This window comes from Sarcina sp. DSM 11001, assembly GCF_900101015.1.
Lineage (GTDB): Bacteria > Bacillota > Clostridia > Lachnospirales > Lachnospiraceae > CAG-791.
Window position 1 is genome coordinate 25197 of the sequence record NZ_FNFZ01000018.1, and the last position, 57671, is coordinate 82867.

The following is a 57671-nucleotide window of genomic DNA, read 5'->3' on the forward strand; positions in this document are numbered from 1 at the left end:
TGCGGCAGTGGAAGATCCGATCGCGGACGAAACTGCGGCAGTGGAAGATCCGATTGCGGACGAAATTGCGGCAGTGGAAGAAACAGTCGGGGAAGAACCGGCAGCTTCGGAAGCTAATTTATTTGAAGAGGAAGAACCTGCGGAGCCGACAGTGGACGAAATTGCGCAAATAGAAACAGTTGACCTTTTCCTGACGGATAAGATCGGCCTGTGCGTTCATGTAGCCCTGAACGACCAATATATCTCCGGGGACAATGATTTCCTGGCCTTTACCTGCGCGGGCAGGAGAGTGGAACAGCTGGTGTCCGAGACCTGGAGCGATGATCAGGATAGGGCTGTGTTTACTTTAGACTTGGCTGCCAGACAGATGACTGATCAGGTGACTCTCCAGATGAATGTCGGCGGAACAGACGGCACCCCCGTGAACTGCTCCGTACGAACCTATGCCGACGCGATTCTTGCCGGGACGGAATACACAGAACAGGAAAAGGAAATGGTCCGCGCTATGCTCAACTATGGCAGCTACACGCAGCTGTACGCCGGCTACAACACGGACAGCCTTGCTGCTGCCGGGCTTTACGAAGAGGGTCAGGATCCTGTTCTGAACGGAGAAGGCCCGGATCTGACGGAATATGCCTACAGGTACGAGCTCAAGGATCAGGAAGACGGACTTCAGGTCGGAAAAGCTTCCCTGCTCCTGGGAACCGACGTTTCCATCAGGTTCTACTACCAGCCCGGGGCAGGAAAGACTGCGGAGGACTACTCGCTCTTCCTGGAAGGATATCTCGAAAATGAGCTGACTCTGGGATATGACCAGTATAAAGACATGTACTATGCCGAGATCGAACACATCTCACCGATGGATCTGGGCAGGATGTACACGCTCGTCATCTGTGAGGCATCCGCACCCGACACAGACAGCCCTGTTGCCACCGTCGATTTCGGAGCCCTGAGCTACTGCTGCAGTATGATCCAAAACAAAGAAGCCGCTGATGCGTCCAGAAACCTCAGCAGAGCGATCTATAACTACTACGAGGCGGCAAATGCCTTTTGACTGAAAATGAGCCAGGGATACCAAACTACAATAATCCGAAGCAAGAGTGCATTTTCATCTAGCTGCAGAAGGTGCCGGATTTGAAGCTTCGTCGGAAAAGGAGTATCTTGTGATTGATGGACAGAGATCAAAACACGAGACATATTATGAGGAGAAGATGAAGAAGTGAGGAAACCATTTGTTGTATCAGGACGGTCAACTGGTCTATGAACTGTTCGGCGTCTACATCTATCTTGTTAAGCAGTGATTAAGTGACCATAAAATCGATCCATAAAGAAATTACTCGAAAAAGGCGCGGTGAGAGATCACCGCGCCTTTGTTTCGCGCAATTTGCGGCCATGTTCCGAACACTATAGTTATACCAGCCAGGCAGCGCCATGGACAATTTACCTTAACATGCAAACGGCTCGATCATAAGGCAATTCGCCCCGAAAAGCCGGGCAGCGCCATGGACAATTTACCTTTCCAAAACTAATTTGCCATGAGGAAAAACATCATTTCCCTGCCCTGACATGCCTGACATACTTAATATACTTGCAGATCCCTGACTCTGAAAGATTGAAACGTAAGGGTTTTGTTACGTTTCGCTCTTTTCAAAGACAATATAGAGAGGATATACTTATTTTATCTGTAAGAAGCAGTACCTGCCCTTTTTTACATGTGATTATCAAAAATAGACCTCATCTGTTAAGCTCATACATGAGTGTCAATGAGAGAGGATACTACTGTAGGATTAACGTAGATAACAGGAACCTGATTGCTATGAAAACAACAGAAAACAATTATCAGAAGATAAAGCTGTTGAAGATCATGGAGATCCTGGCAGAGACTGATAAAGACCATGCGTTCTTACTGAAAGTTCTTACTGAAAGTTCTTACTGACGTTCTTACTGAAAGTTCTTACTGATCTCAACAAACTGCTACGAGATAGCAGGTGTTTTTGTGATTTTCAACGCAAAACCCGAATAGAACGGCGCACGGCAGCGCAAATGCGTATTGGAATCGCCGTGCGAAACGTTTCATAGTACAAGCCATCCTTATCTTCTAAACATTTTCACGGGAGTTGTTTATGGACAGGAGGACCACGCTGAATAAAAATGACCGTCTGGCTTTTCCCGGCCTGGAGTGTGTCATCGATGCTCCCGCAGGACGTGGTTCCAGCGTGCTTGCTTATACAGGTTACTATCCTGACCAGGAGGATCCCCGTATCCGCCATCGGGTACTGATCCGGGAACTTTTCCCTTATGACCCGTCGGGAGGGATCCACAGGTCAAAAGAAAACGCCCTGGAAATAGAGAAGCAGTCCGAAGTCCTGTTTGCCCATTATCGTGAGAGTTTCCTCCGCGCCAATGAAGTCCACAGCCGGATGGCTGAGGAGATTCCGGGTGAGCTGGACCTGCATATCAATACCTTCACCTGCAATAATACACTTTACAGTGTCATGGGATATACCGGCGGCCGAAGTCTGGAGGAAGAAATCAGGCGACTGCATGACAAATTGAAACTTCTCAGGAGTTTGAAAATCATCCGCGGTGCCCTGCAGGTCCTGCGTGCCTTTCACGAAACGGGGTATCTGCATCTGGATGTGAGTCCTGACAATATCCTGTTGATCGGAAGCGGGGACCGGGAACGTGTGACGCTGATCGATTACAACAGTGTCCATACCTTTAGCGAGATCCGGAGCGACTCCTCTGCTTTTCTGAGTATGAAGGACGGCTACACGGCTCCGGAGGTCAGGATGGGCCAGCGGTCTTATATCGGCCCGCAGTCCGATCTTTTTTCCATGACAGCCGTATTCTGGCACTGCATATCCGGAAGGAAGCTGTCTGATCTGGAACAGATCGGTTCTGTCTTTCCTGACCCTTCCGGGCTGCCCGGCTGGGAGAATCTCCCCGCCTCTGCCCGCTCCATGCTGCGTATAATTTTACGGAAAGGTCTTTCTCCTTCCCCCCGGAAACGATACGGGAGCGTTGCTGAAATACTCAAGGATCTGGGTGAACTGGAAGACCGCATAAATGGAAGAGGGATCACCCGCTGGGCACTCTGGGAAAACGGCCGGGCGCGGTGTCTTCGTCTTATGCAGGAAAATATTTCCCTTCAGTATATCCGTGATGAAAACAGGATCTACCCTCTTCATGTTGAAAAAGCGGATGGAGACAGAACAGAGTTCTTTGATCTTTTAGGCATTTCAGCTTCAGCCGACAGTTCCCGCGCCTTTTTTAATTCCCGCGCCTTAATTAATACGAACAGGCCGCTCCTGCTCCTCGGCGGAGGGGGAACAGGAAAAACGACTGCCCTGTTCCGGCTTTGCTATACAGCCTGCGGTCCGGATCCGCGGAAAGCGGAGTACAGGGAGAACGCGGCGGCAGTATTTTATATCTCTCTGTACGGATACAGGAACAGCAGCAGCCATTTTATCAGGGACACATTGCTTGAAGGACTGCAGTTCAAGCCGGAGACGGAAAGTATGGAAACTGCCAGAAGGGAGCTTTTACAGCTGCTTGATAACAGCGGCTCCTCAAAAGGCTCCTCAGAGCACTCCTCAAGAGTCTCCTCAAGGCCGGTTCTGCAACTGCTGCTCGACGGCTTCAACGAAGCTTCCGGAGATACCGGGCCTCTACTGGAAGAGATCCGTCTGCTCGCCTCCCTGTCCGGTGTACGGATCCTGATGACGAGCAGGAGCGATCCTGGAGAACCTCTGTTTGAAAAAATTACGCTCTGCCGGCTTGACCCCGTCGATATCCGCCGGATCCTGTCCGGGGAAGGGATCCTTCCCCCGGAAAATATGGAGATCTTTGACCTTCTGGGTTTTCCCATCCTGCTCTCGATCTATATCCAGGCAGTGAAGAGCCGGGAGACAAATCCCGGCAGTCTCCAGAGCCGGGAACAGCTGCTCAGAGAATATTTTGACGGGCTCCGGAATAAGGAGATTTCTGCTCTGCCGCAAAACAGCCCTGAAGCGGCAGGGATCGACGCTGTTTTTCAATATCTGTTACCTGAAGCCGCGGCACAGATCCACAGGGCCGGACATGCAGTGACAGATACGGAACTGATGAATACGGTTCAAAAGTGCTATCGGGAACTCTCCGGCAGAGCGCTCACTGCCATCTATCCCCGCTGGATCGGACATACAGGCGCACTCAGACTTGGAGCAGAAAACGCGGATGAGTGGTACGGCCGCTCTGTCCTGGATATTCTGCACAGGCGGGCGGGACTTCTGGTCCGCGACGAGCAGGGCCGTCTGCGTATTCTCCACCAGATCATGGAAGAGTATCTGGAAGAAAAAAGCAGACAGTTCCATCTGCAGTTCGACCGGGTGAAAAGGCGTCAGAAACTGACCCTGGGCTTTGCCGCAGCCGCAGCCGGCTTTTTTCTCGTCACCTTGTTCGGAATCTACAATTTCCGAATGCGCATACAAATTGAAGAGAAGCACAGGCAGATGCTGCTCTCGGAGACGGAAATGCTCATCGTCGAGTCGGTGCGCAATTCGGAGGAAGCCCTGGCCAATGAAGACAGAAGAGAAGCTGTGGATGAAGCTGTGGATGCGGTCCTTCTGTCGTATGCGGACCTTGAGCAGACGGAAAGGGTCGTCCTCGAAGAAGACGGCTTCGACCAGCTCAGAAATGACCTGCCCCTGATCAGGGAGCGCATCTTTCAGGAACAAAATGGACAGGGACAGGAGACTGTAGCTGCCAAGACCATCCAGTTTACTCGAAAGGCTGATGCAGCCCCGGCCATCGACGACAGCTATTACCCGGCACTGGCACAAAAGGCCCTGACAGACGCCCTCGGTATTTACGTTTTTTCTGATGAAAACTCTGATGATAACTCTGATGAAAACCGCCAGCCTGCTTCTGATAAAAATTTTGATGATAACCGTCCGCTTGCTTCTGATGAAAATTCTGATGATAACCGTCCGCTTGCCCTTTCCGGCATGGAAACAAAGTTTCTTTCCTATGACCCGGCCTATCACCATACGGAAACCAGGGTCAATCCTGATCAAAAAACCGTCCTTCTGTATTCTGCCGGAGGATTCCGGATCCTGTCTGTAAAAAATGGAGAGGTCCTGTGTGACCTGCAGCTGCCGGATCAAGATTCATTGCTCAGAACAGAATATCTCAGAAACGCCGGAGCCTCCTGCCTGAAAGCAGTCTGGTCTGACGGCACTGTGCGCTGTTATGACGCCTCGAATGGCCGGCTGATACCCCAATCTGAAGCAGAAGACCTGTATTTTACCGGGAACACGGATTCTGATGAAACCAAAGAGACAGGCTTTGACATTGACATGGTTATGGATATGGGCTTAGCCGCTGCAGAGGATACCCATTCCAACAAAGCAGATAATTCTGACAAGGCAGATTATTCCGACAAAGTAGATCATTCCGACAAGGCAGATTATTCCGACAAAGCAGATCATTCCGACAAGGCAGATAATACAGATACTGAAACTGCCTCCGCCAGGGATTCTCATAACAAGGAATATCTGACTGACAAATACAGGCTGCAGATAATACCCGGAGGAATCGTCATTTTTGACCGGACGACCGGGGACAACCTTGGGGAACTGGACGTGGATGCCGATGTGTCCTTTATCTCTCGAACAGGAGACAATCTACTGATTGGTTACCGCGGACTGGAAGATGGTTCCCGCTTTGCCCTCCTGCTCAACAAAAACTTTGAGACTCTGGCGGAACTGCCGGATCTTTGTGACTTGTTGGACGGTGCCCTGTTTTTCGACAATGGTAACGGAAGCATTCGGAAGACTCCTGTCTACACCCTGCCGGAACTATTGGATGCGGCATCCGGCCTTTAACGGTTTTAACGGCTTTAATAGTTTTATCGGCCCTTTCGCAACTTTTTTTCCGGGAACTTATTTCTGAAGAGTGGTAAAGTACAATTACCGAAAGGCAAAAAGCACATACAGCAATTATTCCTGTCACGGCGCAATCGCAGGTTCGAATCCTGCTGGTATCGAATGATGCTATAGTGAAGTTGGAGATCACGGCGTAAAAATGTGCTTTGTTTACGGCCCGGCAGCTCAATTCGGCCGAGCACCTGACTGTCTCTCAGCGGGTTGTGGGTTCGAACCCCATCCGGGTCGTTTCTGAATCTTATCGTTATTATTTTGGATCAATAACTATCCAGAGTTATATTTTTCAGATAGGGGGTGTTACACTATTGTGACATCCCCTTTTCTTGTAATTAGAGCCAGACTGCCAAGTGGGTGACCTTCGGCTTCCGGAGCCGGAATGTTGCTTTTCTTTTTTCCGCCATGGGTGACCTTGGGCTTTCGGAGCCGGAATGTCGCTTTAAAGCAAAAAAAGACCGCTGTTATCATTTTAATTATTATCCGGAAACTACTCCTGGAAGGTGCACACAGAACAGGTTTTCTGCTACAATGGAAAGGATGGAAAAATTTCACATGGGCACACGCTGACCAGCAGCAGACAGCCGGAGCTGTTTTTTAATGAAAATGTTTTCCAGGCAGTATCCTGTTGCTGCTGCATAAACAACGAAAGGGAAACAGCCCGGACCTGCAGCTAAGGTTTTACTGGCAGTATCCTGTTACTGCTGCATAAGAGGGCACTTCCGGGAGTGAGGAACGCTATGAAGATCTGTTACAACTGTTTTCATGAAATGGGCGATTCAATGCGTTTTTGTGAAAACTGCGGAAATAACCTGGGGAACCAGGACAATTCAGGTTTTCCCGGGGCTCTTTCCTGCGGTACGACCCTCTATGGCCGGTATCTGATCGGGCGGGTACTGGAAAAGGACAGGCTCCTGACCACTTACATCGCCCAGGATTCCCGGACAGGTGAGACGGTCGCTATAAGAGAATTTTTCCCGGAAGGGGTCTGTGAAAGGACTTCATCAACGACTGTCTCCGTACCGGATGAGCTGCGCAGTGTTTTTCTTGAAGGAAAAGATCTGTTCCTTCAGGAATCGGAGACGCTTTCAGACCTGAGAGAAGAAAGCGGTCAGGCAACCGGCATTCAGTCCTTTTTTAATCAGAACAATACAGCGTATCTGGTCATCGAGTATACAGATGCCGCCAGCCTGCAGGATTATCTTAACAAAACGGACATCAGGAATTTCCGTCGGGAGGCTTCCTGTCTGTTGTTCACCGGAACAGATCCGTCGGATGATCCCCGTGCCGGAATGAGTGACAGGGAAAATCTATCTTTCAGCCGAATTCCCGCCAATCCGGTCAGAGAGACTGTCCCGAAGGATCCGGAAGATGATCTGAAAGAAAGCTTGAGCTTTACCCCGAAAGGTGACCTGAAAGATATTCGAAAAGAAACCCCCCAAGATAATCCAAAAGATAACCTGAAATATTATCCGAATAATAATCTGATAGAGAATCCGAAAAATAATCCGATAGAGAATCTGCTCCCTTTTGCGGGAATCATTGCGGCCTTTTTTGTCTGTGTGGCACTGATCATACTGCTTGTGTTCCGGATTTCTTCCGGGCTCGGAGATACGCTCCACCGGGGACCTTTTGACAGATATTTTTTTCACCGGATATTCAGGGGAATTCCTCAGATTTACAAGAGGAAGGTGAACAACAAAGACAATAAAACTACAGATAATAAAACTACAGACAGTAAAAAAGACTGGTTTACACCCAGAACGGATATTTCAGCAGACGAGGAAGGAGAAGATGGGATCACTGCCGGTAATTTTTACAATTCCGGTACTTTTGCGCTCTATGACGGCGACTGCTTTTTTATTGATCCCCACGGGCTGAACCGATGGCCGGATTCTGATCCCGATGATTCAGAGCTGCTCACACACGGCGCGACTTCCTTTCTCAATGTATGGCAGGATCATCTATACTACATCAATGAATATGAAAATCAGGTCTTACGCTGTGACCCGGATGGAAGACATGAGACGATCGTCCTGGATCCCCCGGCCGATTCGCAGATCAAGATTTCTACCCTGTATATAAGGGGAAACTGGTGTTATTTTTCAAGCGGCCATAACCTGTATCGGATCCTTATGGAAGAACTGGAAGGCAAAGAGGCCGGAGATATCGGTAAGGCATCCCTGATTACCGATGATTATAATGCCCAGAACTACGTCTATCCCAGTCTGTGCTTCGTGGGGCAGAGGATTTTTTACAATGGTGCCGATGGACTCTGCGGTATCTATCCGGACGGTTTCGATAAAATAGTCATATCAGACCACACAGGCTATCTTTTCACGGATGGAACCTCTGTTTTCTGTGATTTCGGAGTAAGTCAGATCTACCGGATTGGAGAAGACGGCGTGGAGGAGGAGATTTTGGATTTTGATGATCTTGAAATAATAAGACAGACCAATTTCTGCGACGGACAGGTGTATTATATCCTTCGGGACGAAGAGGAGTATGAATTATGGAGAACAGCCCCGGACGGCTCTGATCAGGAATATGTGGAATCCTTTGGAAATGCGGAAGACAGTCTGATCAGCTTCTGTGTTTTTCCGGGAGATGAATACGCTTATATCTACTGGCTGAAAGACAGAGAAGACGGAGGACTGCTCCCTGTCGGGGCGAAATACCTCTTAAATCCCTAGTGTGAAATCCGATACAGTCTCACGAAAATATGTTATAATGAGACAGAATTTTTGACCACAGGTAACGAGAGCGGTTTTTTGGCAATCTACATCTGTGTTTGTATCTTTTTTATTATTTATTTGCTATTTGTCTGTTATCTGTACCTGCACTGGAGTCTGCAAAACCACGCCCGTCCATCGGAGCAGGAGGTAAAAAAGATGAATTCAAAAATAAGAAGGGAAAAGGATAATCTTCTGTACAGTGCACGGCTTCTGATCGGGGTGCTGCTTTTCAGCGCAGTGTTTGCCATCCTTCCCCCACAGACAGCACAGGCCGCCTCCACCTCTCTCTATGAGTATACAGTACGAGTAGAGACCGGCTATCTTGCCCTGCGCAATGGTCAGTCTTTCAACAAGAAAAATGAAATAGGAAAGCTCTACACAGGGCAGACTGTCATCGCCTGTCCGACTGCGTCAGAGAAGGACGGATATCGCTATGTCTATGCGCCGTCCCTCAATAAGCTGGGGTATGTGAACGGCGATTATCTGGAGAACAGGAGCCTCTATACCGGCGGAACCACCCTGTATGCAAAGGTAGAAACCGGCTATCTTGCCCTGCGTAATGCCAAATCCTTTGACAAATCCAACGAGATTGGAAAACTCAATACAGGTGATCCCGTCATTGTCCTCGATGACAGCGACCCGGTATACTGGATCGTGTATGCTCCGGAGATTTCCAAGGCTGGATTCGTCAACAGCTATTACCTCGTTAATTCTTCTTTTAATTCCGCCTATGTAGAGCCCGACGTTCCCCTCGCTGTCTCTCCCAGGGCAAACGCCGAGTGGAGATGGGAGAGTGACTCCTCCGATGTCCTGGACCTGCGCGTGCAGGTGTCCAATTACTCCAGGAAGAAAACCGTGACAGCCTATGAGCTCTACATTTTTGCGGAAGATCTGTGGGGAAACAAGGTCTTCGGCGATTCAGTCAAAATCAGGGCGACCTTTGAAAACACTATTAATCCCGGGGAAACGATCTATTCCGGCCACATGTATCTGCCGGAAAGAAAAAAGATCAGCAGGTTCTATGCAGCTGTAAAGAGAGTGAAGCTTTCCGACGGCACGATCTGTGAAAATTACATTCTGGATGAAAGTGATTATACTTACTGGGATATCAAACAATAAGTCTCATTTTTATTTATCGGATATGTTAACCTGTCCGGCATTGAATCCGTCAGTGTCATCAGGATAGAACAATCATTCCTGTGCATTTTCCGCATAATTACGTGAAAATAATTACGTAATTATAATTGCGTAAAAATAATTGCGTAAAAATAATTGCGTAAAAAGACAGCTTCCTGTCCTTTTTCACGCCTGCGGACAACACGTACGGGTATTTGGGTATTTCATCAGAAAATACGTTACTGCCCCCAGTCCGGCCGGAATGCGGACGGTAACGTAAAAGCTTTTAACGAATGAAACGGATGAACACGGAGGTCTCGAAAAAATGAACAGAAAACACACTGGTTCCCTGATCACACGCGTGATGCTGCTGGTCTGCATCATGGTTTTCGCCTGCACGGCGCTGCCTGTCTTCGCCGATGAAAAGGATGCCCCTCTCGCAACGGGAATCGATCACCCTTTCGGCAATGATAAGCATGACGAAAATGACGACCCGGCTTCAACAGGGTTCGACCTGGCCGGAAGCAGAGATGAATATGATGGTGTCATCGCCCTGGGGACAGAGGTTCCCTCCGAAATTCTAAAAGAAGGAGAGTTTCTCTCGGTCTACACAGTGAAAGTCAAGAAGGGATACCTGGCTCTGAGAAACGGGCGGGCATTCAAAAAGAGCAATGAGATCGGCAAACTCAACAATGGCGACACCGTCATTTACTGCCCGGTCGGAACCGACAAGAACGGATACTGGTATGTTTATTCTACCAGACTGAGAAAATTCGGCTATGTAAACAGCGACTATCTCACCTACAAGAAAACCTTTACCAACAATTATAAGGTCAAGGTGAAGACCGGCTACCTGGCGCTCAGAAGCAAAAAGTCCTTTGATTCCTCAAATGAAAAGGGCCAGATGTTTACCGGAGATACTGTCATTGTACTGAACGACCTGGATAATACCTATTGGACTGTCTATTCCCCTCTTCTGGAAAAGACAGGCTATACCAACAGGGAATACCTGACCAGGGCAACGGGTACCAGGTATGATGAGATTCCGGACAGAGACACAGCGGAGGACCCCAAGGAAGAAGAAGGCGTCGAGGATCCCGGCGTTAAGACAGAGCTGCCTCTGGTCATCCCCAAAGACGCCATGGCGGACTGGATGCCCGGAGAAGGCCATTCTCTCCAGTTCTGCTGCCAGGTAAAAAACAATTCTAAGGACAAGACTGTCACTTCCTTTGAATTGTATGTCTATGCGGAAGACAGCCTGGGACAGCGGATCTCTGACGGCGTGATGACCTATAAGGTCACGACGAAACTGACGCTCGAGCCCGGTGATACCGACTACTCGGATTATGTGAGCCTGCCCTATCGCAACGACATCTGTAAAGTCTATACCGCTGTCAGAAAAGTCAATTTCAGTGATGGCAGTAAGGCTGTGATCGATAAACCTGTGAGAGCAGATTACACGATGTGGGAAATCCAGTAACAAATCTTTCTGACCGGTATACCTGCCTGTCCTGAAAGAATCCACTGAAGATGATCGCCTGACTGCCACAGTCAGCACAGGACAAACACTGCGAGGTTTAAAAATCAAAGAAAATCAAAGAAGAAAAGGATGCTTAATGAAGAATTCTATGAATTACAGTATTGAAAGCTCTTTAAAGTCCCTTGAGGACAAAGGCGTAATAATTATCGACCCCAGACAGGTTTATGTGTCCCCTGATCTTGACCTGGACAGGATCTACCCGGGCAGTGTTTTATACCCCGGTACACGTCTTACGGGAAAACGTACGCTCATAGGCACTGGGGCAGAAATAGGCGTTGAAGGTCCTGCCACGGTAAATGACTCCGTGATCGGTGCAAAAGCGTCCATCGCAAGCGGCTACGTCACTGAATCCACCCTTCTCCCCCGCGCCAAGGCAGGCGCAAACTGCCATTACCGCGGAGGCACTCTTCTTGAGGAGGAAGCCAACACAGCCCACACAGTGGGACTCAAGCAGACAATAATGATGTACGGTGTGACCATGGGCTCTCTCATTAACTTCTGTGACGCCCTTCTTTCCGGCGGTCTTTCCCGCAAGATCCACACCGAAGTCGGCAGCGGCTTTATCCACTTTAACTTCACACCCTGGGGCGAATCCGGCGACAAGGCGACTCCATCCCTGATCGGTACCGTCACTGAAGGCGTTTTTCTCGATAAACCGCCCATCTTCCTGGGTGGAATGAGCGGTATCGTAGGCCCCAAAGAAATCGGGTTCGGTTCCATGACCATTGCCGGTCAGGTCGTTCGCAAGTCAGTTCCCGATGAGACCATGTATTCTGGCGGACGCTCAGACTTTGAGAGACCCTTCTCCTATAACAATAGTCAGCCGTCGGAAAATCATGTCCGCTTTAAACGCGAAAGCAACATCGAGTACCTCGCCCAGCTTTACGCACTTAAAGCGTGGTATACGCAGATCAGACTGAAGCGCAGCAGACTTTGCAATAACGAAGAACTGTCTCTGGTTTATTCCGGTGCCCTGGAAACTATTGAAGAATGCGTGAAGGAAAGGGTAAAGAGATATAAGAGCTTTGCCTCCCAGTGGGGCGCAGAGCCCTTAAACGACGCATGTCTCAGCGAGGATCCCTTCGAGTTCAGCGGTTCGATTGACTGGAAACCGGAGCTTGAATACGACAAGTGGATCTGGTCTCTCTCCTCCAGTGAGAAATCTCTGCTTCACGACTGGATCGTCTCGTGCGCCAACAGAGTCAAAAGCAATCTGTAAAATCCTGCGGAATCAAAAAACCTGTGGAATTAAAAGCATTACGCAGCTCAAGCAGCAGGGGCTTACGCCCCTGCTGCTTTTAGATTACGCCATCCTGCTATTTCAGCTTCAGCGCTTTCGCTATTTTTTAAAAAACTTCTTGCCAAAACAGCATTTACTCATTATAATGAGTAAGTCGTCTGCCGAAAGGACAGTGCGGGCGGGATATCATGCTGGAATAGCGCAGTCGGTAGCGCAACTGATTCGTAATCAGTAGGTCGAGGGTTCGAGTCCCTTTTCCAGCTCTTTTGTGCGCGGATATGCAGGACCGGAGAGAGGTGGAGCATGTCCGCGCATATTTTTATTCTTCATCGCACAATACCCGTGACTTCAGTCGTAGGATACGCGCGCAATAAGGGAAACTTGCTTCATCGTGGGTACAATCCCGCGATGAAGAATAAACGCTCCGCGAGGATGCGCACGGATGCGGTGCGGAAAATGTTGACATGTCTTTGAAGTAACAAGACATGTCAACCCGCATCCGGCGCACAAGACTCGCGAGCGAGTCTTGAACTCGGAGATCAGATAAAAGAGGTCAGATTAAGGAGAAACATATTATGGCACAGTTATGGGGAGGCAGATTCACCAAGCAGACAGATGATGCCGTCAAAGCTTTCAATGATTCGCTCGGCTTTGACCGTCGTCTGTACAGGCAGGATATCTGCGGCAGTATGGTACACGCCCGTATGCTCGGGAAACAGGGCATCATTTCCGCCAGGGACTGCGAAGAGATCGATCAGGGTCTGAAGGGGATCCTGGAGGATATCGAAGCGGGCCGTCTTGAATTCTCAACAGAGTATGAGGACATTCACAGCTTTGTCGAGGCGAATCTCATCGACCGGATCGGCGACGCGGGCAAGCGCCTGCACACCGGCCGGAGCCGCAACGACCAGGTTGCCCTGGATATGAGGTTGTATACCAGAGAGGCGGCTGACCGGATCCGCGGACAGATCCTGCACCTGCTCAGCATCATTCTGGATCTGATGGAAGAGCACAAAGAGACCTTTATGCCCGGGTTTACACACCTGCAGAAGGCACAGCCCACGACGCTGGCCCATTATCTGGATGCCTACTTTGAGATGTTCCGCAGAGATTATCTGAGGGTAGGTGACTGCCGCGCGCGCATGAACGAGTGCCCGCTGGGAGCAGGAGCGCTCGCTGGTACGACCTATCCTCTTGACCGCGCCTATGTGGCTGACGAGCTCGATTTTGACTGCCCGACAAGGAATTCCATGGACAGCGTCTCCGACAGAGATTATCTGCTGGAGTTTCTCTCGGCTCTCTCGATCCTGATGATGCACCTGAGCCGCTTTTCCGAAGAACTCATCATCTGGAATTCCAACGAGTACCGTTTTGTGGAGATGGATGATTCCTTCTCGACCGGTAGCAGCATTATGCCGCAGAAAAAGAATCCCGATATCTGTGAGCTTGTCCGCGGCAAGACCGGACGTGTATACGGCGATCTCATGTCGCTTCTGACTACCATGAAGGGGCTGCCGCTGGCCTACAACAAGGACATGCAGGAGGACAAAGAGCCGGCTTTTGATGCCATTGACACGGCTTCGGCCTGTATCCCCCTCTTTGCAGAAATGCTCCGGACGATCCGTTTCAATAAAAAGGTCATGGAGACGAGCGCCATGCGCGGCTTCACAAATGCCACGGATGCGGCGGATTACCTTGTCGTAAAAGGAGTTCCCTTCCGCGACGCCCATGGGATCATCGGCCGGATCGTCCTCGACTGTATCGAAAAGAACAAGGGGATCGAGGAGCTGTCCCTGGAGGAGCTCCGGTCGTTTGCCAGCCAGTTTGACGAGGATGTCTATGAGGCGATCTCCCTCCGCGCCTGTGTCAACAGGCGTCTCACCGAGGGTGCTCCCGGCGAGGCCTCCATGGAAAATACCCTGGCTGAGGCAAGGAAATGGCTCAAGGCCCAGGAATAAAAAGCTGCAAGGTTCAGGTCACCGTGTTCTGTCTGCAGGGCCTGATACCGGAAAGATACATAATTAATCAAAAAATAAGATGCATTATTTACAAATCAAAGAATAAGAGACATTATTTGCAAATCAAAAATCAGAAGCTTAAAAACAGGAGAAACAAAAAATGAGCAGAAAATTACGTGTAGGAATCCTCGGCGGCACCGGTATGGTCGGACAGCGGTTTATTTCCCTGCTGGACAATCATCCCTGGTTTGAAGTGACAGCGATCGCGGCCAGTCCCCGCAGCGCCGGTAAGACATACGGTGAATGCATCGACGGCCGGTGGAAGCTGGAGACTCCCTGTCCCGAAGCAGTAAAGGGCATTGTTGTCAAAAATGTCAAAGACGTCGAGGCAGTAGCAGCTGAAGTGGATTTCTGTTTCAGCGCTGTCGACATGTCCAAGGATGAGATCAGGGCTATTGAGGAGGAATACGCGAAGACCGAGACTCCCGTCGTCTCCAATAACAGCGCACACCGCTGGACACCGGATGTCCCGATGATCATACCGGAGATCAATCCTGAGCACGCACAGGTCATCGAGTATCAGAAAAAGCGTCTTGGCACGACCCGCGGCTTCATTGCGGTCAAGCCCAACTGCTCTATCCAGAGCTATACTCCCGTGTTCGCCGCCTGGAAGGAATACGAACCCTGGCAAGCACTTGTCTCTACTTATCAGGCAATCTCCGGCGCCGGCAAGACCTTCCGCGACTGGCCCGAGATGGAGGGCAATATCATTCCCTATATCGGCGGAGAGGAAGAGAAGAGTGAGAGAGAGCCTCTGCGCGTCTTCGGCACTATTGAAAACGGAGTCATCCGTCCTGCGGACGGCCTCACCATTACCAGCCAGTGCATCCGCGTTCCCGTCCTCTACGGGCACACAGCTACTGTCTTTGTCAATCTCAGAAAAAAAGCCGACAAGGAAGAGCTGATTGAAAAGATGCGCGCCTTCAGGGGAGCTCCCCAGGAGCTGGGCCTTCCCAGCGCCCCCGCAAATTTCATCCAGTATCTGGAAGAGGACAATCGTCCCCAGGTTCAGCTGGACGTCAACTATGAGCGCGGTTTCGGCGTTTCCATCGGACGCCTCCGCCCCGACACCATTTTTGACTGGAAATTCGTGGGTCTTTCCCACAACACCATCCGCGGCGCGGCCGGCGGCGGAGTTCTCTGCGCCGAACTGCTCAAGGCTCAGGGATATATCCAGGCAAAGTAAAAACCAACATTACGGTTCAATATTGATACGGTTCAACAGGAGGATGCGGGGAGGTTAACGAGACGAAAACCGTTTTTATCGCTGAAAAGCCCAGCGTTGCGCGCGCTTTTGCTGCAGCGCTGGGCAAAAACTTCCGGAATGCGGACGGATATATGGAGACGGACGACACCATCGTGACATGGTGTGTCGGTCATCTGGTCTCCATGTCCTATCCGGATGCCTATGATCCGTCCCTCAAGAGATGGTCCATGAATACGATCCCTTTCATCCCGGACCGCTACCGGTATCAGGTGATCGATGGTGTCAAAAAACAGTTTGGCATCGTAAAGCGGATCCTGACCGATCCGCAGGTGGATACCATCTACATCTGTACCGACTCGGGACGTGAAGGAGAGTATATCTACCGGCTCGTCGCAGCCCAGGCAGGTGTAAAGGGCAAAAAGGAGCTCCGGGTCTGGATCGACTCGCAGACCCAGGAAGAGATCCTGCGCGGGATCCGCGAAACAAAACCCTCCTCCGCCTACGATAACCTGGGCGCCGCCGCCTATCTGCGGGCCCAGGAGGATTATCTGATGGGCATCAACTTTTCCAGGGCTCTCACTCTGCGCTACAGCGACGCAATGAGCCGCGCCCTGGGAACAGACCACACAGTCATCGCAGTCGGCAGGGTCATGACCTGCGTCCTGGGAATGGTCGTCAGACGGGAGAGGGAGATCCGGTCTTTTGTCAAGACCCCCTTTTTCAGGGTCCAGGCGGAGATCTCCCATCCGGAAGATAAAGACGGAGACCGCTTTACGGTCCAGTGGCAGGTGGACGACAAGAGCGTCTGCTGCGGATCTCCCCGGCTGTACAAAGACAGCGGCTTTTTAAAAAGAGAAGATGCAGAGCGGCTGATCCTCTATCTGGCAGGAAGGACAGACGGGAAAATCTTTCAGGAACTCCCTGCATCCATCCCGCAGAAAAACGGATCTGTCGATCCCGCCTTCCTGGCTGAAGCAGAAGGCCTCCAGGTTCCCGCTGTTATTGAAAAGATCCAGCGAAAGAAGGAAAAAAAGAATCCTCCGCTCTTGTATAATCTGGCTGAACTGCAGAACGACTGCTCTCGCTTTTTTAAGATCAGCCCGGACCAGACGCTCGCCGCGGCCCAGGAGCTCTATGAAAAAAAGCTCACTACCTATCCGAGGACGGACGCCCGCGTCCTGAGTACAGCTGTGGCAAAGGAGATCGGCAAAAATCTGAAGGGTATTTCTTCGATCCCGGTCTACCGCAGCCTGCTGATCCCGGTCCTGGAGAGCGGGACCTGGAAAAAGATCGGAAAGACGCGATATACGGATGACAAGGCGATCACTGACCACTACGCCATCATACCGACCGGCGAAGGCCTGAAGGCACTGCCTTCCCTCTCCAAACGGAATCAGGACATCTATGAACTGATCGTCAGGCGCTTTATTTCCATCTTTTACCCTCCGGCGGTCTATGACAGGATCACGGTCTCTGTCCGGATCCGGACGGAGCTCTTTAATGCCTCCCTGCGCACCTGCGTGGAGAGAGGCTACCTCGATGCCCTGGACTATTCTTTTTTCAAAAAAAAGAATCCTCAGACCGGGGCAGGTGTATCGACTGCAGGTGCAGAAAACAGCCCGCCGGACATTTCCGGCACTGGATCTGCAGGAGAAAACGGCCGGCAGAACGGAGCAGATGCAGCTTCTTCCGGACAGGAGTCCATTGCAGACCAAGCGGATTCTCCCCTGCCCGGATTTCTGAAAACAGCCAGAAAAGGGACCAAAGTACTGGCGGGGCCCTTCTCGATCCGTGAAGGAGAGACAGCTCCGCCAAAGCGCTATACCTCCGGGAGCATGATCCTGGCCATGGAAAATGCGGGCCAGCTGATCGAAGAGGAGGAGCTGAGAGAGCAGATCCGGGGCAGCGGGATCGGGACCAGCGCCACGAGGGCAGAGATCCTGAAAAAACTGTTTAACAACGACTATCTGCGTCTGAATAAAAAAACACAGGTCATCACACCCTCCCGGACGGGAGAGATGATCTTTGATACCTGCAGCTGCGCTTTGAAGCCCCTGCTGGATCCCCGGCTGACCGCGAGCTGGGAACTGGGACTGACCCAGGTTGCCGGGGGAACGGTTTCCAGCAGTGAATACACTCAGAAGCTCAACGGATTTATCACCCGGAGAACCAACTATATTAAAGAGACGGATTTCCACGGCCTCCTTATGCAGCAATACGCGCAGGATGCCGCCCTATATCCGGAAAAGACCTCTTCCAGAGGAAGCGGGAAAACAAAGGGATCTTCCAGCAGGAAGAGAACCGGAAAGGGAAAACGGAATTGATAATTTTTACACCCGTTTCCCGCGGCTGATGTCACGGGCATTGCGCGATGAAGAATACTACAAAATTTGGAGACCTGTAACTGATGGGAGATTACGAGACGATCCTGACTTTCCTCGGGATCCTGGCAGCTTTTATATTGATCACACTGATGCTCGGCCTGCGGGAAAGAAAAAGGACCAGGAACAAGCTCAGAGCAGCTCTGCGCAGCAGTTTCGGGAAGCCGCCCTTCAAGAAGACGGCTCCGGAACGTTATGCGCAGATCCCTCAGTATTATCTGCATCATCCCGGGGACTTTCAAATTGATGACATCACCTGGAATGATCTGGATCTGGACGAGATGTTTTCGCAGATGGACAGCACCTGCTGTGCGGCAGGCGAGGAATATCTGTATTATCTGCTTCGGACGCCTGCTCTGAGGGCAGGGGACCTTCCTTTTTCCCGGGAGCAATACGACTGGTTCGGGGAGGGAGCACACGAAGAGGAACGGCTCCGCCTGCAGGAGATCCTGACCGGGCTGGGCCACGCAGGCAGGTATTCCCTCTATGACTACATCGATTCCATAGCCTCCCTGGGTGAGCGGAGCAATCTGCCGCACTATCTGGCGATTGCTGCTCCCTTTGCGGCATTTGCTCTGATGTTTCTGCACACAGGGGTCGGCATCATCCTCCTCCTTGCAGTCCTGGCCTTCAACCTGGTGTCCTATTTTAAAGAAAAGGCAAAGATAGCACCTTATTTTCAGGTATTCAACTATGTCCTGCGCCTTCTGGAGTGCGCGGAGAAAGTCGAAAAACAAAACTGCCCGGTCTTTAAGGAAGAGGCAGACAGGATCCCTGCCCTTTTGGCTTCCTTTGCCTCCTTCCGCCGGGGGACAGGCCTTTTTCTGGGCAGCACGACCGGAAGCACAGACCCTGCGGGCTTTGTACTGGAATATGTCAGGATCCTTTTCCACCTGGACCTGATCAAGTTCAACAGCATGCTCGTCCAGATGCGCGGGAGGCAGAAGGAGATCGATGCCCTGCTCACGATCATCGGCAGGATCGACTCCTGCATCAGCCTTGTTTCCTGGAGGGAGACCCTTCCCTTCTATACCGTGCCTCTGCTGAAAGAGCAGGCAGAGCAGGATCAGGAAGGAGCTGAAAAGACCGGTACAGCAGCCGATTTATATAATACTGATACAGCAGCCAATGCCGATAAGGCAAATACCGCATTCAGGGTCCAGGACCTCTATCATCCGCTTTTGACAGACCCTGTCAGCAACAGCCTGGAGGCGGGGCGTCCGGTCCTCCTGACCGGTTCCAATGCATCCGGTAAATCCACCTTCCTGAAGGCGGCTGCACTCTGTGCGCTCCTGTCCCAGTCCACCGGCATCGCACCGGCAAAAAGCTACAGTGGTGCATATTATAGGATCTACACCTCCATGGCTTTAAGGGACAGCCTGCGAGACGGAGAGAGTTATTTTATCGTAGAGATCAAATCCCTGCGGCGGATCCTTCAGGCTTCAGGACATAATGCTTCAGGATATAATGACTTAGAACATAATGTTTCAGGACATAATGCCTTGGAACATATTGCTTCAGAACATAATATAGAACAGACTTCAGGAAATGTTCCCGTGTCGGCTTCAGAACAGGCTGTATTTACCGGATCGCAGCAGTCGCTGCAGCAGATTCCCGTTTTGTGCTGCATCGATGAGGTCCTCCGGGGGACCAACACTGTGGAAAGGATCGCGGCGTCGGCCGAGATCCTCCGCTGTTTTGCCGGCAGGAACGTCCTTTGCTTTGCCGCCACCCATGATCTGGAGCTGACTTCGCTCCTTGGCGATGTTTTTGACAATTATCATTTCAGCGAGGAGATCAAGAACGGAGACGTCCGATTCTCCTACAGGCTGCAGTCTGGACCTTCGACCACCTGCAATGCCATTGCCCTCCTAGGGGCACTGGGTTATGACAGGACGCTGGTCGACAGCGCCCGGACCAGGGCGGACAGGTTTCTGACAGAGGGCAGATGGCAGTGATTATTAAAAATCAGCAAGTGAGGTATAACCGCATATGCAAGTAACGATATACACGGACGGTGCCGCGAGAGGCAATCCCGACGGTCCCGGAGGATACGGTGCCATCGTCCAGTACAGGGATGAAAACGGCGATCTCATGGAAAAGGAGCTCCGCGGCGGTTATGCCAGGACTACGAATAACCGAATGGAGCTGATGGGCGTCATTGCGGCACTCGAAGAGCTGGGCAGTTTCCGTGAACCCTGTGAAGGGACTCTTTTTTCCGATTCCCGTTATGTCGTCGATGCCTTTTTAAAACGATGGATCGTTAACTGGCAGAAAAACGGCTGGAAGACCGCATCCGGAGCGCCTGTCAAAAATCAGGATCTCTGGAACCGTCTTCTAAAGGCTCTGGAACCGCACAGCATCCGCTTTTCCTGGGTAAAAGGCCATGCTGACCACCCCGAGAATGAGCGCTGTGACCGGCTGGCGACCACTGCGGCTGACGAAGCCGGAGCATCTTTCAAAGCCGGAGATCCTAAACAGTCCTTTGAAGAAGAATCTGTCTGGAAAAAAGCCGGCGATCCGGCACCGGGCACTCTCCCGGCAGACCGGCAGATGGCGGACATGTCAGGAACAGATGCTCTTAAAATCCGGATCCGCTATCTCAGCGACCGGATAGAGAAGCTGCAGCCGCCTGACAACAGCGCCAACTGGGTCGATCTGCGCGCGGCAGAGGATGTGGCTCTCAAAAAAGGGGATTTCCGTCTGATCCGGCTCGGGGTTGCCATGAAGCTCCCGGAAGGGTATGAAGCCCATATCGTCCCGCGCAGCAGTACCTACAAGAACTTCGGCATTATTCAGGCAAATCATTACGGTGTCATCGACAACGCCTACAGCGGAGACGGAGATGAGTGGATGGTTCCTGTGATCGCCATGAGGGATACCAGCATTCACATCAACGACAGGATCTGCCAGTTCCGTATCGAAAAGCGCCAGCCAGACATTATTTTTGAAGAAGTCGATCACCTGGACGATACAGACCGCGGCGGGTTCGGATCGACAGGTATACAGTAATCAGGAATCATTAGCAAATACTTTTGCAAGTACTTTTGCAAGCTTTTGTATACAGGAGGTTAGAGTCATCTTATGAAAATCAGAACCAGATACGCCCCCAGTCCGACAGGACGCATGCACGTCGGCAACCTGCGCACTGCGCTTTACGCCTATCTCATCGCCAAACACGAGGGCGGTGATTTCATTCTCCGCATCGAGGATACGGACCAGGTCCGTCAGGTCGAGGGGGCTGTGGATATCATCAACCGTACCCTTGAAGAGACAGGGCTGATCCCTGACGAGAGTCCGGACAAGGACGGCGGCGTCGGCCCCTATGTACAGAGCGAGCGTGTCGCAGCCGGTATCTACAGGAAATATGCCCAGGCGCTCATCGACAAGGGGGAGGCTTATTACTGCTTCTGTACTCCTGAACGCCTGTCAACACTGACACAGACCATTGAAGGCAAGGAGATCAACATCTACGACAAGCACTGCCTGCATCTGTCCAAAGAGGAGATTGAAAAGAACCTCGCCTCCGGTATGCCCTATGTCATCCGTCAGAACAACCCGCAGGAAGGTACAACGACCTTCCACGACGAGCTCTACGGGGATGTCACTGTGGAAAACAAAGAACTGGACGACATGATCCTCATCAAGTCCGACGGTTTCCCGACCTATAATTTCGCCAACGTGGTGGATGACCATCTGATGGGCATCACTCATGTCATCCGGGGCAATGAGTATATTTCCTCCACTCCCAAGTACAACCGTCTGTATGAGGCGTTTGGCTGGGAGATCCCGAAATATATCCACTGTCCGCTGATCACCGATGAAGACCATCACAAGCTCTCCAAGCGCAGCGGTCATTCCTCCTATGAGGATCTGATCGAACAGGGCTTTTTGTCAGAGGCCGTGGTCAACTTTATCGCCCTTCTCGGCTGGTCTCCTGACAGTGACCGCGAGATTTTCTCCCTGAAGGAGCTCGTTGACCAGTTTGATTACCACCGCATGGGACGTTCTCCCTCTGTCTTTGACTACACAAAGCTCCGCTGGATGAATGGAGAGTATCTCAAGGCGATGGATCCCGAAGCCTTCTATCCGCTGGCAGAGCCCTGGCTGAAAAAATCCATTACAAAGGACCTCGACCTGCGCAAGATCGCCGAGATGGTGCGCACGCGTATCGAGATCTGGCCTGATATTCCAGACATGGTGGACTTTTTTGAAAAACTTCCTGCCTATGATGTCGAGCTCTTCCGCCATAAAAAGATGAAGACAAACCCCGAGACCGCCCTGACAGTCCTCAGGGAAGTCCTGCCTGTCCTGGAAGACCAGTCCTCCTGGACTAATGACGACCTGTTCGCCGCCCTCAAGGCATTCATTCAGGAGAAAGGATACAAGAACGGCTACGTCCTGTGGCCTGTCCGCATCGCTGTTTCCGGCAAGAGCGTCACTCCCGCCGGCGCAACAGAGATCCTGGAGATCCTGGGGAAAGAGGAATCCCTCGAGAGGATCCGCACTTCGATCGGGATGCTTTCATGACCTGCTCAGGCTTTCCTGTTTTTTCCTGTCACTGGTTTTATGACTGAACTGACAGCATTAGCATTACTGATGTTATAAAAACGTTATAAAACATGATGGAGATCAGGCTAAACTCAGGACTGAACTCATAACTGAACCCAGTACAGAAAATGAATAATTCTGAAAAAAAGAAAGCTGATCCGGCACAGGAGGCCGCCATCCGCCATGCGGAGGGCCCCTGTGCCGTTATTGCAGGTCCTGGCAGCGGCAAAACCTTTGTCCTGACCCGACGCATCCTGCACCTGATCACCTGTTCCGGAATCGATCCTTCCTCTATCCTGGTCCTTACTTTTTCAAAAGCGGCCGCCCTGGAGATGAGGACCCGTTTTCTGGGACAGTGCGGCCGGGAAAAACCGGGACAGGAGGTCGTCTTCGGGACCTTTCATGCGTTTTTTTACCGCATACTGCAGGAATCAACAGTGGAGAAGCTGCATATGATCGACACCGCTTCCAGGTGGAAATACCTCAGGCATCTGTGCGATGTCCGTCCGGACCTGGTTCCAAAGGGAGCCGGGCCGGAGGAACTCCAGACCCTGATCAGCCGCTTCAAGAACGGTCTTCCCTGCAGATACAAAAATCTGTCCCTCCTGGTCCGGGAATACAACCTTTTTCTGCAGAACCGCGGCTGTGTGGATTTTGACGATATGATCCTGCGCTGCCGGGATCTTTTCAAAAAGGATCCAGGGACGCTCAGACTCTGGCGGGAACGCTTTCAGTGGATCCTGGTCGATGAGTTCCAGGATGTGAGTCCCGCCCAGTATGAACTTCTGCTCATGCTGGCCTTTCCCCGCTGCAATCTTTTTATCGTGGGAGACGATGACCAGTCGATCTACGGATTCCGCGGAGCCGATCCACAGACCATGCAGCGGTTTCTGCAGGATTTTCATCTGACACAACAGATGAGTTTCAGTGACAGTCCTGTAAAAAAAGCGACAGGTTCACCAAACCGCCTTCCGACAGACGGAAAGAGCATTGGAGACCTCCGCTTTCCGGCTGGAGGAAAGAGCATTGGAGACCTCAGTCTTCCGGCTGAAGGAAAGTACATCAGGGACAGCCGCCTTCCGGAAGGACAGGTGGTTTTTCTCACTGCCAACTACCGGTGTGCGCCTGAGATCCTCGCAGCTGCCTCCACCCTGATCCGGGCGAATAAAAACAGGATCAGCAAGACCTTTCAGGCGCGCGCAGCCCTGGAGGGCTGTTTTTATTACAGACCTTTCTCCGATCAGGAGACAGAAAATGCCTTTCTCGTCAGGGAGCTGTCCGACATGTCCCCGGCAGAGCTCGCGGAGACGGCTGTCATCTTCCGCACTCATGCCTCCGCAGGGCAGTTTCTTTCCGTCCTGGAGAAAAACCATATTGCTTTCCTTGCAGAAGGAACTATGAGAAAACAGAAAGAGATGACCAGTGAGAGAGAGATCCTGCAGGACATTCTGGCCTATTACAGGGCGGCTCTGGATCTTGCGGAAAAAGGAGCTTCCCGGCGGGATCTTCTGAGGATCATGAACCGGCCCGAAAGATGGCTTTCCGGGAGCTTTCTCGGCAGCGACAGGATGGGAAGAAACGCGCTTTTATCCGGAGCAGGTCTTGAGAGAGAAACGATTCTGGATCTGACCGGCGATCTGGACCTGCTCATGTCTCTTTCCCCGGTCTACTCCATCCGTTATCTGATCGATAATGTCGGCTACCGCACCTTCGCTGTCCGTTTTTATAGAGAAGCCGGACCTGTTCTGGACAGCCTCTGTGAAGAGGCGGCGGGTTTTTCTTCACCCGAGTCATGGATCAGCAGACTGGAAGACCTGTTGGAGTATTCTCTGTACAAAGGAGAAGAGGAACAGAAAGGGCAGGGCAGGCAGAAAACCGGGAAAAAAGTTCCGAAAAGCAGCGCCATAAAAGCTGCCGGCCCGGGGGTCAATGTCATCACCATGCATGCCTGCAAGGGACTTGAATTTGACACGGTCTATATTCCCGGACTCAATGAGGGGAACATTCCTTCCAGACGGGCCCTGATCTCAACCCAGATTGAGGAAGAGAGGCGCCTTCTGTATGTTGCCATGACACGGGCCAGGAGGAGTCTTACGCTCACTTTTCTGGAGGGGACTCCTGACAGACCGGCTGCACCTTCCAGGTTTCTGCTACAGTACACGCCCTATCGAGGGCGTGTACTGTAGCTTGCGAAAATCCCATTCCAAATCGCTTCGCGATGGGATTTTCGCCGTAAAACTCGGGTTTTTCGCGAAAAAGCCGCGAAAAACGCCTCGAGTTTCGAGCCGGTCTGTACTGTAACAGGTTTCTCCTTCCGTTCCTGCGGGGAAGGCATGATTCAGTTGTATGATTTTGCCAAACATGGTATTATTAAATGTACTTTTTCTGTTGCTGTGCATAGCATTTTCAACCCTTGACATTACGATCCGTTTCATCTCAATGGGGGCAATCCCCGTTTCTGTCAAGGCTCGCCCGCGGGTCTTGATGGTTTCAGAATATGAGTTCTGAGATTTCCGAAAAGGAGGGATACGTCTTTGGTACCTTTTTTTGACATTAAGCCTGCACATGCAGCAAGAGCATGTGTCCGCCCGCTGGGAGATGGAGTCATCCTCGGCGCCGTTTTTTACCAGGACGGAGAGCACGGAATTGAGCTTATTCATATTCCGGACGGACAGACCGTCTATATTCCCTTCACAGACATATACCGTGTCGGACGGGTCTATTCGGTTTTCCTGACTCCTTTTGACTCAGCTAAATGGCTGTACCGCTATAAGAGCTGCGGCAGATGGATCCCGGATCCGCACGCATACGGCCTGCGCCGCGTTAAGATCATGGGAAACGGAATCCCTCAGACAGTACTCGCCTGCAGCTGCGATCCTCTGCGGCCTGAAAATCTTTCAGAGCAGACGGAGGAGGGACCGGAGTATCCTCTTCCTCCCGCAGACTGGACAAAACAGGTGATCTACAGCCTCCATGTGCGCGGGTACACTGCAATGATGCCCGGAGAGCAGAAGAGCCTTCGGGGAACTTTTTCGGCTCTTGTCTCCAGGATCCCCTATCTCCAGGATCTGGGGGTCACGGCCGTCGAGCTTATGCCGGTCTACACCCCTTTCCCGCTGACACACCGCAGTAAAAGCTTCCGCACCATGCAGGAAGCCCTGGGAGCCTGGCCGGTCGGTCCTTCGGGCGATCCTATGAGAGATATGAAGGAACGTCCAAATTACTGGGGGTTCGGGCAGGGGCTCTACTATGCCCTGCGTCCGGAATACGGGACGCAGAAGGAGTTTGCTCAGATGGTCCGCGCTTTCCATAAGGCGGGGATCCGTGTCCTTCTGCAGGTCTATTTTGATAAAGGGGTCCAGATCCCCGATCAGATCAGGATCCTTCGTTTTTATGTCCGCAGATTCGGGATCGATGGTTTCCGGTTGACAGGCAATGTTGACTCTGCGGCGATCGCAGCCAGCCCATCCCTTGCAGACACTGCGCTCTTATACCATTCCTTCCCTTTCAGAGAGCTGGAAGAGGAGAGAGAAGCCTCTGCCCTGTTCTATGAGACAGATCTGGAATCACTGCCGGAAACAACGATGCCGGCACTGGCTGCTGACAAGGACACAGATGATACCTGCGATTCTCCCTGTGCGGAAAACCGGACAAAAGAGAGCAGCCAAAGTATGCCGTCCGGTAAGGATCTTTTACGGTTGATCGTCGGCTCCGGAGCTTCCCGCAGGAGCGCTCCCGCCGCAGTGTATGCTCCAGTCCGCTTTTCCAATCTCATCACCTGCAGCGATGAGTTCCAGACCCTGCTCCGCAGATTCGTCAAGAGCGACGATTATGTGATGACCGACTTCCTGAAGCTCTTTCTCGGAGCTCCGGAGAATCATCCGGATCTGCGCTATGTGACCAGCTGTGACGGGTTCACCCTCGCAGACCTCGTCTCCTACAATGACCGCCACAACGAGGAAAACGGCGAATTCGGTCTCGACGGCTGCCAGGAGAACTTCAGCTGGAACTGCGGTGAAGAGGGCGAAACGGAGGATGAAGAGATCCTGCGGCTCCGCAGAAAACAGGTCCGCAACTTCCTGACGCTTGTCATGCTTTCCAGAGGCACCCCGGTGCTGCTGCAGGGAGACGAGCGCTTCAACACACAGGGAGGCAACAACAATCCCTACTGTCAGGACAATGAAACCACCTGGATCGACTGGACACCTTCCCCTGAACGCGACCAGCTTACGAAATTTACCACTGAGCTGATATCGTTCCGCAGGGACCACCCGGTCTTTACCGGGACAAAGCCCTTTCAGTATATTGACTACCTCAATCTCGGCTACGCTGACGTGTCTCTTCACGGCACAGAAGCCTGGAATCCGGATCTGGGGCCCTCCAGCCACAGTATCGGCATAGCTTACTGTGAAAACTACGCCCAGACCGAAAACAGTCAGCTTCCCGCTTTCACTTATCTGGCTGTCAACATGTACTGGCAAGAGCTTTCGCTTGCCCTTCCCGGGCTGCCCCGATATTACATCTGGAAGGTCTTTATGGACACAGAGACCGAAGAAGGTTTTCTTGCAGAACCGCTCACAGTACCAGACCAGGACAATGTGAATGTCTCTCCCCGTTCCGTACAGATCCTCCAGGCTGTTTTCGACATGGAGGAATTCCTGCGCAGGGAAAAAATAAAGGAAATGGAAGCCTCCTCCCCTGCCGGGGACAAAAACGAACAGGAGCTCCCTGAACAGGAAGGCCCCGGTCAGGAACTCTGTGAAAAGACGGAATCTGAAAAGGCAGAAGGTGAACAGACGGTTCCTGAACAGGCCGAAGGTGAACAGATGAATCCCGGACAGACATCCCCTGAACAAGGGCTCTCTGAACAGCCCCCCTGCGGACAGACAGATTCCGATCAGGTCGATTGCAGGGAGGCAGATTCCGATCAGGTTGAAAGCGGACAGGCAGATCCAGATCAGACAGCCCGTGGTAAGGAAAACTGCGGACAGGGACCTCAGAAACAATTCTCTCCGGAAGAATGGAACAGTTCCTTACTGCATATGAAGGACATTTGAAGGATTTGAAGGATATGAAGCATAACGAACCACACAACATGTGCGAACACATGATCCTGATGCCCGCAGAAGGTCAGACAGTCCGAATGTATACGGGCAGACCTTCAGCCAGAAAGCGTCCGCCAGTTACCAGAGAGAACTTTCTCAACCACCTGAGCACCATTACGAAGCACAAACTCCTGGTGCTTGAGGGATGCTGGAAGGTCGGTCTCTACCGACAGGGACTTCTGCATGACCTCTCCAAATTTTCGCCGACGGAGTTTATCGTCGGTGTCAGGTACTTTCAGGGAAACCGCAGCCCCAATAACGCAGAGAGAGAAGACATAGGATACTCGACCTCCTGGCTGCATCACAAGGGCCGCAACCGCCATCATTTCGAATACTGGGTGGACTATAACCTGCGCCTCAAAGAGGGAGAGTCCCCCGTGATCCCCGTCAAAATGCCGGGCCGTTACGTAGTGGAAATGCTCATGGACCGGATAGCGGCCAGCAAGGTCTACCTGGGGGATGCCTATACAGACGATGCCCCGCTTCGTTATTTCGGAGCCGGCAGCGCAAGCCTGTTCATGCACCCCGAAACCGCTGCGCTTTTAAAGCATCTTCTGCGCATGCTGGCAGAGAAAGGAGAGGACTATACCTTTGCGTATGTCAGAAGGAAGCTCTCCAAATGAGACAGATCATGTTAACAAAACAGATCTTGATCAAAAGGATCCTCCCAAAGTCCGGACCTCCCGGCAGGGCCTGGTCGGTACATTATTCGACAGCCTCGAGGAAGCGAGGATGCGGTTTGACGCGGCGTGCACTGCAGTGATCACGCTTGCCCCCAGGGAGCGGCATGGTATCGGGATGCAGTCAGAAAAGACTCTCCATGCCGTCCTGAAAAACTATATCGATCCTGATGAGGATCATCAGGAGATTCCGATCGACAATTATGTCGCGGATATCTATCATGACGGAAGAATCACGGAGATCCAGACCGCGCACATGGATGCCATGAGAGCCAGGCTCAGATGCTTTCTCCCTCAGTATCCGGTGCGCATTGTCTACCCCGTACCGGCTGAAAAATGGATCATCTGGGTAGATCCTGATACCGGGGAACTGCTCAAAAAAAACCGCTCTCCCCTGAGGGGGAGCTTTTATCATGTCTTCCGGGAGCTGTACAGGATTCGTCCCTTTCTCCTGGATCCGAATCTCTCTTTTGAACTGATGCTCATCGACCTTGACGAATACCGTCTTCTCGACGGGTGGAGCAGGGACAGAAAACGCGGTTCACACCGTTACGACAGGATCCCTGTCCGTCTGCGGGACAGGATGGTCCTCACCTGTCCTCAGGATTATATGCAGTTCGTTCCTGCTGACCTGGAAGAACCCTTTACCTCTGCAGAATTTGCAAAGGCAGTGGGCTTTAGGAAAAAAGGTTTTTCCACCGTCCTGCTCATACTGACAGAAGCAGGCGTCGTGGAGCGGATTGGAAAAAGAGGGAATTCCTGGCTCTACCGCGTCACTCAGAAATGGTGAATAATTTCCGGATCTTCTGTGCCACTTAAAATCCCCGGAGCCAGTCAATGATAACTGTAGCAACTAAGCTCACCTGTGGCGTCTTGACACACAGAGCAGACTGAGGAAACAATTTTTAGCAGGAAAAATATATGGATTATAATGACCGTTTTGAAAAACTGGTAATGGAGGCTGACCTGAATACGCCTCCTCCGGGATCAGAGCCGGAGCGGCAGGCCTGGTTTCTGTGCCGCGCCAAAAAAATCGTGGAGAACCGCGTGCGGAAAGAGGGCAGGAGCCTGACCTTCTGCGTGGAGACCTTCGGGTGCCAGATGAACGCGCGCGACTCAGAAAAAATTATCGGGATCCTGAAGAGCGCAGGATTTGCAGAAGCAGCGTCGGAAGACGCTGATTTTCTTGTCTACAACACCTGTACGGTCCGGGACAACGCGGACCAGAGAGTCTTCGGCCGTTTAGGCAGGGCGGGCCATCTCAAAAAGAACCGTCCCGGCATGAAGATCGCTGTCTGCGGCTGTATGGTTCAGGAAAAGTCAAATGTGGAAAAGATCCGCAAGAGCTACCGGTTCGTGGATCTTGTCTTCGGGACCCACAATCTCTACCGTTTCCCGGAGTATCTGTGCGGCTGCCTGGAATCCGACACTATGCTGGTCGAGATCTGGGACCGTGCGGACAGGATCGTCGAAGATCTGCCCGTCGTGCGCAAATATCCCTTTAAGTCAGGGACAAACATCACTTTCGGCTGCAACAATTTCTGCAGCTACTGCATTGTGCCCTATGTGCGCGGGCGGGAGAGGAGCCGGGCGCCCCTCGATATCCTCAATGAATGTGAGAAGCTTGTCCGGGACGGCGTCGTGGAGATCATGCTTCTGGGGCAGAACGTCAATTCCTACGGTAAGGATCTGGAGACTCCCTGCACCTTTGCGGAGCTCCTGGAAGAGGTCTGCAGGATCGACGGGCTCAAGAGGATCCGCTTTATGACCCCGCATCCCAAGGATCTCTCCGATGATGTCATCAGAGTCATCGCGGAAAATGAAAAGATTGCCCGCCACGTACATCTTCCCCTCCAGTCAGGTTCCGACAGGATCCTCAAAAGGATGAACCGGCACTATACAAAAGAACAGTACATCGCGCTGGCACAGAAGATCCGCGACAGGATCCCTGATGTCTCCATCACGACAGATATTATCGTCGGATTTCCCGGTGAAGAAGACCCGGACATCGACGACACGATCGACGTCGTGCGCCGCGTGGGCTTCGACAACGCCTTTACTTTCATCTATTCCAGGCGCGCCGGTACACCTGCCGCAAAAATGCCTGACCAGGTTCCGGAAGAGGACAAGAGCCGGATGTTCGACCGCGTCCTCAAAGCTGTCCAGGAGACTGCCCACGGCCGCGCCCAGCATCTGACCGGGCGGACTATGGAAGCCCTTGCTGAAGAGGTCAATGTCAGGGACAACAGCTATATTACAGCCAGACTCTCCAACAATATGCTGGTCCATGTAAAAGGCGACCCTTCCATGGTCGGAAAAATGCTGCAGGTACACCTCGATGAATGCAGAGGGTTCTACTTTTTCGGAACAGCTTTGTGATCAGTCTGTATCGCCAGTGTCCAGCCTGTAATCATCCAAAATTTATTAACAGGAATTTTGAAGTAATAAGGATTTTGAATGGAAAATCTGTACGATTATACCCAATATGCTTCCTCCGCCGTCATGGCGGAGGATTCCAAGTTCATGCAGCAGCTCTCTCCGATGATGCAGCATTATCTGCGCACCAAACACGATAATCCCGACTGCCTGCTTTTTTACAGGCTGGGGGATTTTTATGAGATGTTTTTTGATGACGCGGTCACTGTGTCCCGCGAACTGGAGCTGACCCTGACCGGCAAGAGCTGCGGTCTCTCCCAGCGCGCACCCATGTGCGGGGTGCCCTATCACGCCGTCGACAGCTATCTGACCAGGCTGGTGGAATACGGCCACAAGGTCGCCATCTGTGAACAGATGGAGGATCCACGCACGGCAAAAGGCATCGTGCGCAGGGAGGTCGTCAGGATCGTCACTCCCGGCACGAACCTGGACATGAACGCCCTGGAGGAAGGGAAAAACAACTACATCCTGTGCGCATTTTATACCAGCGGACAGATCGGGATCGCCGCCGCGGATATCTCCACCGGCGACTTTCTCGTCACCGAGGTGCCGGATACTGTCAAGCTCTACGACGAGATCATCGGCTACAGCCCCGCGGAGCTCCTGTGCAATGACGCTCTTCTCATGAGCCGGCTCGATCTGGGGGACCTGCGCAGCCGTCTTTCCCTCCAGGTCAGTACCATCGGCACCAGCTTCTTTGAAGAATCCTCTGCCGTAAAGCTCCTGCTGGAGCATTTCAGGACTTCCTCCCTCCTCTCCCTGGGGATCGAGGATTTTCCTTCGGGAACTCTGGCCGCCGGAGCTCTGCTGCGCTATCTCTATGATACACAGAAAAACAGTCTTTCCAATCTCACCAGGATCCGCGCCTACGCTTCCGGCAAATATATGCTGCTGGACAGCTCGACCCGCAGGAACCTTGAACTCACGCAGACGCTGAGGGACAAAAAGAAGAGAGGTTCCCTGCTATGGGTCCTTGACAAGACCTGTACGGCAATGGGAGCAAGGCTTCTGCACCGTTTTCTGGAGCAGCCCCTCACCAACCGGCAGGAGATTGAAAAGAGACTGGACTGTGTCGAGTCTCTGGGCGCCGTGAGCGTGGACCGCGATGAACTGCGCGAATATCTGCGCTCTGTCTATGACCTTGAGCGTCTGATGACCAGGATCTCCTACCAGTCCGCAAATCCCAGGGACCTGATCGCCCTCAGAGATTCCCTTCGGATGTTTGTCCCCATCAAAAATGTCCTTGAGGACATCTGCCGGACACTGGACCCCGGAGAGAAGACTGCAGATGCGGCTTTTTCCCCGGCATCTTTTACAGCTTCCTCCAGGGCTTCCTCTACAACATCCTCTACAGCATCCTCTACAGATACAGCATCCTCCACAGCTCCCGCAAAAGCAGGAACCAGCGTCAAAGACACCCCGTCCGCCTCGTCTTCGGAAAAAGCCGCAGGTCTTGCCCTTTTGAACGACCGGATCGGAGATTATGGCGAGCTTCTGGAACTTCTGGAGAACTCCCTGGTCGATGAGCCCCCTGTCACGATCCGTGAGGGCGGGATGATCCGTTCCGGCTTTGATGAGGATATCGACCACTTGAGAGATGCCCGCGATCACGGCAGGCAGTGGCTGATGGATCTGGAGACCCAGGACCGGGAACGCACCGGGATCAAAAACCTGCGCATCAAGTACAACAAAGTTTTCGGTTATTATTTTGAGGTCACCAATTCCTTCAAACACCTGGTCCCGGAGGACTATATCCGCAAACAGACGCTGGTGGGCTCCGAGCGGTACACGACCCAGAAGCTCAAGGAGCTGGAGGACAGCATCCTCAACGCAGAGGACAAGCTGAACACCCTGGAATACGACGCCTTCTGCCGTGTCCGGGAAGCCTGCGCCGCCCGCATCTCTGATTTCCAGAAAGCGGCAAAAGCCCTGGCTCATCTCGATGCCTTTGCCTCCCTGTCCCTCGTGGCGGAGCGAAACCACTACGTGAGGCCTTCCTTCAATGAGTCCGGATCCATCAGGATCACAGCCGGCAGACACCCTGTCGTGGAACAGATGCAGAGCGGCGACTTTATCCCCAATGACACTCTGCTTGACAACAAAAACAACTGTATCTGTATTATCACCGGCCCCAATATGGCGGGTAAATCCACCTATATGCGTCAGGTCGCCCTGATCGTCCTGATGGCGCAGATCGGAAGCTTTGTCCCTGCTGACAAGGCCAGGCTGTGTGTGACCGACCGGATCTTTACCCGGGTGGGAGCCTCTGACGATCTGGGGAGCGGCCAGAGTACCTTCATGGTGGAGATGAACGAGGTCTCCAATATCCTCCGCAACGCGACTTCCAAAAGCCTCCTGATCCTGGATGAGATCGGCCGCGGCACATCCACCTTTGACGGGATGAGCATCGCCTGGGCTGTCGTCGAGCACATCAGCAACCGCAGATATCTCGGTGCCAAGACCCTGTTCGCGACCCATTACCATGAACTCACTGAACTGGAGGGCAAGATCTCCGGAGTCAAAAACTACTGCGTCGCTGTCCGGGAGAGCGGAGAGAACATCGTTTTCCTCCGAAAGATCGTCAGAGGAGGCGCTGACAAGAGCTATGGAATCCAGGTGGCCCGGCTGGCCGGCCTGCCCGATCTGGTGATCGACAGGGCAATGGAGCTCGTCTCCCAGCTCTCCGACAACGACATCACAGCCAGACTCCAGTCCCTCGATGGAAAGGGAGGAACCTCCGCAGGCAAAAAAAACGGATCAAAACCTGTCCACTACGACGATGTGGATCTGGCCCAGATGTCCCTCTTTGACACCACCTCTGATGAGGACGTCCTCAAAGAACTCTCTGAGGTCGATATCCAGAATCTCACTCCTCTGGATGCCCTCAACACCCTGTACAGGCTCCAGAGCCGGCTCAAAAACCGCTGGAGCGCGCATGAACCGTCTTAGGTATTGAATCAGCCTGGTATTAATTCAGCTTAGTATTTGGATCAGCTTATGGAAATAAAACTTCTGACAGAAGAAACGATCAGCCGTATTTCAGCGGGAGAGGTCATAGAGCGGCCTCTCAACGTTGTCAAGGAGCTGGTGGAAAATTCGATCGACGCGGGGGCAACTGCCATCACCGTTGAGATAAGAGACGGCGGGATCAGTATGATCCGGGTCACAGACAACGGCTGCGGTATCGAACAGGACCAGATCGGCCGCGCTTTTGTACGTCACGCCACCAGCAAGATCCGGGACGCCGCTGATCTGTCCCATCTGTCCTCTCTGGGCTTCCGCGGCGAGGCCCTCGCCAGTATCGCGGCTGTCGCCCAGGTGGAAATGATCACCAAGGTCCGGGAAAGCCTTCTGGGAACCCGGGCGGTCAACGACCATCTGGCAGCCTACTCCCCTGATACCCCGGTCCGGATCGACCTCGAGGAGATCGGGGCGCCGGACGGGACCACCGTCATTGTCCGCAATCTTTTTGGAAGCATTCCGGTACGCCGCCGCTTCCTGCGCCAGCCCCAGACAGAGGCCGGGTACATTACCGATCTCATTGAGAAGCAGGCCCTTTCCCATCCTCTGGTTTCCTTTCACTACCGCGTCAACGGGCAGGACAGGCTCCACACAACCGGAAATGGAAATCTCAGGGAGCTGATCTACCGCATCTACGGTCGGGAGACTGCAAACGCCATCGTACCGATCCACTCCGAAGATCCTGATCACGGTATGGTTCTCGATGGCTTTCTGGGAAAGCCTGAGATCAGCCGCACGACCCGGAGCTTTGAGACTTTTTTCATCAACGGGAGAATGCTAAAAAGCAGAGAGCTTTCCGCCGGCCTCGAGGAGGGGTATAGGACTGACCTCATGCAGCACCGGTTTCCCTTCGCCGTCCTGCATCTGACCATGCCTCCCGAAGACCTGGATGTCAATGTGCATCCTTCCAAGATGGAGGTGCGCTTCACAGACCGCCGCGCCGTCCTCCACTTTCTGGATTCCAGCGTCCATGAGACCCTGAGCAAAATCGAACTAATCCCGAAGGCAACTCTCCGCACGGCAAAGCAGGAACGCGCATTGCGCCAAAAGGAGGCCCGCCTCAAGGAGGAACAGCTCCGCAAGGCTCCCGCCTACGAGGCTTTTGAATCTGCCAGAACAGACCGGATCCCTGCGGCCCCTGCAAAATCTGTCGGGACAGCTGCCGCCCCTTCCGGCTCAGACAGTCCTGCAGAGAACAGTTCAACGATCTTCGAACTCTCTTCACGAAACATCCCGGCTTCCAGTCCGGATCGATCTGTCGCTCCTTCAAAAGACCATCCGTCCTCCGACGGTGTTTCCCGGAAGGATGCCTTATATCAAACTGAAAGAGAAGCGAGGGATCCTCTGCTATTTGAAGACAGACGCCCGTATACGGTGACTCATACCCAGGCCCATACTTCCGCCGAGGCAGCTGTAGTCTCCCCGGGTTCTGAACCCGCAGATTTTTCAGCTCCAGATCAGGCAGGTCCAGGGTATGAAGCCTCCGCTTCCACGGCTGCAGGCACTCTGACGCCTGATGCCGGACCTGCAGTTCCAGAAGCCGCTTTCCCCGACGGTATTCCTGAACAGCTGTCGTTTACGGACGCCCTTTCAGAAAACACATCTCCTGAAAAGGACTTCCTGCTCACCGGGGAAAATGCCGCTCGTTTCAGGTTGATCGGACAGGTATTCGACACCTACTGGCTGATCGAATATGAAAAGCAGCTCCTGATCATCGATCAGCATGCCGCGCATGAGAAAGTCAATTATGAGCGGATGATGAACAGGATTGCGAGAGAGCATCCCGCCCTGGACCACAGGGGCAGCATCCGGACTGCTGCGCCGGAGGAATATCTGGCTCTTGACCGCCTTCTGGAAAAAGAAAGAACCGCTAAACAGCGGCGTGATGAAGCCGGGGAACAAGAGCCTGTTTTCGTCGCCTCCCAGCAGCTCCTGCCTCCTATTGTACTGCGCCTGAGCGGGCAGGAGGAAAATGCCTACCGGCAGTTTCAGGATGTTTTTGCCGCAATGGGATATGAAATAGAAGACTTTGGCGGGAGCACCTTCGCCATCAGAGCCGTTCCTGCCGAACTCTTTGGACAGACAGCAGACAGTCTGTTCAGGGAGGTATTGGAGGAGATCATCAGTGAGCGCGTCAGCGGGACTCCCGGTGTCATTCTTTCTAAAATCGCCTCCCTGTCCTGCAAAGCTGCAGTCAAGGGAAACAGCCGTCTCTCTGAGACTGAAGCAAAAGCATTGATCGCCGAGCTTATCACACTGGAAAACCCCTATCACTGCCCTCACGGCCGTCCCACTATGATCGTCATGAGCCAGCGCGAGATGGACCGCAAATTTAAAAGGATCATCTGAATCCTTTTATACAGGAATCAGAATAGAGGACTTTATGTCTAATTTTTCAAACAACTCTTTTTTAGCCCCGGCTGAAGCGAAAAAACCGCTGGTCATCATTGCCGGCCCGACGGCAACAGGCAAGACCGCTGTCTCCGTTGAACTGGCCGCCCGCCTGAACGGCAGCATCATCTCCGCAGACTCCATGCAGGTCTACAGAGGCATGGATATTGGTTCCGCAAAGGTAACAGAGGAAGAGAAGAGAGGAATACCGCATTACCTGATCGATGTCGCGGATCCTGAGGACAGCTGGAACGTCGTCCGTTTCCAGAAGGAAGCCATGAATGCAGTTGATGCCATACTGGCTGAAGGCCGCCTTCCCTTCCTTGTCGGCGGGACAGGTTTTTACATCCAGGCCCTTTTATACGGCATCGATTTTACACAGATGGAGGCGGACAGCGATGACCGCGCCTCCCTGGAGGAAGCTGCGCGCAGGGATGGTCCACAAGCCCTCCATCGGCGGCTGCAGGAAATCGATCCGGAGGCTGCCGAAGCGATCCACCCCAACAATGTCAAACGGATCATCCGTGCTCTCGAGTTTGCCCAAAACAGCGGCGGGCTCAAGATCTCCGAGCACAACCGCCGGGAGCGTATGCGCGAACCCGCCTTTAACGCTGTCTTTTTTGTCCTGACGATGGACCGCAAAAAGCTCTATGAGCGAATCGACGCCCGCGTAGATCTCATGATGCAGAAGGGACTCGCCGATGAGGTCCGAAGACTCAGGGCAGGGGGACTTACAGCTTCCGATGTCTCCATGCAGGGCATCGGATACAGGCAGATCTTTCCAGCCCTGGAAGGCGAATATTCTCTTGATGAAGCTGTCAGGCTCATCAAACGGGATTCCCGCCATTTTGCCAAGCGCCAGCTCACCTGGTTCCGGAGGGAAAAAAACGTCATCTGGATCGACGCGGATTCCTTTGCGGACAGACAAAAGATGAGCGATACCATGGAAGAGATGATCCGCACCCGTCTTCACCTGCCGCAGGAGAAGGTCTGAGAGTTTCACGTACAGTAAGAATCGCAGCGCAAATAAATGCTCCATCCGGCTTGTTATCCTAAGGAGAAATATCCATCAATGAAAAACACATCAGCGAATAAGACATCACCAGCCAATACATCTTCAATAAACACTTCATCGAAAGAGTTTGAAAAAGAAAGTGATCAGTCCCGGACCTCCCTGACAGACCTGTATGCTTCCTTTGGCATCTGCAGGGAGGTTCTGGCCTTTGCAGAGCCGGTCCTGGACGGACTGCGCCGGCGCTTTTCCGCCATTGATGAAACCGCGGAATACAACCAGCTCCGCGTGATCCGCGCAATGCAGGATTGCCACATCGGCGAGGCTCACCTGAAAGGAACGACCGGGTACGGCTATGACGATATCGGCCGCGACGGGCTGGAAAAGGTCTATGCCTCCTATTTCGGGACTGAAGATGCCCTTGTGCGGCCGCAGATCACCTGCGGGACACACGCCCTGGCTCTGGCCCTGATGGGCAATCTGCGCCCGGGGGATATCCTGCTTTCCGCGGCAGGCAAGCCCTACGATACCCTTGAAGAAGTCATCGGGATCCGTCCCTCCCGGGGATCGCTTGCCGAATACGGTATCGGCTACAGACAGGTCGACCTCCTGCCGGACGGAAGCTTTGACTTTGAAGGTATCCGGGAGGTTCTTGCAGCCGATCAGGACAAAAGGATCCGCCTGGTGACCATACAGAGGTCAAAGGGATACCAGACAAGACGCACTCTGTCTGTCTCACAGATCGGCGGGGCAATCTCTTTTATCAAGAGCCTCCGGCCGGATATCCTGTGCATGACCGACAACTGCTACGGGGAATTCGTGGAGCGCATTGAGCCTTCCCACGTCGGCGCGGACATGGTCGTCGGTTCCCTGATCAAGAATCCAGGCGGCGGCCTGGCTCCGGTCGGCGGCTACATCGCCGGACGAGCAGACTGCGTGGAAAACGCAGCCGTGCGCCTGACCTCTCCGGGGCTCGGAAAAGAAGTCGGCCCCTCCCTGGAAGTCCTTCCCTCCCTCTATCAGGGCTTCTTTATGGGCCCCACTGTTACGGCAGCCGCCCTCAAGGGAGCCATTTTTGCCGCCTGCCTCTATGAGAAGCTGGGCTTTTCCGTCCTCCCCGACGGCCGGGAATCCAGACATGATATCATCCAGTCGATCACCTTCGGAAACCCGGAGGGAGTCATTGCCTTCTGCCAGGGGATCCAGTCCTCCTCGCCCGTCGACAGCTTTGTGGAGGCATACCCGGCCCCGATGCCCGGTTACGACAGCGATGTCATCATGGCTGCCGGCGCTTTTGTCTCCGGCTCATCCATAGAACTGAGTGCGGACGGACCCATCAAACCACCTTATGCCGTCTATTTCCAGGGCGGCCTCACCTGGCCTCATGCCCGTCTCGGCATCCTGCGCACCGTACAGAATTTCCTTGACAGAGGCCTGATCAGCCTTCCATGATCAAAAAGCCGCTAAAACCGCCTCGAGTTTCGAGCCGGTCTGTACAGTAACGTCCCACCCACCCCTTGTTCCCCCGATTTGCGTTCCTCTTGACTGAACTGTCAGAAAACTATAAAATATTTTGTGTATGTCCTTTTTGCCCGGAGAGCGGAAAGGATATTGTATGAATATTTTACAAAACAACAGTGAAATGCCTTATGAACGCTTTCTTTCCTGCGGGGCGCAGAGTCTCACTAATGCTGAGCTCCTCGCGATCATCCTGCGTACTGGAACGAAAGAAAAAAGTGCCACACAGCTCAGCCGGGAGGTCCTTGGGTTTTTTGAAGACGGGTCCAGCGACCTGTCCTCTCTCCGCCGGCTGACTCTCCAGGACCTCATATCCATTCCCGGGATCGGTGAAGTCAAGGCTGTCAAGATCCTCTCGCTCGCCGAAATATCCAGGCGTCTCGTGAGGGAACGGGCCGCCCAGAAGCTCATCTTCAGCTCGCCTTCGTCGGTCGCGGATTATTATATGGAGGATATGAGACATCTGGAGACGGAAAAAGCTGTTCTGGTAATGCTCGACAACCGCATGGCGCTTCTGCGGGAAGAGACGGTCTCTACCGGTACGGTGAACTGTACGCTGCTCTCACCGAGGGAGATTTTTATCCAGGCCATGCGCTGGAATGCCGTCAATATCATGCTGGTCCACAATCACCCCAGCGGCGACCCGACGCCCAGTGATCTGGATCTGGATATCACCGGACGGATCTGCCGGGCGGGACAGCTTCTGGGAATACGCCTGATCGATCATCTGATCATCGGCGACCACAACTGGACGAGCCTCAGGGAATATGGCTGCGTCCCCGACTATGACCTGCCTGAGGATTGATACATACAGTTCCTTATCCTTTTTGGGGAGAGTGTATTTTGAGTAAACCAGTCAAAAAACAAAACATCAGATACATAAAAGCCAAACGCGATGCGGAAAGGGCAAAAAGAGCAGACAGAACAGAAAGGGCAGACAGGGCAGGACGCCGCCGGTCTTATTTTCTTGTGCTGGGAAGCCTGCTGATGGCAGCCCTGCTCATTTCCCGCCTCTACACTCTCCAGATCGTCAATTCCGAACGTTATCTCTCTGATTTCCAGAGCCGGATCCGCCGGACAGTTGTCATCCACGGGACCCGCGGCCGCATTCTGGACAAAAACGGCAATGTCCTGGCGGATTCTGTCGCCTCCTACAATATCACCATGAACGATCTGACCGACGATTCGAAGGAGGACAACAAGATCCTCAATGAACGGATCCTGGAGATCATCCACATTCTGGACAAAAACGGCGGAAAAATGCTCACTGACTTCAGCATCCGTCTCAGCGGCGGCAGTTTCTTCTATAAGGAAATGGGGCCGGTCGCCAAAGCCCGTTTTCTGGCAGATGTTTACGGTTATGCCGACCCTGACGATATGCCCGCGGAAAACCTGGAAAAAACAGCGGAGGAGGTCATCCATGACCTTGCCGACAGGTTCGGGATCAGTCCTTCCGTCTCAAAGGACGAAGACAGCGAAAAAGAAGACCGGGAGACTCTTCTGGAGATGGTGATCGCCAGATATAATCTGAGCCTGAACTACTACCAGAAATATATTGCCACCAGGCTCGCCTCCAACGTACCGGAGAAGACAAAAAAAGCTATAGAAAAGCGGTTCGATTCCAAGAAGGACGGAATCCAGATCGAAGAGGAGATGGTCCGCAGATATCCCGAAAAAGAAGCGGTCTATCTGAGCAACATCATCGGATACACCGGAGAAGCGTCCGAGGATTATCTGTCCGAGCATGACGGCACGGACAAGGACGGACGTCCCGATTACCGGGAGGGCGATATCGTCGGACTGACCGGGATCGAAGCCTCTCAGGAGGAGATCCTCCACGGCAGGAGCGGGCAGAAGACCTTCAACGTCGACAGCATCGGGCGTGTGACCGATGATCCGGTTGAAAACAGCGAGGTTTCCGCGAAGGAACAGAGCTACAGCGAAGAGACCGGCAGGGATGTCTATCTGACGATCGATAAAGACCTGCAGATCGCTGCCTACCATATCGTAGAAAACAACCTGCGCAACATCATCCTCAATAAACTGCGGGACAGTATCGAGGATCAGGTCATCTCGGAGGATCAAAACGGTCTCAATATCACGATCCCTGTGAGCAATGTCTATGCCTCCTGCCTGAGCAACCTGATCGACACCAACCACCTGACCAGTGAAGACGCGACTGATACGGAAAAAGAGGTCGCAGAAGCTATTGACAGGTTCCGGGCTCAGCGCGCACCGGAGATCCTGGACGAGATCAGAAACGGGCAGACCATCCGCGAACAGCTCAACAATGAGATGAAGACCTATCAGGATCTGCTCGCCCAGGCCCTTTTTGACTACGGTCTCTTTAATGAAGCCGGGCTGGGGGATTCCGGAATACGCTCCTCTACGGTCTATTCAGGCTGGCAGAAGGGAAAGCATTCCCTCAATGCACTGATCTCTGAGTCGATCCGTCATGGCTGGATCAACACGGACAGCAGTTATCTGGGACTCGAGACAGATTCTCCCTCTGACGATGAGCTGTACGACGGCATTATGAACTTCTTCACTGCAGTGATCGGTTCCGATGAGAACACTCTCAATGACAGAGACATGCGCAATGCCATCTACAAGTATGTGATCGTCAACCGGGAGGTCTCCGCCAATCAGGTCTGCCACCTGCTCCTGGATCAGGAGATCGTAGAGGTCAGCGACGAAGAACTGGAAAGCTTTAACAGTCCCTGGGGTGAAAGTGACTATACCTTTATCTACAACAGGATCCGGGACATGGATCTGACACCGGCCCAGCTTCACCTGTATCCCTCCACTGCATCCGTTGTTGTGACAGATCCGGAATCAGGCGATGTTCTTGCAATGGTGTCCTATCCCGGGTTTGATACGAACAGGATCAATGATGAAGACTACTACCAGAAACTCGTCAATGATCCCGCAAAGCCCCTTCTCAACTACGCGACACAGCAGCTGACCGCACCGGGATCCACTTTCAAGCTGGTCACGGCGACAGCCGCCCTCAAGGAAAAGGTCATTGATACCCAGGATGAAGTGAACTGCCAGAAGAAAGCGACCTTCAAAAAGGTAAAGAACGATCCCAATCCTCCCAAATGCTGGATCTACCCGGGCAGACACAGATATCAGAACCTGGAGGGAGCCATCGCAAATTCCTGCAATATGTTCTTTTATGAAATGGGCTTCAGACTGGGACTTCCTGTCGACAATCCGGAATATGACGAAGATGACTACGATTATGATGAGGACGATTTCGACAAGAGCGGATACAATTCCGTTCAAGCTGTAGAAAAAATCCAGAAATATGCCGGTATGTACGGTCTCGATTCCGTTTCCGGCGTAGAGATCAGTGAATCGGAGCCCCAGCTATTGACAAAAGATCCCATCCGAGGAGCGATCGGTCAGGACACCAACGCCTATACGACCGCAAGCCTGGCCAGATATGTTTCCGCTGTTGCAAACAGTGGAACAAACTACGAACTGACACTCATCGACGCGGTCCAGACAGAAGACGGAGGGATCAGCAAGAACAAGGCGACTGTGGCAAACAAGATCACTCTTGAGGAAAAGGAATGGAACGCGATCCACAAGGGGATGCGCCGGGTCGTCTACGGCTATGGCGCCTTCAGCGTCCTGGGCGAGCAGCATCCTGTCGCCGGCAAGACCGGTACCGCCCAGCAGACAGGCATGCCGGACAATGCCCTGTTCATCGGTTATGCCCCTTATTACCTGCCCGGCGCCTGGAATGAGGATACTCTGGGCGAGCAGGAGAAACTCGCGATTGCTGTACGTATACCTAATGGTTATACCTCCGATTACGCCGCCCGGCTGGCATCGGATGTGATCAGAGTCTTTTATGATCCGGATCAGCTTGAACAGATCGTCGACAGTGTTGTTTTGGAAAAGGATTCATAACCAATGTTTCGCTCATTTTCTCTGAAAAGATTTGATTTTCTTCTGGTCGCCCTGATCGGCGCTCTCAACTACTGTGGGCTTCTGGCGATCCGCAGTGCCGCCTCCGAGCTCTACGACCGCCAGCTGACCGGGATCTGCATCGGCCTGGGGCTGATGCTGGCTGTATCTGTGGTGGATTATCATCTGATCCTCAAGATCCACTGGGTCCTGTATGCGGCATCCATCGCCCTGCTGGTCATGGTCCTCTATGCCGGTTCCTCAGGAGGAGGGGCGCAGAGGTGGTTTTCCCTCTTCGGGATCACCTTCCAGCCCTCTGAAGCGGCAAAAATATTGTTGATTTTATTTTTTGCGGAGTTCATAATTAGTTACAGAAAATGGCTGGTGCTTCCTCTGCATCTTCTCGCCTGCATCGTACTGATCATCCCGCCGGTCTTTCTGGTCTACAAAGAGCCGGATCTCTCGACCAGTGTGATGCTCCTCCTGATCTTCTGCGTCATGATGTTCCTGGGAGGGCTGGAATGGCCCATCGTTGTAGCTGCGCTCGCTGCTGTCGGCGCCGGCTTCTGGTGGATCATGAATCAGGCCCTGCAGGGAGACCAGGGAATCCTGTCCCAATACCAGAGAAACAGGATCCTGGCCTGGCTCCATCCGGAAAACTTCGCGGATACAACTGCCTACCAGACGATGAACTCCATGATGGCCATCGGCTCCGGCGGAGTCTACGGAAAGGGGACTAATGAGATCAGTTCCCTTCTGAACACCGGTTTTATCTCTGAGTCACAGACAGATTTTATCTTTACTGTCGTTGGAGAGACCTTCGGCTTTATCGGCTGCTGCGCCGTGGTCGTCCTCATTTTTCTGATCACGATCAAATGCTTCCTGATCGCGGCAGGTGCCAAAGACATCCAGGGCAGGATCATCGCGGGTGGAATGGGAGCCTGGATCGGACTCCAGAGCTTTTTAAATATCGGGGTTGCCACAGGGCTTCTGCCCAACACAGGAATACCGCTTCCTTTTGTCAGCTACGGCCTTACCAGCCTGGTCTGCCTGTATGCCGGCATCGGTTTTCTGCTGAATGTGCGCATGCAGGAATGAATTAATTGTTTATGAGATCCGCGCAGCGGATACTGTACCGGTCCCTTACTGTTAATGCCTGCTCCTTATTGTTGATTTGACCTTGCTTTCTTTACACCAGGGAGGATCGATATGAAAATAGCCTTGATCGCGCACGATGCGAAAAAAAAGCTGATGCAGAATTTCTGCATAGCATACAGGGGGATCCTTGCCAAAAATGATCTTTGCTCCACTGGTACCACAGGCAGGCTCATTGAAGAGGTTACCCACCTCTCTATCCACAAGATGCTTGCCGGCCATCTGGGAGGTATGCAGCAGATCGGCGCCCAGATCGAGCACAATGAGATCGATCTGGTGATTTTCCTGCGCGATCCTCTGACCGCAAAGCGCCATGAGCCTGATGTCAATATCGTGGTCCGTCTCTGCGACATGCACAACATCCCTCTGGCAACGAATCTCGCTACCGCCGAGCTGCTCATCAAATCTCTGGACCGCGGAGATATGGAGTGGCGTGAAATGTACAAATAGGGAATTACGAATATAATGTCTTTTTTGAAACTTTCTTTAAGCGCGGCTGTCCCTGAGAAGAAAGGTCACCAGCCTGCGCGTTTTTTTTGCGCACTTGTCCTGATCATGGTCCTTCTGCTCACGACAGGCTGCAGCCGCGGTTATATTTCCTCCTACAGTGACAATACCGGGAGGAAAGGTTTTGCCCTGACATCAGTTTATGCGGACTATGACGGCAGGCTGCCTCTCTATGCAGAGGGCTTCGGTGTGCCGGGAGAAGGTTCCTCTGCGGACATCGGAACAGTAAAAGCCTGCGGTTTATTTGATGTCGACGGCGGGAAGACTGTAATCGAGGAAAATCTCACTACACGCCTGTATCCGGCCAGTACGACCAAGATCATGACAGCCCTTCTGGCCATTAAATACGGAGATCTGGACAAGATGCTCACCGCTTCCGCAAAAGTTTCCGACATGGAATGGGAGGCTCAGAGGATCGGGATCGAAGAAGGCGACAAAATGACCATGGATCAGGCTCTGCATTATCTCATGGTATATTCCGCCAATGACGCCGGCAATCTGATCGCGGAAAACATCGGGAAGGACTATGATGACTTCATCCGTATGATGAACGAAGAAGCTGCCAGGATCGGTGCCACGAACACGCACTTTGTCAATCCGCACGGTCTGCACGACAAGAATCATTATACGACGGCTTATGATCTCTTCCTAATCTTTAAGGAATGCATCAAGTACCCGAAATTCCTGGAAATAGCAAAACTGGGACACTACAGCACTGTTTTTCACGACAAAAACGGAGGGATCCGGGCGATCGAGGTCAGTTCCACTGACGGCTATGTAAAGGGAAGCCGTAAATCACCGGACCGAATCAAAGTCCTGGGAGGCAAGACAGGGACGACGGACCAGGCCGGATGCTGCCTCATCATTCTCTCTGAGTATGACACCGGCAGAAGATTTGTATCCGTCATCCTCGGCGCGAGGAGTCACAGTTATCTGTATGCCTGCATGAACAGACTGCTCGATCAGGAGACAGTATATCTGGAGGCAGAAGAGTAGTTAAAAAAAGTAAATAAACAAAAAAAGAAAAGATCAACAGGGGAAGAAGGGAGAAGAGAAGACAGGAAAAGAGAAGAAAAAGGCGGAAACGCAAGCCTTTAGAGTTATTTAATTGTTTTTTCCTTCTCCTTCAACTATAATAGAATCAATTCAAGCTTCCGCACTGTACGCGTAGGCATCCTCGCGGAGCATTTATTCTTCATCACGGGATCCGTACCCGCGGTGAAGTGGATTTCTTTTTCGCCCTGCTCTTACGACTGAAGTCGCGGGTAGTGGGCGATGAAGAATAAACAACAGTCACTATTATCATCACTTGTAGGAGGTTTCGCTAAAATGGTTCATCTGATCACCGGCAACAAAGGCAAGGGAAAGACTAAATGGATGTTGAGCAAAGCCAATGCCGAGATTAAAAATATTTTAGGCAGTGTATGCTATATCGACAAAAACTCTCAGCATATGTACGAGCTCAACAACAAGATTCGTCTGATCAATGTCACAGATTATATGATCGAGAACACTGATCAGTTCCTTGGTTTTGTAGGCGGCATTATTTCTCAGGACCATGATCTTGAACAGATGTATTTTGACAGTTTTCTCAACACCGCTCATATCGAGGGCAATGATATCTCCGGACCCATCAGCAGACTGCAGGCCATGAGCAGTAAGTTCGGTATTGACTTCTACATCAGTATCTCGATGGACAAGGACGAGCTGCCCGCAGAATTGAAAGAGTGTGTTACCGCCGCACTGTAAGGGATTATCCGGACAAAAGAACGGGCGGGCAGGAGTTGAACCATTGCTCCTGCCCTTTTTTATCGTTTCAGATCCTGCTGCCGCTGAAGGCAGCCAGGACCGGTTTATGGACTGGTTTATGGACCGGTTTACGGATGTGAATAAGGTTTATGAACTTAGAACTGGTCGGTGAACGTAAGACCGGTTTATAATCTTAAGACTGATTGGTGTACATAAGACTGGTTTATGAACTTAAGGTTGGTTTATGAAAAAGAGTAGAAAGAGACGGCTGAGCCTGCGGCAGCTGATCCATATCGATATCGGCACAGTCATTTTTTTTATCATATTGATCTACCTGCTGTTCAGCATTATGGTGTATCTTACCTCCCGTAAGACAGCCGTGTATGAGGTCCGGATGGGAACTCTCTCTGAAAACGCCGCTTACCGGGGGATCGCGCTCCGGCAGGAACTGGTCATCGGAAGCCGGTATACAGGGAACATCAACTACTATAATAAAGAAGGAGAACGCGTCAGGACAGGAGGCCTCGTGTACACGGTCGACGAATCCCGTGATATCCAGGACTATGCAGACACCGGAATGAGCACAGGAAAGTACTTTACCGCCGAAGACCAGGCTTCCTTCCGGGAACAGTCGATCCGTTTCACTGAGGACTACGATCCCGGCCGGTTTTACTCTGTCTATGCTTTTAAAACAGCTGCTTCCAGTCAGGCTCAGAAGATCAGCAACCGCTCCATTCTGGCTGGTGTCAGTAAAAAGAAAGCCGCCGGCCTGCACAGCGTGAGCGCCAAGGACACTGGTGTGATCGTCTATTCCTATGACAATTATGTGGGAAAGACCTTTGATTCCCTCTCCCTGAAGGATTTTAACCGCTCTTCGTGCAAGACGGCCCAGCTCAGAAACGGAGATGCGGTAAAAAAAGACCGGCCCGCTTACAGGATCGTCACGGATGAAAACTGGTCCATTGCGATCGCTGTGGACAGTAAAGAGACAGCGGAACGCCTCCAGAATCAGGAGTATGTGGAGGTCCGTTTCCTGAAAAACGGTTATTCCACCTGGGCATCCGTCACATCAAGGAGCGATGAGGAGGGAAACTGGTTTGTCAACCTCTCCCTGTCCAATTCCATGGAAGCCTTCTGCATGGACCGCTTCGTCGATATCGTTGTCCTGACCAACGAAGAAAAGGGGCTCAAGGTCCCGGTTTCTTCCATCACCTACGGAGACTTCTTCCTTGTTCCCAAGGAATATGTCATTGAGGGATCCAATGGTCAGCCGGGAGTCCTCTTGAGAGTTTACACAGCCAACGGCAGTCAGGGGACCCAGTTTATTCCCGCTGTTCCCTACAGTGAGACAAATAAAGAGTATTATCTCGATAATTCCGTCCTCCGCGACGGAGAGATCCTGGAAAAGCCCAATTCCAGCGATCAGTTTACTCTTCACAGAAAAGAGAAGCTCATCGGGGTATACTATATCAACAAGGGCTATCCTGATTTCCGCCAGGTTACAGTAAACCTCCAGAACAGTGAATATGCCATCATCAAGCCCAACGAGCTCTACGGACTTCAGGAGTACGACTACATCGTACTGCATGCCGACTCGATCCGCCTGAACAGTTATGGAAAATAATCCTTTTAACAGGGCATATGATCAAAACATATAATCAGGACATATAGTCAAAACATATAATCAGACATATAGTCAGGACTTATAATCAGGACATCCTGCAAAGCCACGACGATCCTGTTAAGGATCATTCTGTAAGGGGCATCTGAAAAGGAGAATGCTAAAAAAATGATTGCTGAAAATATCCGATCCGTTGAACAGCGTATTCAGGCAGCCTGCGCAAGAGCAGGGCGCAGAAGGGATGAAGTCACTCTGATCTGCGTCACAAAGACTATGCCTGTCACAGACCTCCAGGAGGCCTACGACGAAGGACAGAGGAACTTCGGAGAAAACCGGGTCCAGGAGATCACCGAGAAGTACCCGCTTCTTCCTGATGATATCCGCTGGCATATGATCGGGCACCTGCAGAGAAACAAGGTCAAATACCTGATGGACAGGGTAGTAATGATCCACAGCGTAGACAGTGCCTCGCTTGCCCGGACGATCAGCAAAGAAGCCGTTAAAGCGGGGCGGACCATGGATATCCTTCTCGAAGTCAATGCGGCAGGAGAGGAGAGCAAGTTCGGTCTGTCCTATGAAGAAGTCCTTCCTCTGGTCCGTGAGATCGCACCGCTCCCCGGCCTCCATATCTGCGGGCTGATGACAGTCGCTCCCTATACAGATGATCCGGAGACAAATCGTGAATTTTTTAAGAAACTCAGGGATTTATCTGTTGACATCGATCGGCAATCCATTGATAATGTGTCTATGCACACGCTGTCTATGGGTATGACCGGTGATTTTGAGGTCGCCATCGAAGAAGGTGCAACACATATCCGCGTCGGAACTGCAATATTTGGAAAAAGAGATTATACGGTCTGATACAAACAGCAAACGGGAGCTGCGCCCTGTCAAAACAAGGTCACAGACGCCTCCCGGAATACTGCTGATTAGTTTTATGCGCTGACAACAGATCCCATTGGTAAGATCCTTTTTAATCCCCATTGGTATAGATCCTTGTAGTCAGCTGTAAGATGGAGGTAAAAACTATGAGTGTAATGGATAAGCTCATCAACGCAATGAAATTCAATGATGATCCCTATGATGATGAAAACGACGGCGATGAAGGCGCTTACTTTGAAAATGCTCCTGAAGATGCCGCCATGGAAATGGAAAAAGAGGTCGAAGATATGGAAGAACTTGAAAACACAAATGCATCCAGAACTGCACGCAGGCGTCCTGTTCCTGAACGCGAGGCCGGTCCTGCAACCAGATCCTCGGTCAAACGCCAGTATTCCGAATCCGGAATGGAAGTCTGCATCGTTAAGCCCACTTCTGTCAATGATGCAAGGGACGTCACGGACCTGATCCTGGCCGGAAGCACTGTTGTCCTGAATCTGGAAGGACTCGACGTCGATGTTGCCCAGAGGATCATCGACTTTACCTCAGGCAGCTGCTATGCTGTCCAGGGAAATGTGATGAAGATTTCCCACTATATCTTTGTCATCACGCCCTCCACCGTGGACATCAGCGGAGATATCTCTACTCCCGCCGGAGCAGACCAGGATGGAAGCGCTTCTCTTGACATGCCTTTCACCGGAAGGTAATGAACTTTTTACCGAAAGGTAAGCAGTTTTCCCGAAAGGTAAACAGTTTTCCCCAAAGGTAAGCAGTTTTTCCTAAAGGTAAGCAGTTTTCCCGAAAGGAATTGAGCTTTTACCGTAAGGTAACGAAAAGCTAATGCTTCAGTATAGTCTGTTCATGCCATGGCGCAACCCCCGCCATGGCTGTTTTTTGTCCCGGTTTTTAGTCTCATCATATATGACTTTCTTTTATGAGAATAATATTTATGAGAAAAATATTTATGAGAAAAACCTGTTTGTGATAAAAGCCTGTTTGTGATAAAAGCCTGTTTGTGAGATATTTCTGTTTATGATATATCTGTTTATGAAATATATCTGTTTATGAAATAAATCCAATGTAGAGAATCCGCACATGAAAGAAAACAAAAACTCCCCTGAGTATCCCCGCACAAAGCTCCTCCCCGGAGTCCTTTTCATTGTTCTCCTCATCATCCTGGATCAGATTACCAAGATTGTGGCAGTTCATTTCCTGGGCGGCGGACAGAAGGTCATTCTGATACCCGGCGTCCTGGAATTCACGCTGATCCACAACAGCGGGGCGGCTTTCGGAATCCTTCAGAATGCCATGCTCTTCTTTTTTATCATAACTGCCGCAGCGCTGGTCATGATCTTTTTTATCCTGTCCCGGACTCCTTCCGTCAGGAGATATCTTCCCATGCGCCTCTGCCTGTATTTTATAGCCGCAGGGGCAGTCGGAAATCTGATCGACAGGGCTGTTTTTTCCTATGTCCGCGACTTCATTTATTTTTCCCTGATTGACTTTCCGGTCTTTAATGTTGCGGACATCTATATCACATGTGCTGCTTTTACCATGGTCCTCCTCACCATGTTTTATTACAGGGAAGAGAACGATTTCTCTTTCCTCTCATTTAAATAACCATCAGTAAGTAACCATCAGCCCCTGCAATCGAAACAGCCGTCAGGAACAGCAAAGAAGGAGATTAATCTATGCTGGAAACCTTTTCCCCGGAAAATTTGTCTCCGGGATATTTATCTGATAAGAGTCCTGAAAATATTTCCGGCGTGAAAGAAACATTTCCTGAACAACTGTCCGAAGGTAATGGCATTGTTTCGGAAGAAATCCCTGAAAAATTGTCCGAAGGTAATGGCATTGTTACGGGAGAAATCCCTGAAAAATTGTCCGAAGGTAATGATAACGTTCCCGGGGAACCCCCGGAAGAATTCGTTCCTGAGGAAGCTCCGGAAGAATTATCCGATGGTAACGACATCGTTCCTGAGGGTGACTCCTTCTCCTTTTCGATCACAGCCCCGGAAGCCGGAGAGCGGATCGACAAGGTCCTGGCAGTCAGGATCCCGGGACAGTCAAGAAGTTATCTCAAAAAACTGATCAAAGAAGAACTGATCAGGATAGACGGCAGGCCTGTGAAACCAAGTACCTGTGTCTCTGAAAATGAAACAGTCTCCGTTGTCCTCCCTGTGCGGATGCTCCCGGATATACTGCCTGAGGATATTCCGCTGGATGTCCTGTATGAAGATGAGGATGTCCTCGTCGTCAACAAGCCCAAGGGCATGGTCGTCCATCCCGCTGCCGGGCACTATACAGGTACACTCGTCAATGCCGTCATGTATCACTGTAAAGGATCCTTGTCCGGTATCAACGGCGTCCTGCGTCCGGGCATCGTACACAGGATCGACAAGGATACCACAGGCAGCATTATTGTGTGTAAAAATGATAATGCCCACCAGAGTATCGCCGGACAGCTGGCTGAACACACTATTGTCCGCAGATACAGGGCTATCGTTCTGGGAAATATCCGTGAGGATACCGTCACTATTTCTCAGCCGATCGGACGCGACCCCTCTGACCGCAAAAAGATGGCAGTGCGCCCCGATGGCAGACAGGCAGTCACCCATGTCCGGGTACTGGAACGCTTCGGAAACTATACCTATATCGAGTGCCGCTTGGAAACCGGCAGGACCCATCAGATCAGAGTCCATCTGGCCTGGTACAGGCATCCCCTGCTGGGTGATACCGTGTACGGCAGCAGCAAAAAAACCCCCTTTGCCACGCAGGGCCAGTGCCTCCACGCGCAGATTCTGGGATTTATCCATCCCGTTTCAGGAACCTATATCGAAACGGAAGCACCCCTGCCGGATTATTTCAATAATATTCTTAAAAAGCTGAGGTCCTGAATATCCGGATTCTGAACACCTGGATCCTGAATACCTGGATCCTGAATACCTGGATCCTTAATCCTTGATCCTGAATCCTGAGTCCTTGATTCTGAATATTTGAAGGATGAAAATATGAATATCTGAATATCTGAATCCATATAAAAACATCTTGCGAATTGCATTTTCATCCGATCAAGCTTATAATTAAGAATCAGCAGTAAAGTCCGGAGGCAGATTTTTATCTGCAATGACAGGAAAGGGAATATATATGAAGACCATATTGACGATCGGCAGGCAGTATGGGTCGGGCGGCCGTGAAATCGGACAGAAGATCGCTGACCATTATGGCATCCGTTATTACGACAAGGAACTAGTGGCACAGGTTGCAAAGGAGAGCGGTTTCTGCAAGGAAATCATTCAGCGTGAGGATGAGCGACCCACCAATTCCTTTTTATACAATCTGGTTATGGATACTTATTCTTTCGGTCAGAGCGCCGCAGCTGCTTTTACAGACATGCCTCTGAGCCAGAAGGTATTTCTTGCCCAGTTTGAAACTATTAAATCTCTGGCGGAAAAAGGTCCCTGTGTCTTCATCGGGCGCTGTGCCGATGAGGCCCTCTCAGAGCGGGATGACGTCCTCAACATCTTTATCCACGCCTCCGAAGACTTCCGGATCGCCCGTGTGAGGAATTATCCCGAGTATATCAAGCAGGAGCAGAGGGACACCCGGATTACAGATTACATGGCTAAAATAGACCGGCAGCGGCAGAGTTATTATAATTACTATGCCTCCGGCAAATGGGGCCGTGTTGAGACTTATGATTACACCTTTGATTCCTCAATTCTGGGGATCGACGGAACAGTCCATCTGATCACACAGCTGATCGACGATTTTGAAGCCAGATAATGACGGAGAGTATTTTCTGACGAAATCTTACAAAGACGGATAAGAAATAAAGATTTTGACGGATTTTACACAGACAGACAGGAAACTTTTTCCAGCGCTGACAGGAGAGATTATATTTTGAAACGTATAGAATTGTTCAAAAGAACGGGGATCTGCATTACAACGGCAGTTCTTGCCGCGTCAATTGCTGTATCGGGTTCCATGATCACTGCGCTCGCAGAAAGCCACGATGACTTTTTTGACCCTGATCTGGTTGAGAGCACTTCCGATGACTACGGTCTGGAATTTGATGATTATAATTCCGATGACTTCAGTTTTGATGACGGGGGTGAAGACTATTACGGCGAAATGCCCGATGATCTCGATCTGGAAGTCGGCGGGGGCGGAGATTCCGGGGCGGCAGCTCCTTCCTATCAGATGGATCCAACCGGCAATTATTACATTGACCAGTATGGCAATTATTACGATCTGGACTGGAACCCTGTCGCGCCGCCTGGTTCAGGCGCTTCACAGGCTGACCCGAATCCGGAAACAGGGACCACGGACGGCACAGACTCTGAAGCAGAATCAGATGCCTCCTCTTCGCAGGGCAGCACAACTGATCCTTCTTCCGACAGTTCCAATGATACTTCTTCCGGAAGCTCCGATGATTCATCCGACGACAGTTCCGGTGATATGAATGAGATCACCATAGTCGATCCATCCACCGGAAAAACATACACGGATCCCATCAATGATGACACAGCCCAGGACACCGGCTCTTCAGGGACGGAGCAGGACCAGACATCTTCAACACCGGGTACTTCCACGGGTACGACGACAGGGACGACTTCCGGCACGACGACAGGGACGACCTCCGGCACGACGAGAACTACGACTCCCAGCACAACCTCCGGTACAACGACTTCCGGAACTCCTGCGACAAGACAGACAGGTACGACAGCAGGAACCGCAGCTGGTACTGCGGCAGGTACAGCAGCCGGTACGACAACATCAGGAACTTCGGCTGCAGGTACTTCCCAGAACAACTCCGGTGATCTGGACAAGACAGAAGACCCGACAGTTCCGGACGATCTGACAAAACCCGGTGGTGATACAAGTCAGAACACGGATAATGTCTCTGTGAGCAAGGACCCGGATTATACCCAGATCCCTCCGCCGATTTCACTGTTCCCGGAGCTTCGCGAACTGCTTAACCGCAGGACAGCACTCAACAACGGCGAGCTTCCCTATGGTTATTCCGAAGCCGACGGTTTCAACGGGACCAATGAACAGCTGATCGCAATGCAGAATATCATTTCCGGCCTTACGATCGCTTACGATGATTTCCGTTTCTATACCGTCAAAAAGGAACCTGCCTTTGCTGCAGCCGCTGTCTCTATCCTCGAGGAGATGGCAGAGGATTCCCGTGAGATCGGAACACTTGCTGAGAACGGTGCAGTCTATGTCCTGAGTGAAGAAAATAACGGCTGGCTCTATGTAGAATCCGGAAATGTCCGCGGCTTCGTCCGTGCCGACCAGTTTTCCACCGGGCAGGATGCACAGAATATCCTGACAGACCTGGAAAACAATATCCCCGGATTCGCGGACATGACAGCTGATGAACAGGAAGAGAGCCTTGAAGGGCAGCTTTCCTTCGCTCACGAAACCGTTCCCGCTTCGGAGAGCCTTTCCTTCTCCTACAGGCGCTGCACGACAAAATCTACAGTAATAGACAAAAATTATGCCGTAGCGGATGTTGACACGTCCATCGTGGAGCGGGCGGAAACCGGAGCCCGTGAGATCGGTCATCTGACTCCCGGCAGCCTTTGCTATGTGATCCTGCAGGCCAACGACGAATGGATCTATGTGGAATCCGGAAACGTCCGCGGATTTGTTCCCTCCACCAGTCTTACGACAGGTGAGGCTGCTAAGGATATCGTTCAGAAACAGGGTGAGGCAAACATGCCCACTGCCAAGGAAGTCGTTGTCCCCAAAGACAATGAGGCCCTTTATTATTCCCTCAACTCCGTGCGGGAGGGCTCGAGCCTGAGCAGTGTCCGCACAGAGATCCTCCGCGAGGCATCTGAATACATCGGAGGTCCCTATGTGTGGGGCGGCAATTCCCTCACAAACGGCTGTGACTGCTCCGGCTTTGTCCAGCAGCTGTACGCTCTGTTCGGCTACAACCTTCCCAGGACAGCAGCAGACCAGTCCACATTCGGTATCCAGATCCCCATCAGCGATGCGGTTCCCGGCGACCTGATTTTCTTTGCAGCCAATGGCGTTGTCTATCATGTAGCTGTATATGCAGGAGACGGGACCACGATCGAGGCTTACAGCCCTGAACGAGGAATCATCGCAGCGCAGATTGGAAACAGAGATGCAGTCTGGGCGACCCGCGTCATCAGCGACTGATAAGTCATATTAATGATTAATACATTAATGACTGATTATATGTAATATTAATATGTACTATGTTGCATGGTCATACCCGGACCCGGGTGTGACCATGTTTCATTTTGTCCGGATGATCATGCTGATATGTCCGGATGATCATGTTGATTAATATCTGTCTGATCATTGTCGGGCTGATTATACTTTTCTGCAAAAACGGGAGAAAGAGGGCTGTAATAACCCTCCTTCTCCCATTCTTCAACTATTCGCAAAAGGCATCTTTAACGAATAGTTGTGCGCATTCGCGCCCAACTGATTCGTTAAAGATGCGTCTATATCATCTGTGTTATTCCATATCCGCTGTCAAGGTCTTCTGTGATGGCATCCTGCAAGCCCTGCAGGGTTTCATAACCGGCCAGAGTTCTGAAATTTAAAAAACCGGGAACAGTTACCGTCGAGTCTTCCCCGAACAATCCTCTCCAGAGGGAGGTCGATTTCTGAGGTACTGCTGCCTGATCAAAGTCCGCATAGTACTGATCCTGATCATTGATCAGTACGTTTTCAAACCGGACATAATAATAGTATTCCAGCTGATTGCCGCTTTTATCCGCATAATGGACCAGGTATGTGCAGAACAAAAAATTGTCTTTTATCCCTTTTTCAGTTAGCTTTTTATAACTCCCAGTCTGTCCTGATTCCCTTTCGCCTTCATCATCATTCGGATAATTGTCGTCTGCATCCCCTGTATCTGTCTCTACCGGTTTGGCTGCGTAGAATAACCCGGAATCTGTCAGGGATATCAGTTTTTCGTCCTGAAAGTACTCCTCTTCAAGCAAAGTCCGGGCTTTTTCCCTCCCAAGCTCCCTGAGTCTGTTCAGTATTTCTTCAGAAAATGCGTGAATAGATGCAGGTTCAAAGAACAGTCCGCTGACTTCATAACTGGATTCTGAATCTGTGGGGACAATATGGTATTCACCTGCAATCTGGTCGATAGTATATTTTTTTGCCGGTGCCATGCAGATCCGGACTGTATCTCCATTACTCAGGCCCTTCGCCGGTTCTGCCTGGAAAGTCAGAGGAAGAGATCCTTTATATGTAAGAATCACTCTCCCGTTTCCGCTTATTCCCTCAAACTCCACTGTCAGATCTGTAAACGGATCATATGGTTCGGCTTCAGGAAGCCCTTCAGCAGTCCGTATGACCTTTCCGGACTCAAATGCCAGGACAAAGCCCTTTTCTCTTAACAGATCCTGGGCTTCTTCTTCCATGTAGGCATAACAGTAAACCCTGTCACCGTTTGAGATTCCGTTTCCTGAAATATTCTCTGTCTTATCTGTGTTCTGTGTACTTTCTGTACTTTCTGTATCGGAAGCTTTCCCTTCCAATCCTTTCCCTTCTGATCCTGCAGAGCTTTCTACAGAGTTTTTGTTCCGATTGCGTTCCAGAATATAATCCGTGGAAACTGACTCCGCAGCGGTATCCGCCAGGCTGTGCAGCTCTTCTGCGGTCATTTGTTCTCCGGGATGAATTTCAGAAAGTATTCCTTCAAGTTGTTTTGCAAAGCCTTCCCGGTCAAACTCAGCTGTCACCTTCGCAAAGCTGTCCGCCCCCCTGATATATACTTTCAAATACGGATCAAGGCGCACCACAGTCGTCCGGCTGAAAGCAGCCAGATAAAAAGAAAACCCTATGATTCCACCCATGATCAGGGTGAGCGCAAATATAACTGCAGCAGAAACTCCCGTCAGTTTTTGTTTTCTTCCGGGGCCTCTGTAATAATCAAGATCAAGCACCTTTTTCCTTCCTCTCTACACGAATCCTGCACAATGGCACACTCGTTTTGGAGATATGTACAATAATCCGGCTTTATTATAAGAGAAGTCACGGTGACAGAAAAGCTGTCTTTGTCGAGTTCACAATATTTTCATCTTGCTGCCCCTCGGGCGAAAACATTGCTTTACCCTCGTGTGCAATCATTATTCTTCCTTTGGTTCCCTAATACTGCTTTTCTCTCGCATACAGAAAATTACTCTCCCTTTGGGTACAAAATAATGCTTTTCTCCCGATACTGCTTTTCTCCCGTGTACAGAAAATCACTCTCCTTTGAGCACAAAAAAGGCGGCAGCTCTGTTATTCAAAGCTGCCGCCTGTCCCATTCATCATTCTCAATGCACCCCGTTTTAACGCCGCGTGAGCCCTCAGGTGCCAGTATGAAGGGAATCATACGGGTTACGGGGTGCATCAATCCTGATTTTTAATTTGTGCTTCTAATAATTCGTACACAAACTATTTTTTATATATCATTTCTTTATACCCTTGTCAATGTATTTTTTACAATTATCAGTAGTTATTATTTTAACCAGCAAATTTCGCTCTTCTTCCTCTATTTTTCTGAATTGCATTACAATTTGCGCATTAATTCGTTAAAACTATATCGATGTTCTCCAAAAAAATCCATATAAATAAACTTTTAAAGCACAATTATTTGGTGACACAATAAAAATATTTCTTCTCATGATTTGTCTGGTATACTATAGAGACGGCAGCTTATGCAGTTAATACGCTGTTTATTAATAAAGTATACAATCAGTCAAATAGACCAACGCCTGATACGCGCCGGGAAAGCTCAGCCTGTATCAGGCTGTGATCATCTGGATCAGCCGTAATCAAATGGATCAGGCTGTGATCAGATAAAGAAAATTCAGTAAACAGTTCCCGGCAGTTGACAGGATGGAAAAAATGACAGTCAGAAATCAGAAAAAAGCAGAGATCCGCACAGAGAAGTATTCCCGTGAGCAGGAAATAAAA

36 protein-coding genes, 2 tRNA genes and 1 pseudogene (1 of these 39 only partly in view) are annotated in these 57671 nt (G+C 51.5%); 38 read left to right on the top strand and 1 reads right to left on the bottom strand.

The window, feature by feature from the left end:
* From BLT02_RS10525 to BLT02_RS10710, 37 genes and pseudogenes are all read left to right on the top strand, one after another.
* A partial coding sequence (locus tag BLT02_RS10525) for a hypothetical protein (protein ID WP_207649403.1) occupies nucleotides 1–1054 on the top strand: 1054 nt, incomplete at its 5' end.
* 1069 nt (nucleotides 1055–2123) lie between these two features.
* The gene (locus tag BLT02_RS10530) at nucleotides 2124–5867 is read left to right on the top strand and encodes a serine/threonine protein kinase (RefSeq protein WP_092994906.1); all 3744 of its coding nucleotides are present in this window, start codon (nucleotides 2124–2126) and stop codon (nucleotides 5865–5867) included.
* Nucleotides 5868–6081: 214 nt separating this feature from the next.
* Nucleotides 6082–6155 (top strand) — tRNA-Asp (locus BLT02_RS10535).
* Nucleotides 6156–6661: 506 nt separating this feature from the next.
* On the top strand, nucleotides 6662–8614 hold the full coding sequence (locus tag BLT02_RS10540; protein ID WP_092994909.1) for a DUF5050 domain-containing protein: 1953 nt from the start codon (nucleotides 6662–6664) through the stop codon (nucleotides 8612–8614).
* 198 nt (nucleotides 8615–8812) lie between these two features.
* The gene (locus BLT02_RS10545; RefSeq protein ID WP_092994913.1) at nucleotides 8813–9775 is read left to right on the top strand and encodes a hypothetical protein; all 963 of its coding nucleotides are present in this window, start codon (nucleotides 8813–8815) and stop codon (nucleotides 9773–9775) included.
* A gap of 322 nt (nucleotides 9776–10097) precedes the next feature.
* Nucleotides 10098–11252 (top strand): SH3 domain-containing protein, encoded by a 1155-nt coding sequence (locus BLT02_RS10550; protein ID WP_092994916.1) that lies wholly within the window; start codon nucleotides 10098–10100, stop codon nucleotides 11250–11252.
* A gap of 136 nt (nucleotides 11253–11388) precedes the next feature.
* Nucleotides 11389–12531, top strand: coding sequence for a hypothetical protein (locus tag BLT02_RS10555; protein WP_092994919.1), 1143 nt, complete (start codon nucleotides 11389–11391; stop codon nucleotides 12529–12531).
* Nucleotides 12532–12742: 211 nt separating this feature from the next.
* A tRNA-Thr gene (locus tag BLT02_RS10560) sits at nucleotides 12743–12815 on the top strand.
* 312 nt (nucleotides 12816–13127) lie between these two features.
* On the top strand, nucleotides 13128–14510 hold the full coding sequence (argH, locus tag BLT02_RS10565; protein ID WP_092994922.1) for an argininosuccinate lyase: 1383 nt from the start codon (nucleotides 13128–13130) through the stop codon (nucleotides 14508–14510).
* Between the two features lie 160 nt (nucleotides 14511–14670).
* Nucleotides 14671–15756: an aspartate-semialdehyde dehydrogenase gene (asd, locus tag BLT02_RS10575; RefSeq protein WP_092994928.1), complete on the top strand. Its 1086-nt coding sequence runs from the start codon at nucleotides 14671–14673 to the stop codon at nucleotides 15754–15756.
* A 77-nt stretch (nucleotides 15757–15833) separates the two neighbouring features.
* Entirely contained in the window at nucleotides 15834–18101 is a 2268-nt protein-coding gene (locus BLT02_RS10580; RefSeq protein ID WP_242869775.1) for a DNA topoisomerase, read from the top strand.
* Between the two features lie 83 nt (nucleotides 18102–18184).
* A complete protein-coding gene (locus BLT02_RS10585; RefSeq protein ID WP_092994931.1) occupies nucleotides 18185–20116 on the top strand; it encodes a MutS-related protein in 1932 nt (643 codons plus the stop codon).
* 34 nt (nucleotides 20117–20150) lie between these two features.
* Nucleotides 20151–20600, top strand: a pseudogene (gene rnhA, locus BLT02_RS10590) (ribonuclease HI); the annotation flags it as partial.
* A gap of 120 nt (nucleotides 20601–20720) precedes the next feature.
* Nucleotides 20721–21170: a dUTP diphosphatase gene (locus BLT02_RS10595; RefSeq protein WP_092995023.1), complete on the top strand. Its 450-nt coding sequence runs from the start codon at nucleotides 20721–20723 to the stop codon at nucleotides 21168–21170.
* A 72-nt stretch (nucleotides 21171–21242) separates the two neighbouring features.
* Complete coding sequence (gltX, locus tag BLT02_RS10600) at nucleotides 21243–22688, top strand: glutamate--tRNA ligase (protein ID WP_092994934.1); 1446 nt, start codon at nucleotides 21243–21245, stop codon at nucleotides 22686–22688.
* A gap of 149 nt (nucleotides 22689–22837) precedes the next feature.
* Nucleotides 22838–24895, top strand: coding sequence for an ATP-dependent helicase (locus BLT02_RS10605; RefSeq protein WP_092994937.1), 2058 nt, complete (start codon nucleotides 22838–22840; stop codon nucleotides 24893–24895).
* Between the two features lie 348 nt (nucleotides 24896–25243).
* A complete protein-coding gene (locus BLT02_RS10610) occupies nucleotides 25244–27766 on the top strand; it encodes an alpha-amylase family glycosyl hydrolase (RefSeq protein WP_092994940.1) in 2523 nt (840 codons plus the stop codon).
* A gap of 86 nt (nucleotides 27767–27852) precedes the next feature.
* The gene (locus tag BLT02_RS10615; RefSeq protein ID WP_242869773.1) at nucleotides 27853–28437 is read left to right on the top strand and encodes a DUF5662 family protein; all 585 of its coding nucleotides are present in this window, start codon (nucleotides 27853–27855) and stop codon (nucleotides 28435–28437) included.
* Nucleotides 28406–29284 (top strand): DUF8091 domain-containing protein, encoded by an 879-nt coding sequence (locus BLT02_RS10620; RefSeq protein WP_347474947.1) that lies wholly within the window; start codon nucleotides 28406–28408, stop codon nucleotides 29282–29284. The genes BLT02_RS10615 and BLT02_RS10620 overlap by 32 nt, the downstream gene beginning before the upstream one ends.
* 131 nt (nucleotides 29285–29415) lie before the next feature.
* On the top strand, nucleotides 29416–30873 hold the full coding sequence (gene miaB / locus BLT02_RS10625) for a tRNA (N6-isopentenyl adenosine(37)-C2)-methylthiotransferase MiaB (protein WP_092994943.1): 1458 nt from the start codon (nucleotides 29416–29418) through the stop codon (nucleotides 30871–30873).
* 78 nt (nucleotides 30874–30951) lie between these two features.
* Nucleotides 30952–33879 (top strand): DNA mismatch repair protein MutS, encoded by a 2928-nt coding sequence (gene mutS / locus BLT02_RS10630; protein WP_092994946.1) that lies wholly within the window; start codon nucleotides 30952–30954, stop codon nucleotides 33877–33879.
* A 48-nt stretch (nucleotides 33880–33927) separates the two neighbouring features.
* Nucleotides 33928–36300 (top strand): DNA mismatch repair endonuclease MutL, encoded by a 2373-nt coding sequence (mutL, locus tag BLT02_RS10635; RefSeq protein ID WP_092994949.1) that lies wholly within the window; start codon nucleotides 33928–33930, stop codon nucleotides 36298–36300.
* A gap of 34 nt (nucleotides 36301–36334) precedes the next feature.
* Nucleotides 36335–37336, top strand: a complete 1002-nt coding sequence (gene miaA / locus BLT02_RS10640) for a tRNA (adenosine(37)-N6)-dimethylallyltransferase MiaA (RefSeq protein WP_092994952.1) — start codon at nucleotides 36335–36337, stop codon at nucleotides 37334–37336.
* Nucleotides 37337–37516: 180 nt separating this feature from the next.
* Nucleotides 37517–38806, top strand: a complete 1290-nt coding sequence (locus BLT02_RS10645; protein WP_347474949.1) for a methionine gamma-lyase family protein — start codon at nucleotides 37517–37519, stop codon at nucleotides 38804–38806.
* A gap of 163 nt (nucleotides 38807–38969) precedes the next feature.
* Complete coding sequence (gene radC, locus BLT02_RS10650; protein ID WP_092994958.1) at nucleotides 38970–39677, top strand: RadC family protein; 708 nt, start codon at nucleotides 38970–38972, stop codon at nucleotides 39675–39677.
* Between the two features lie 38 nt (nucleotides 39678–39715).
* Nucleotides 39716–42793: a penicillin-binding transpeptidase domain-containing protein gene (locus BLT02_RS10655; RefSeq protein ID WP_092994961.1), complete on the top strand. Its 3078-nt coding sequence runs from the start codon at nucleotides 39716–39718 to the stop codon at nucleotides 42791–42793.
* A gap of 3 nt (nucleotides 42794–42796) precedes the next feature.
* Nucleotides 42797–43888: an FtsW/RodA/SpoVE family cell cycle protein gene (locus BLT02_RS10660; protein WP_092994964.1), complete on the top strand. Its 1092-nt coding sequence runs from the start codon at nucleotides 42797–42799 to the stop codon at nucleotides 43886–43888.
* Between the two features lie 111 nt (nucleotides 43889–43999).
* Nucleotides 44000–44395, top strand: a complete 396-nt coding sequence (gene mgsA / locus BLT02_RS10665) for a methylglyoxal synthase (protein WP_092994967.1) — start codon at nucleotides 44000–44002, stop codon at nucleotides 44393–44395.
* Nucleotides 44396–44410: 15 nt separating this feature from the next.
* Nucleotides 44411–45448 carry a D-alanyl-D-alanine carboxypeptidase family protein gene (locus BLT02_RS10670; RefSeq protein WP_092994970.1) on the top strand — a complete coding sequence of 346 codons (1038 nt, stop codon included), beginning with the start codon at nucleotides 44411–44413 and terminating at the stop codon, nucleotides 45446–45448.
* Between the two features lie 333 nt (nucleotides 45449–45781).
* Nucleotides 45782–46201 (top strand): twitching motility protein PilT, encoded by a 420-nt coding sequence (locus BLT02_RS10675; RefSeq protein ID WP_092994973.1) that lies wholly within the window; start codon nucleotides 45782–45784, stop codon nucleotides 46199–46201.
* 244 nt (nucleotides 46202–46445) lie between these two features.
* Nucleotides 46446–47825, top strand: a complete 1380-nt coding sequence (locus BLT02_RS10680) for a biotin/lipoyl attachment domain-containing protein (protein WP_092994976.1) — start codon at nucleotides 46446–46448, stop codon at nucleotides 47823–47825.
* Between the two features lie 165 nt (nucleotides 47826–47990).
* Nucleotides 47991–48683, top strand: a complete 693-nt coding sequence (locus BLT02_RS10685; protein ID WP_092994979.1) for a YggS family pyridoxal phosphate-dependent enzyme — start codon at nucleotides 47991–47993, stop codon at nucleotides 48681–48683.
* 167 nt (nucleotides 48684–48850) lie between these two features.
* Nucleotides 48851–49408 carry a cell division protein SepF gene (locus BLT02_RS10690; RefSeq protein ID WP_092994982.1) on the top strand — a complete coding sequence of 186 codons (558 nt, stop codon included), beginning with the start codon at nucleotides 48851–48853 and terminating at the stop codon, nucleotides 49406–49408.
* A 388-nt stretch (nucleotides 49409–49796) separates the two neighbouring features.
* Nucleotides 49797–50321 (top strand): signal peptidase II, encoded by a 525-nt coding sequence (gene lspA / locus BLT02_RS10695; protein ID WP_092994984.1) that lies wholly within the window; start codon nucleotides 49797–49799, stop codon nucleotides 50319–50321.
* A 260-nt stretch (nucleotides 50322–50581) separates the two neighbouring features.
* Complete coding sequence (locus BLT02_RS10700) at nucleotides 50582–51598, top strand: RluA family pseudouridine synthase (protein WP_347474948.1); 1017 nt, start codon at nucleotides 50582–50584, stop codon at nucleotides 51596–51598.
* A 250-nt stretch (nucleotides 51599–51848) separates the two neighbouring features.
* Nucleotides 51849–52487: a cytidylate kinase-like family protein gene (locus BLT02_RS10705; RefSeq protein ID WP_092995032.1), complete on the top strand. Its 639-nt coding sequence runs from the start codon at nucleotides 51849–51851 to the stop codon at nucleotides 52485–52487.
* Nucleotides 52488–52604: 117 nt separating this feature from the next.
* The gene (locus BLT02_RS10710; RefSeq protein WP_139187559.1) at nucleotides 52605–54884 is read left to right on the top strand and encodes a C40 family peptidase; all 2280 of its coding nucleotides are present in this window, start codon (nucleotides 52605–52607) and stop codon (nucleotides 54882–54884) included.
* 311 nt (nucleotides 54885–55195) lie between these two features.
* On the opposite strand, the gene BLT02_RS10715 is transcribed toward BLT02_RS10710, so the two are convergent.
* Nucleotides 55196–56656 (bottom strand): hypothetical protein, encoded by a 1461-nt coding sequence (locus tag BLT02_RS10715; protein ID WP_092994993.1) that lies wholly within the window; start codon nucleotides 56654–56656, stop codon nucleotides 55196–55198.
* A gap of 946 nt (nucleotides 56657–57602) precedes the next feature.
* Here BLT02_RS10715 and BLT02_RS10720 point away from each other — a divergent pair.
* Nucleotides 57603–57671, top strand: the 5' end (the start) of a protein-coding gene (locus BLT02_RS10720; RefSeq protein ID WP_092995035.1) for a tyrosine-type recombinase/integrase. The gene runs 1095 nt beyond the window's last position; only the first 69 of its 1164 coding nucleotides appear in the window; its start codon is at nucleotides 57603–57605; the stop codon falls past the right edge of the window.

What these genes read in the sequence shown, in the direction of transcription:
- lspA (WP_092994984.1), top strand. Translation starts at nt 49,797, where the DNA reads ATGAAAGAAAACAAAAACTCCCCTGAGTATCCCCGCACAAAGCTCCTC.
- BLT02_RS10660 (WP_092994964.1), top strand. Translation starts at nt 42,797, where the DNA reads ATGTTTCGCTCATTTTCTCTGAAAAGATTTGATTTTCTTCTGGTCGCC.
- asd (WP_092994928.1), top strand. Translation starts at nt 14,671, where the DNA reads ATGAGCAGAAAATTACGTGTAGGAATCCTCGGCGGCACCGGTATGGTC.
- BLT02_RS10685 (WP_092994979.1), top strand. Translation starts at nt 47,991, where the DNA reads ATGATTGCTGAAAATATCCGATCCGTTGAACAGCGTATTCAGGCAGCC.
- BLT02_RS10615 (WP_242869773.1), top strand. Translation starts at nt 27,853, where the DNA reads ATGTATACGGGCAGACCTTCAGCCAGAAAGCGTCCGCCAGTTACCAGA.
- BLT02_RS10545 (WP_092994913.1), top strand. Translation starts at nt 8,813, where the DNA reads ATGAATTCAAAAATAAGAAGGGAAAAGGATAATCTTCTGTACAGTGCA.
- argH (WP_092994922.1), top strand. Translation starts at nt 13,128, where the DNA reads ATGGCACAGTTATGGGGAGGCAGATTCACCAAGCAGACAGATGATGCC.
- miaA (WP_092994952.1), top strand. Translation starts at nt 36,335, where the DNA reads ATGTCTAATTTTTCAAACAACTCTTTTTTAGCCCCGGCTGAAGCGAAA.
- BLT02_RS10670 (WP_092994970.1), top strand. Translation starts at nt 44,411, where the DNA reads ATGTCTTTTTTGAAACTTTCTTTAAGCGCGGCTGTCCCTGAGAAGAAA.
- BLT02_RS10530 (WP_092994906.1), top strand. Translation starts at nt 2,124, where the DNA reads ATGGACAGGAGGACCACGCTGAATAAAAATGACCGTCTGGCTTTTCCC.
- mutS (WP_092994946.1), top strand. Translation starts at nt 30,952, where the DNA reads ATGGAAAATCTGTACGATTATACCCAATATGCTTCCTCCGCCGTCATG.
- BLT02_RS10690 (WP_092994982.1), top strand. Translation starts at nt 48,851, where the DNA reads ATGAGTGTAATGGATAAGCTCATCAACGCAATGAAATTCAATGATGAT.
- mgsA (WP_092994967.1), top strand. Translation starts at nt 44,000, where the DNA reads ATGAAAATAGCCTTGATCGCGCACGATGCGAAAAAAAAGCTGATGCAG.
- radC (WP_092994958.1), top strand. Translation starts at nt 38,970, where the DNA reads ATGAATATTTTACAAAACAACAGTGAAATGCCTTATGAACGCTTTCTT.
- BLT02_RS10540 (WP_092994909.1), top strand. Translation starts at nt 6,662, where the DNA reads ATGAAGATCTGTTACAACTGTTTTCATGAAATGGGCGATTCAATGCGT.
- gltX (WP_092994934.1), top strand. Translation starts at nt 21,243, where the DNA reads ATGAAAATCAGAACCAGATACGCCCCCAGTCCGACAGGACGCATGCAC.
- BLT02_RS10675 (WP_092994973.1), top strand. Translation starts at nt 45,782, where the DNA reads ATGGTTCATCTGATCACCGGCAACAAAGGCAAGGGAAAGACTAAATGG.
- BLT02_RS10595 (WP_092995023.1), top strand. Translation starts at nt 20,721, where the DNA reads ATGTCAGGAACAGATGCTCTTAAAATCCGGATCCGCTATCTCAGCGAC.
- BLT02_RS10605 (WP_092994937.1), top strand. Translation starts at nt 22,838, where the DNA reads ATGAATAATTCTGAAAAAAAGAAAGCTGATCCGGCACAGGAGGCCGCC.
- miaB (WP_092994943.1), top strand. Translation starts at nt 29,416, where the DNA reads ATGGATTATAATGACCGTTTTGAAAAACTGGTAATGGAGGCTGACCTG.
- BLT02_RS10705 (WP_092995032.1), top strand. Translation starts at nt 51,849, where the DNA reads ATGAAGACCATATTGACGATCGGCAGGCAGTATGGGTCGGGCGGCCGT.
- BLT02_RS10555 (WP_092994919.1), top strand. Translation starts at nt 11,389, where the DNA reads ATGAAGAATTCTATGAATTACAGTATTGAAAGCTCTTTAAAGTCCCTT.
- BLT02_RS10680 (WP_092994976.1), top strand. Translation starts at nt 46,446, where the DNA reads ATGAAAAAGAGTAGAAAGAGACGGCTGAGCCTGCGGCAGCTGATCCAT.
- mutL (WP_092994949.1), top strand. Translation starts at nt 33,928, where the DNA reads ATGGAAATAAAACTTCTGACAGAAGAAACGATCAGCCGTATTTCAGCG.
- BLT02_RS10550 (WP_092994916.1), top strand. Translation starts at nt 10,098, where the DNA reads ATGAACAGAAAACACACTGGTTCCCTGATCACACGCGTGATGCTGCTG.
- BLT02_RS10585 (WP_092994931.1), top strand. Translation starts at nt 18,185, where the DNA reads ATGGGAGATTACGAGACGATCCTGACTTTCCTCGGGATCCTGGCAGCT.